This window comes from Microtetraspora fusca (assembly GCF_001570365.1).
In the GTDB taxonomy this organism is placed as follows: domain Bacteria; phylum Actinomycetota; class Actinomycetes; order Streptosporangiales; family Streptosporangiaceae; genus Microtetraspora; species Microtetraspora fusca.
In genome coordinates, this window is the sequence record NZ_BBYK01000054.1 from 1 (window position 1) to 55,896 (window position 55,896).

A 55,896-nucleotide genomic window follows, 5' to 3' on the forward strand; every position below is an offset into this window, starting at 1 on the left:
GGTACGTTGACCGTGACCATAGAGAGCTTGGACAGGCGGGTGACCGCGCTCGAAGGGCAGGTGAAGACCGTGAGCCACTTCGCGGGACTGGCACAGCGGCGCTACGAGGCCACCGCGGAGTGCGTCGGCCTCGTACAGGTGGAGATCAAGGCCCTGCGCACCGAGATGAACGAGCGGTTCGACGCCCTCGGCGAGAGCGTCGGCAAGCTCGAACAGCGGATGGACCGGTTCGAGGAGCGCATGGACCGGTTCGACGAGCGCGTCACCAACGTGGAGGGCCGTCTCGCGAAGGTGGAGGACCGCCTCACGAATGTCGAGAACCGCCTGGCCAGGGTCGAGCACCGGCTCGACGGGGTCGAGGTGATCCTCAAGTCCCACGGTGAGATGCTGCGGGAGATCCTCCAGAGGCTCCCCTCCGCCGCGTAGGGAGCGTCGGACACGACGTGGGCTCACTGCCCGGCCGAGATCCTCAGCCGGGCGGTCGGCCGGCCGCGCGACCACGGTTCGACGACGTCCCGGGGCCCGGACCCCGGGACGTCGGACGGGCCGGCTCCCGATAGGGCGGCCTCGACCCGCGACGCCGGGTGGACCGGACGAATGGTCCGCCCTCGGCCTCAGAGGCCGAGGTCCTCGATCTCCTTCAGCAGCGCCGACCGTGAGTCGCCCGCGGGCCCGGGCGAGGCGCTGTCCCGGCCGCGGGACACCGCGGGCGGGCCGGAGGACGCGGCGACCCGGCGTTCGCGGAACAGGTAGCCGCCCGCGATGCCGCCCAGGAACCCGAACAGGTGCGCCTGCCAGCCGATCCCCTCGGCCGGCAGAAGCCCGGTGAACTGGTACGCGAAGCAGAGCCCCATGACCACGCCGATCACGATGTCGATCAGGTGCCGGTCGAACGCGCCGCGTACCAGGATGTATCCGAAGTACCCGAACACCAGGCCGCTCGCGCCCGCTCCGACGGTCGAGGGGGCAGCGGTGAACCACGCGCCGAGCCCGCTCGTGACGGCGATCAGGGCGGTCACCCCGAAGAACTTCTTCACTCCCCGGTACGCGGCGAGGAATCCGAAGATGAAAAGAGGGCCCGAGTTGCCCTCGATGTGCCCCCAGCTCCAGTGCAGGAACGGGGCGGAGACGATGCCGGGCAGACCGTCCAGTTGCCACGACCTGATCCCGTAGCTGTAGCTGAGCCCGTAGCCGGCGGCCCAGTTGACGATCTGGACGATCCAGATGAGGCCGAGAAAGCCGACCATGACCCAGAACGCCTTCCGGGCCTCGGCGATCATGATCTCGGCGGTGCGGCCGTCGCTCAACGAACCTCCCCGTACGCCGGATATTCCAGCCGAAACATATCCCCGGGTGGGCACGGCCGCCACCGGCGGAGCCGCACGGCCACGGCTGCCGCCGATGTTCCGCGCCCCGAGCCGGGCCGGGCGGCGGGAGGCCGCCCGGCCCTCGGTCACGCGCGTTCGATGACGACCACCGGGATCTCGCGTTCGGTCTTGCGCTGATAGTCGTCGTACGCGGGCCAGGTGGCGGCCATGGTGCGCCACATGTCCGGTTTCTCCTCCGGAGTGGCCGTGCGGGCCACGGCCGCGAACCGGTCACCCTTGACCTGGAACTCCACATGCGGGTCGGCCTCGAGGTTCCGGTACCAGAGCGGCGGCTCGTCGGCGCCGCCCTTGGACGCCACCACCAGGTAGGCGTCGCCGTACTTCTGGTAGATGAGCGGGGTGCTGCGCTTGAGCCCGGACCGGCGGCCGGTGGTCGTGAGGATCGCGACCGTCGTGCCCTGCCAGTCGTGGCCCTCGCCGCCGTCGGTTTCGACGTACCGCTTCACGTGTTCCGCACCGAACAACATGTCGCCCTCCCGTTGTGATTGGTTGTCGAGTCGATCTGCTCTCCGACCCGGGGAGACGTGGATGAGGGCCCGTCCGTGACGGGCCGGAGTCGTCCGGAGCGCGCCACGTCCACGTCCACGGGTGACGCGTGATCACACGCTCATCCTTATACACCCGCGCCCAGATCGGGTTTCTGCCAGCGTGTCGTGGTGTGGGTCAGCTTTCCTCTCGCGCGGGGCACTCTTCCGCCGAGTCGATCAGTTCCAGCGCGAGCTGGAGCGCGGCCTCGATCCGCTCCTCGTCGCTCACCTTCTCGTCGCGCAGCACGAACCAGACCGCGTGCATGGTGAAGATCGACATGGAGCGCCGCAGCTTGACGGTGATCGGGTCGTCGGCGTCGCAGAGGACGGAGAGGAGGGCCGTCATCCGCTCGCGCATCATCATGACCTTGCTGTGCTGCTGGAGCGCGGTCTGGTTGCGCTCCAGGAAGCGCATGACCTCGTGGTCGCGCCCGCGGGTCATGTCCTCCGAGTAGCGGCGGATCAGCTGTCGGCGCGTCTCCGCGGTGCGCGGCTGCTCTTGCGCCCAGGCGACCAACGCGTCCAGGGACTTGATCCGGTCCTCGGTGAGGCTCGCGATGATGTCGTCCTTGGTTTTGAAGTGGTAGTAAAGGGCGGCTTTGGTGACGTTGAGAGCTTCGGCGATCTCGCGCAGCGAGGTCGCCTCGTACCCCTGCTCCGTGAAGAGCCGAAGCGCGACCTCCTGGATTCGGCTCCGCGTGTCGGTCTGAGCACCCATTGCCTTGCTTTACCCCTTTATTTAACTTGACGGCCGGTAAGCAGGGAGCCTACCGTATCCCTCTGCCACTTGCCGGTCGGCAAGTAAGTGACAGTTCAAGGGGGACATAAATGACGGAATCCGCCGCACCGCCAGGCAGGTCCAAAGAGGTCATGATGGTGCTGCCGGGCCTCATGCTCGCGATCATGCTGGCGATGCTCGACAACATGATCGTCGGTACGGCCATGCCGCGCATCGTCGGCGAGCTGAACGGCCTGGAGTACTTCACGTGGGTGACCACAGCCTATGTGCTCGGGACGACGGTCTCGACGCCGATCTGGGGCAAACTGGGTGACCTTTACGGACGTAAGAGCATCTTCCTGGCGTCGATCGTCATCTTCCTTGTGGGATCCGCGCTCTGCGGCATGGCGGGTTCGTCGCTCTTCGGCGGGACCGAGGACGGCATGATCGAGCTCATCGCCTTCCGTGCGGTCCAGGGCCTCGGCGCCGGTGGCCTCATGGTGAACGCGATGGCGATCGTCGGCGACCTCGTGCCGCCCCGCGAGCGCGGGCAGTACCAGGGCATCATGGCCGCGATCATGTCGCTGGCCATGATCGCGGGGCCGCTGGTCGGCGGCTTCATCACCGACCACCTGAACTGGCGCTGGGCCTTCTACGTGAACCTGCCCATCGGCGGCGTCGCGCTGCTCTGGCTGATCCTCAAGCTGCACCTGCCCAAGCACCGCACCGAGCACCGCATCGACTGGCTGGGCGCGGCCGTCCTCACCGTCGGCATCACCGCCATCGTGCTGATCACGTCCTGGGGCGGGCAGCAGCACGGCTACCCGTGGGGCTCCTGGCAGATCCTCAGCCTGGCCGCCCTCGCCGTGGTCTCACTGGCGATCTTCCTGCCGATCGAGAAGCGCGCGGCGGAGCCGATCATGCCGCTGCACGTGTTCGCCAACCGCAACTTCAGCCTGATCTCGGCGCTCGGCTTCCTGCTGGGGTTCGCGATGTTCGGCGCGATCAGCTTCCTGCCGCTGTTCCAGCAGACCGTGCAGGGCGCGACCGCCACCAACTCCGGCCTGCTCCTGCTGCCGATGATGGGCGCGTCGATGATCGTGTCGCTGTTCGTCGGCCGCGCGATCACCAAGACCGGGAAGTACAAGATCTACCCGGTCGTCGGCGGCGCGATCATGGCCGTCGGCGCCTGGCTGCTCTCCCTGCAGGACGCGAAGACCAGCACGCTGACGACCGGCGTGTACATCGCGGTCCTCGGCCTCGGCATGGGCTTCCTGATGCAGACCACCATGCTCATCGCGCAGAACAGCGTCGAGCAGAAGGACCTCGGCGTCGCGAGCAGCGCCTCCACGTTCTTCCGCTCGATCGGCGGCTCGTTCGGCATCTCACTGTTCGGGGCCATCTTCAACAACAAGCTGACCGAGCAGCTCACCGCCAAGCTCGGGCCCGAGATGGCCGACAAGGTGGCGTCCAGCGGCGGCCGGATGAACCCCGCCCAGCTCGCCCAGCTTCCTCCGCAGATGAAGGACGGCATCCTGGGCGCGCTCGCCGACTCCATCAGCGGGGTCTTCGGGTGGTCCGTCCTGTTCGCCGTGCTCGTCCCGGTGATCGCGATCTTCATCAAGGAGGTCCCCCTCCGCAGCGGCGCCTCCGCGCCCGGATCGGCGGAGGAGAAGGCCGAGGCCGTCCCGGTCTTCGAATAGACCGGGACGCCCGCGGTCCACGTGGTACGGCCCGCACCCCTCGCCGGGGTGCGGGCCGTACCGCGTTTTTCCAGAGCTTCCGTGTTTTTCCAGAGCTTCCGTGAGCCCCGGTCAGGCGGGCCGTTCCCGCCGGTCGCCGGACCAGTCGGTGTGGAACGCGCCCGCCTGGTCCACCCGGCGGTAGGTGTGCGCGCCGAAGAAGTCACGCAGGCCCTGGACGAGCGCGGCCGGGAGCCGGTCGCGGCGCAGCCCGTCGTAGTACGCGAGCGCGGACGAGAAGCCGGGCGTCGGAACGCCGATCGTCGCCGCCGTGGCGACCACCCGGCGCCAGGAGTCCTGCGCGTCGGCCAGCGCGGCGGCGAACGCCGGGGCCGCGAGCAGTGTCGGCAGGGCGGGATCGGCCTCGTAGGCCGCGCGGATGCGGTCGAGGAACCTGGCCCGGATGATGCAGCCGCCCCGCCAGATCGTGGCCATGGCGCCCCGGTCCACGTTCCAGCCGTACTCCTCGCCCGCGGCGGTGATCTGATCGAACCCCTGCGCGTACGCGACGATCTTGGAGGCGTAGAGCGCGCGCCGCACGTCGTCGACGAGCTCGGCCCCGGGCGCGGTGCCGTTCGGCCCGGTGAGGGAGCGGGCGGCGGCGCGCTGGCCGGGATGGCCGGACAACGCACGCGCGAACACCGCTTCGGCGATGCCGGTGACCGGGACGCCGAGTTCGAGGGCGCTCTGCACGGTCCAGCGGCCGGTGCCCTTCTGCTCCGCCTGGTCGAGCACCACGTCCACGAACGGCCGGCCGGTGGCGAGGTCGGTGTGCCCGAGCACCTCGGCGGTGATCTCGATGAGGTAGGACTCCAGCTCGCCCCGGTTCCACTCGCGGAAGACGTCCGCCAGCTCGCCCGGCGACAGCCCGAGCGCCTGCCGCAGCAGGTCGTAGGACTCGGCGATGAGCTGCATGTCGGCGTACTCGATGCCGTTGTGGACCATCTTCACGAAGTGCCCGGCGCCGTCCGGCCCGACGTGGACGCAGCACGGGGTGCCGTCCACCTTGGCGGCGATGTCCTCCAGCAGCGGCCCCAGCGTCTCGTACGCCTCGGCGGCGCCGCCCGGCATGATGCTGGGCCCGTTCAGCGCGCCCTCCTCGCCCCCGGAGATGCCCGTGCCGACGAAGTGCAGGCCGCGCTCCCGGAGGGCGGCCTCCCTGCGGCGGGTGTCCAGGAAGTGCGCGTTGCCACCGTCGATGATCATGTCGCCCGGCTCCATGTACCCGGCGAGTTCCTCGATCACGGCGTCCGTGGACGGGCCCGCCTTGACCATGATGATCGCCTTGCGCGGCCGCTGGAGCGAGGAGACGAACTCCTCCACTGAGGAGGACGGGACGAAGGCGCCCTCGTCGCCGTGCTCCTCCATGAGCTGCTTGGTGCGGCTCTCGGTCCGGTTGTGGACGGCGACCACGTGACCGTGGCGGGCGAAGTTCCGCGCGAGGTTGCGGCCCATGGTGGCCAGCCCCGTCACTCCGATGTCTGCTGTGCGCATGGTCCCAGTCTTATCCCATGGCCTCGGCGCGCGAACGCGGCCGGTGGAGTGACCAGCGCGGACCGTCAAAACCAATCAAACAGATGGGTATTGTGTAATTATCTCGCGGCGTCGCGCCGGAAACCCCGCCGGCTTTCCGCGTATAAGGGTGCCGTGCAGCCGTGGCGGGGTCGGCCCCGCCGTACTCCGGCCGCCCTCGCCCGCCCACGTGACCCAACGGAGAGATTGACGTGTTCATACCGCAGCCGGACCGTTCCGTCGTCGCCGTCTTCCCGCCCGGGGACGGTCCCGGATTCTGGGCGGGCGCGCCCAGCGCCGTCCACCGGGACGGCTCGATCTATCTCGCGTACCGGCTGCGGCGGCCCCTCGGTGAGGGGAGGGGGTACGCGGTCGCCGTCGCCAGGTCCGCGGACGGCGAGCGGTTCGAGACGCTCCTCACGATCACGAAGGAGCGGATGGACGCCGAGTCGCTGGAGCGGCCCACCCTCGTGGCGACGCCCGACGGCGGCTGGCGGCTCTACCTGAGCTGCGCGACGCACGGAACCAAGCACTGGCGGGTGGAGGTGATCGAGGCCGCCGACCCCGCGTCCTTCGACCCCGCCACGTCGCGGGTCGTCCTGCCCGGCGACCCCAAGACGGGCGTCAAGGACCCGGTGATCGTCCGCCATGACGGCCTGTGGCACCTGTGGGCGTCCTCCCATCCGCTGGAGGACCCCGACGAGGCCGACCAGATGGTCACCGACTACGCCACGAGCCACGACGGCCTGGAGTGGACCTGGCAGGGCACCGCGCTCGACCGCCGTCCCGGCTCCTGGGACTCCCGTGGCGTACGGGTGAGCGCGGTGCGCTTCGACGGGGACGGCGCGGTCACGGCCTACTACGACGGCAGGGCCTCGGCCGAGGAGAACTACGAGGAGCGGACCGGCGTCGCGACCGGTCCCGGCCCCTCGACGCTGACGGCGGACGGCTCGGTCCCCGCCGCGCGCTCCCCGTACGCCGGGGGAGGGCTGCGCTATGTCGACATCGTCCCCGTCCCCGGCGGGCACCGGCTGTACTACGAGTTCACCCGGGCCGACGGAGCGCACGAGCTGCGCACCGAACTCCGGCCGAGCTGACCCGCTTCCGGTGATCCCCGCCGCGGCGCGCGGCGGGGAAACGGTGGCGCTTTCCGGAGAGTGCGCTCCGTCGTGGTCCGTGGCTTGTGGCGTCAGAGGGCCTTGGGACGGCCGTTCCTTGCCTGCCGCTGCCCGGTGGGCCGGACGCCCACCAGCCCGCCCGACCGCTCCTTCGGCCGCAGCCAGTCGCTGAAGTCGTCCCCTGTCACGTCCTGCAGGAGCGCGATGTCGGCCGTGAAGTACGACAGCAGCTCCTGTCGCTGCACCCAGGTCAGCGGCTCGCGCGCCCGGCCCTTGTGCTGCAGCACGCGCTCCAGGGGGGCCGTCAGCGCCTGGCCCGCCACCCGGTCGCCGAGCCGTACGAGCTGGGACAGCAGCCGGTGCCGGAGCGTCTCCGGCGGGTGGGCCGTGACGTTCTCGCGCGGCACCTCCGCGATGATCCCCTGCTCGACGCCCAGGAACGCGCAGATGCGGTCGAGGGCGACGTCCGGCCGGTCCACCAGATCGCGGTAGCGGAACACCAGGACCTGCTCGTGGGGGAACAGCGTGTACAGGTGCCGCAACTGCCGGCCGTACCGGCCGAGTCCGACGTAGTGCCAGAACGGTGACCATCCGGCCGCCACTCGGCGGTCCTCCTCGGCGCAGGCACGCACGACGTCGTCGATCGGCTCCAGGCCGGCGGACCAGAGGTGCGTCCAGTTCGAGTGTGCCCGCTCTACCGGATCGCGCAGGACGACGATCAGCCTCGCGCCCGGGATCAGCGCCCGGATGCGCCGCTGGGCGGCGAAGTCGTACAGGTAGAACGGGGTGGACTCCCCGCGCAGCGCGCCCGGGGGAGCGCCGTCGAACAACGCCTCGTAGTCCGCACGCCGCCACACGTGCTCGCGGTACGTCTGCGCGTCTCCGGGGCCGCCGCGTCTCGGCGGCGGGCCGTCCGTCAAGAAGAACTTCGGCTCCTTGACGGCCGACATGTGCAGCCGGGGATGGTGGGCCAGGGCGCTGTGCAGGGCCGTCGTCGCGGCCTTGGGCGCCCCGATCACCAGGAAGTCCGGCAGGGTCATCACCGCCTCCTCCAGGGTTTTCCTACAAATTTAGTTGGAAAATCTGATCCTGTGGAGAAGGCGGCGTCGCGCGTTGATCCGGCGCCGCGCCCGCCGGTGAACGCGCCGGTACGCGGCCATCCTTCCCGAGTGCCCATCACACCGCCGAACATGTCCCCGCGCCCGCGACGGCCCCGCTCGGCGGGGTGAGTGCGCCGGACGCGGGGGTATGGGCAGCGAAGTCGTCCATGTCGGACGCCCCTTCCGGATCGCGCCGGACGCCGTCTCCCGACGACCGCCGGGAGCGGCGTCCGGCGCGCGTCCCGGAGCGAAGGCCGAGGTGGCAGACATGAAACGCACGACACCCGCGAGCGCCCCCGCGCCGCCCGCGTACGCGCCGGAGCGTCCCGAGGAGCGGAAGACGGCGGTGACCCGGGAGCGGGCCCGGGGGAAGGCGGGGAGGAAGCCGATCCTGCGCGCGGCGGTACGCGGCGCGATCGGCGCCATGGCGATGTCCGGCTTCCGGCAGGCCATGGTCGCGCTGAGCGCGATCGAGAGGGTCCCTCCGGAGTCGATGCTCCGGCGCGTCGTCCCCAGCCTGTTCCACCGCGTCCCCTCCCGCCGGCGGCCCGCCCTGGTCGAGTTCGCCCACTGGGCGTACGGCGCCGCCGGGGGCGCGGCCTTCGGGTTGCTGCCGCGCGCCGTCCGGGAACGGCCGTGGGCGGGCCCGCTGTACGGCGTGCTGATCTGGGGGGCGTTCGAGGGCGGCCTCGCGCCCGTGGTCGGCCTGACCGAGGAGAAGAGCCACGACCCGGTCGAGCGGCTGGTGTTCCTGGTCGACCATCTGCTGTACGGCGTCGTCGTCGCGGCCTCGCCCTGGCCGCACCACGACATACCGGTCGCGGAGGACGACCGGCGGGGGCGCTGATCCGCGCCCGCTCCCCGATCGGCGGGCGCAAACCGCACGCCCGCTCGCCGGACCGGCGGGGCGCCGACCGCATCCCGCTCACTCGATCGGCCATACCCGCCGGGCCGGTCGGCGCCGTTGGACAGCCGGATTTTCCACGGCGAATCCGGGCGCGGAGGTGCCGGACGGACCGGGGAGCCCCGGGCATCCGCGAGAATGGATGACCGGGATTTCACAGAAAGGGTGCGTCGATCGTGGCTGGAAGCTCCGAGACCGACTGGGTCTCCCGTTTCGCTGACGAGGTCATCGCCGAGGCGGAGCGTCGCGCGCCCGGAAAAGCCATCGTCTGCGCATCTGGCCTCAGTCCGTCAGGGCCCATCCACCTGGGGAACCTGCGTGAGGTCATGACGCCGCATCTCGTCGCCGACGAGATCCGCCGTCGCGGGTACGAATGCGTGCACATCATCTCCTGGGACGACTACGACCGATTCCGCAAGGTCCCGGCCGGCATCGACCCGGCGTGGGCCGAGCACATCGGCAAGCCGCTGACCTCCGTGCCCGCGCCCCAGGGCAGCCCCTACGCGAACTGGGCCGAGCACTTCAAGGCCCCGATGATCGCGGCGCTCGCCGAGATGGGCATCGAGTTCCACGGCATCAGCCAGACCGAGCAGTACACCTCGGGCGCCTACCGTGAGCAGATCCTCTTCGCGATGCGCGAGCGGGAGCGGATCGACGCGATCCTCGCTCAGTACCGGACCAAGAAGCCGGCCGCCGGTCAGGGCGGGCAGCGGCAGGTCGACGAGGCGGAAGCCGCCGCCATCGAGGGATCCGGCGCGGCGACCGAGGACGACGGCAGCGCCGCCGCCGGCTATTTCCCGTACAAGCCCTACTGCTCGGCCTGCGAGCGCGACCTGACCACGGTCACCTCCTACGACGACGAGACGACCGAGCTCGCCTACACCTGCGTCTGTGGCTTCTCCGAGGTCGTGCGGCTGTCCGAGCACAACCGGGGCAAGCTGGTGTGGAAGGTCGACTGGCCGATGCGCTGGAAGTACGAGGGGGTCGTCTTCGAGCCGTCGGGGGTCGACCACTCCTCGCCGGGCTCCTCGTTCGTCGTCGGCGGGCAGATCGTCAGGGACGTGTTCGGCGGTGATCAGCCGATCGGTCCCATGTACGCCTTCGTGGGCATCAGCGGCATGGCCAAGATGAGCAGCTCCAAGGGCGGCGTGCCCACGCCCGCCGACGCCCTGGAGATCATGGAGGCGCCGCTGCTGCGCTGGCTGTACGCCCGGCGCAAGCCCAACCAGTCCTTCAAGATCGCCTTTGACCAGGAGATCCAGCGCCTCTACGACGAGTGGGACGCGCTGGCGCGCAAGGTCGCGGACGGCACGGCGCTGCCCGCCGACCTCGCGGCGCACGCCCGGGCGATCGGCACCGCCGCCGGCCCGCTGCCGACGACGCCGCGGCCGGTGTCGTACCGGACGCTCGCCTCAGTGGTGGACGTCTCGGCGGGCGATTCCGAGCAGACGCTGCGCATCCTGCGGGACCTCGACCCGGCCGACCCGATCGCGTCTCTGGACGAGACCCGGCCCCGCCTCGACCGCGCCGCCCACTGGGTCACCACCCAGGTGCCGCTCGAGCAGCGCACCCGCGTGCGCGACGAGCCCGACGCGGAGCTGCTGGAGTCGCTCGGCGACGCCGAGCGGGAGTCGCTGCGGCTGCTGCTGGACGGGCTCGACGAGCACTGGTCGCTGGACGCGCTGACCACCCTCGTCTACAGCGTGCCCAAGCTCCAGGCGGGCCTGCCGGCCGACGCCAAGCCGACGCCGGAGCTGAAGGTCGCGCAGCGCGGGTTCTTCGCCCTGCTGTACCGGCTGCTGGTCGGGCGCGACACCGGCCCGCGCCTGCCGACGCTGCTTCTCGCGGTCGGCGCCGGCCGGGTGCGCAAGCTGCTCGGCGCCTGACGCCGCCGCCTCACGGCCCGGGATGGCCTCGCCTCCCGGGCCGTCGGCATACCACGGTCAAGGTGGGGCCATCGCGCCCCGCTGACGTAGGCCGCCTCACCGCCGCCCGCGTCCCTGATCTCGCGGACCTCCGCCGGTTGCCCGAGATTTTCGCTTGACTGTGCCATCAATTGAATATAGACACGACTCCATGGAAAGTGAGGCCAGGCGTCCGTACCGGATGGGTGCCCGTGCCGCCGCCGTGGAGGCCACGCGCGCGCGCATCCTCGAAGCCGCGGCCGCGCTGTGGACGCGGCGGTGGTACGACGACGTCACGCTGCAGCACATCGCCGACGAGGCGGGCGTGTCGGTGCAGACCATCGTCAACCATTTCGAGGGCAAGGACGGGCTCGCCGATGTCCTCGCCGACCGGCTGGCATCTCAAACGGCGGTCGTCCGTCAGGCGCCGACCGGTGAGGTACAGGCGATCGTGGCCGTGCTGTTCGACGACTACGAACGCCACGGCGACGCCAACGTGCTCTGGACCGCGCAGGTCGACCGTGTCCCGGCGATCGCCCGCGCGGCCGCCCACGCGCGCAGCCAGCATCGGGCGTGGTTGGAGCAGGTCTTCGCCGACCGCCTTCCGGCCCCGGGCCCCGCACGCGAGCACGAACTGGCCCTGCACTACGCCGCCACGGACATCTACCTCTGGAAACTGTGGCGGCGCGACCTCGGGCTGTCGCGCGTGGACGCCGAACGTGCCATGTGCGACCTGCTGACCTCGATCGATCCGCGAAAGAGAAACCATGAGTAAGAGTTTCCTGTTCGCCACCTGGTCCGGCGGCGGAGCGGTGCCGCCCACACTCTCGGTCGCGCGTGCGCTGCGTGAACGCGGCCACGATGTCCGGGTGCTGGCCGACAGGTCGCTGCACGACGAGGTCGCCGCCGGCGGCGCGGAGCCGATCGCCTGGACGACGGCGCCCCAGGGCGACACCAGCGATCCGGCCAAGGAGGTCCTCAAGGACTTCGAGGCCCGCACGCCGCTGGGCGCGTTCGCGCGGCTGCGGGACCGCATCGTCTGCGGACCCGCGGCCGACTATGCCCAGGACACCCTGGCCGAGCTGCGCGCCCGTCCGGCCGACGTGCTGGTCGCCGACTTCTCGCTGCTCGGCACACTCACCGCCGGCGAGGCCGCCGGGATCCCCGTGGCCTCGCTCGGGACGACCGTCTATCCGCTCCCCAGCCCAGGAGCGCCACCGTTCGGTCCGGGATTCGCGCCGGCCATCGGCATGCTGGGGCGCCTCCGCGACCGGATCCTGACGGGGCTGATGATCAAACCGTGGGTGAAGGGACTGCCGGCGCTCAACGCCGCCCGCGCCGCCAACGGCCTATCGCCGGTGGGCTCGGTCATCGACGCATTCGGCCGTGTCGACCGGTTCCTCGTGCTGTCTCCCCGCGCGCTCGACTACCCCGGCCGACGCTTCCCCGCCTACGTGCGCCACGTCGGCCCACGGCTGGACGACCCCGCCTGGGCCGGGGAGCTGGAGCTGCCCGAGGGTGACGCACCGCTGGTGCTGGTCAGCCTGAGCTCGACGTTCATGAAGCAGCGCATGGTGCTCGAGCGCATCGCCGAAGCCCTCGGCACGCTGCCGGTGCGTGGGCTGCTGACGACCGGCCCGGCGGTGGATCCGGCGACGGTCCGCGCGCCCGGCAATGTCCTCGTCACCGGGTCGGCGCCGCACAGCGCGGCGCTGCGCCACGCCGCGGTGACGATCACGCACGCCGGCCACGGGACGGTCGTCAAGTCCCTGGCCGCAGGTGTTCCCCTGGTCTGCGTGCCGCTGGGGCGGGACCAGGGCGAGGTGGCGCGGCGCGTCGAACTGGCCGGCGCCGGGATCACCATGAGCAAGGGCGCCTCGCCCCGCGCGATCGCACAGGCGGTCGACCGAGTCCTCCATGACCCGTCCTACCAGCGCGAAGCGCAGCGGCTGGCCACCGAGATCGCCGCCGAGACGGCCACCGACCGAGCGGTCGCCGAACTCGAGGCCCTCGCCGAGCGGACGACCGGCAGGGACGAGGGCACTCCTGGGCACGACACGGCCGAACGATCCGGACTCAACAGCGTTGGTTGATCAGGGCGGCAGCACGGGAGCTCGGATGTCGGGTCGGAGATCCGGCTGTCGGCGCTCCGGACGGACCCGTCAGCCGGTCAGTTCCTCGGCCAGCAGGTCCATGAGGAGGCCGTCGTGCCAGGTGCCGTCCGGGCCGCGCTCGTAGCGCCGCATGACGCCGACCGGGCGGAAGCCCACCTTCCCGTAACACCGGATGGCGGCCGTGTTGTCCGCGGCCGGGTCGATCGTCAGCCGATGGTGGCCCCGGTCGACGGTCAGATGCCGGGCCAGCGTGCGTATGGCGTCGGCGCCGATGCCCCGGCCGTGCACCGCCGGATCGAGGAAGACGTCGATGCTCGCGTGGCGGTAGTCGGGCTCCTCCTCCGCCGCCCACTGGATCTGGCCGACCACGCGGCTGTCGTACACGATCGCGAGGACGGCGGTGTCCGGGTCGCTCAGGTCGCGGGCCACCTCCGCCGCCAGGTCCTCCCCGCCCCGCCACCACCGGTACACCTCGGGAGTGGCCCGGATGGCGGCGAGCGCCGGGATGTCGGTCTCCGTGGCGGGCCGCAAGGTCACCGCCGTGCCGTACAGAGTCGGATGTGGATCAAGGGACATGTCCGGACGCTACCTCAGCGTCCCCGCCGGTGCGGCGAAATGTCCGCGGCCCCTGGGGGAGTGCGCGGCTCCGCCCAGAGCCCCTCGCACACCACGCCGGCCGCTCGGTGAGCTGCTCCGTACGAGGGGAAATCGGGGCCGTTACGCCGAGGAGAGCGTGCGGCGCGTGGTGGACGACTCCGCACGCCATGGGCTGCTCCGGGGGAACGAGCGGATCCTCTTCACCACCGCCTACTTCCACGACCCCGACGAGATCCTCGGCGAGTTCGGCGACGCGGGCCTCCGGGAGGCCCGGCGATACGCCCTCGAAGGCGTGTTCGGCCTGTACGCCGACATCGACGAGTGGCTGGACGACCCGGAACGCCGCGACATGCTGCTTGACGTGGCCCGGCGATCCGAGGGCGAACCCACCCTGCTCGGCGTCGCCGGCCACATGCTCACCGTCGCCCAGGCGTGACTCCCATTCCCACCACCGGCGTCGCCCCCACGGCGATCCGCCCGGCGATGTCCGCCCGCAGCGCCTTCTTGTCGACCTTCCCGACCTTGGTCAGGACCAGGTCCTCGACGAGCACGAGGCGCTCGGGGAGTTTGAAGCGGGCCACGCCCACCTGGTCCATCACTGCGCGGACCTGTTCCAGCGTGACCGTCTCGCCGGGCTTCGGCACCACGTAGAGGCACACCCGCTCGCCGAGGACGGGGTCCGGCATGGCCACCGCGGCGACCTGGCTCACGGAGGGGAGCCGGTAGACGAGGTTCTCCACCTCCTCGGCGGAGATCTTCTCCCCGCCCCGGTTGATCATGTCCTTGTCGCGGCCCTCGACCACCAGGTTGCCCTCCGGCGTACGGCGGCAGATGTCGCCGGAGCGGTACCAGCCGTCGGCGGTGAAGGCACGGGCGTTCTGCTCCGCGGCCCGGTAGTAGCCGCGCGGGGTGTACGGGCCCCGGGTGAGCAGCAGGCCGGGTTCCCCCTCCGGCAGGTCCTGATCCAGTTCGTCCACGATGCGCACTTCGTCGTCGGGGGAGATCGGCCTGCCCTGGGTGGTGCACACGACGTCCTCCGGGTCGTCGAGGCGGGTGACGTTCAGCAGCCCCTCGGCCATCCCGAAGACCTGCTGAAGCGCGGCCCCGAGCACCGGCCGCACCCGGTACGCCAGCTCGTCGGGCAGCCGGGCGCCGCCGACCTGGAGGACCCGTAGCGTGGCGAGCCGTCCCGCGCCGTGTTCGGTGGCGTGCTCCAGCCACCGCCCGGCGACGGCGGGAACGACGGCGGTGTGCGTGACGCCCTCGGCCTCGACGGTGGCGAAGACGCGGCCGGGCTCCGGGGACGGCAGGGTGACCACCCGGCCGCCGGCCAGCAGCGTGCCCAGGATCCCCGGGCAGGCCAGGGGGAAGTTGTGCCCGGCGGGCAGGCTCACCAGGTAGACCGTGTCGGGCCCGGCCGCGACGAGTTCGGCGCTGGCCCGCGCGTTGTAGGCGTAGTCGTCGTGGGTGCGCGCGATGAGCTTGGGCAGCCCGGTCGTGCCGCCGGAGAGCAGGAAGACCGCCACGTCCCCGGCCGCGGGGGCGACGGCGTCGAGCCGGGCCCGGTCGGCCGCCGCCTCGGTGGCCGGGCCGCACAGTGCGCGCAGGTCCACGCCGCCGGAGGCGACGTCGTCCCCGGCGACCAGGACGTGCCAGTCCGCGCCGGTGGCGGCGCGTGCCTCGGCGGCGATGTCGTGGCCGAGCCGCTGGTGGTCGAAGTCGCGCATCCGGTCGGGCACGGCGATGGCGACCGCCTCGGCGTGGACGGCCAGGTGGGTCAGCTCGGCCCTGCGGTGCGCGGGCAGGGCCATGACCGGCACGATCCCGGCGCGCAGGCAGGCCAGGGTGAGCACGACGAACTCCCAGGAGTTGCCCAGCTGCACGACGATCCGGTCGCCCCTGGCGATGCCGAGGCGGAGCAGCCGTACGGCGGCGGCGTCGGCCCGTTCGGCGAGTTCCGCGTGGGTGAGCCGGACCCCGGCCCCGCCGTGGGCCACCGGATCGACGAGGGCGGGGGCGTCCGGGGTGCGGTCGGCCACCGCGCGGAGCAGGGTGCCGATCGGGACCCCGGCCCAGTGGCCCGCCGTGACGTAGCGCTCGGCGTACGGCGCGGGCCAGGGCACGGTGTGCTCATTGATCGGGGTGGGCATCGTCGGCCTTCCTCGTGAGGATGACGGCGTCGAGTGCGACCAGGCCTTCGTGGCCGAGTCGCAGGGGGTTGATCTCGATCTCGTCGAGGAGCGGGTTGGCGGTGAGCAGGTCGCCGAGCGCGGCGACGATCCGGCCCAGCTCCGCGACGTCGAGGACCGGGCCGCCGCGCCAGCCGGTGAGCAGGGCGCGCCCGGAGAGTTCCGCGGGCATCGCGGCGGCCTCCTCCGGGGCCAGCGGGCCGAGCCTGACGGTGACGTCGGCCAGCGCCTCCGCGACGGTGCCGCCCAGCCCGACCAGGACGACGGGCCCGAAGACCGGGTCGCGGCGGGCGCCGACCACCAGGTCGATCCCGGCGGGCGCCATCGACTCGACCAGGTAGCGGCGGGCCCCGGCCGCGTCGAGCCGGTCGAGCGCCGCGTCGAGCCGGTCGAGCGCCGCGTCGAGGTCGTCGCCGGTCACGACGCCGAGGTGGACCCCGCCGATCTCGGTCTTGTGCAGGACCGAGGCGTCGAGCAGTTTGACCGCCACCGGCCCGCCCAGTTCGGCGAGGGCGGCGCGCGCGGCGGCCCGGTCGGCGCAGGCGCGGCGTGGCATGGTCGCCACGCCGAGACGGCCGAGCAGGTCCTTGGCCTCGTGCTCGTCGTACGCGCCGGTGACGTCACGGGGCACCCCGGCGGGTACGGAGGGCACGAAAGGCACCTGGGCCGCCGCTCTGGCGCGGGCGTCGGACAGCAGTGCGGCGGTGGCGGCGGCCACGCCTCGGGGGTCGGCGGCCACGGCGATCCCGGCGTCCCGCAACGCCGCCCGGTTGCGGGCGACCTCCTCGCCCGTCCCGCCGAGGCCGAGCACCATGGGGACCCCGGCCGTACGACCCTGCCGGGCGGCGGCGACGACGTCCACGGCGTCCGGTTCGTGCAGGACGTAACCGGCGATCAGGTCGACGCCCGGGTCGGCGCCGACGGCGGCGAGCACGGCGCCCAGTTCGGGGCCGGGGCGGCCGGTGTCCACCGGGTTGAGCTGGTAGGTCAGCGGCGGCAGCAGCCCGGACAGGGTCCGCCGGGTGCCGGAGGTCAGCTCCGGCACCCGTGCCCCGCGGCCACGCAGATCGTCCAGGAGCAGCAGCCCGGGGCCCGCCTGGGCGGTGACCAGGCCGACGCCGGGCTCGGCGCACGGTGGCATCCGGGTCACCGACAGCGCGCCGACCGCGTCGACCAGCTCACGCTCGTCGCCGACGAGTACGGCTCCCGCCTGGGCGAGCGCGGCCCTGGTGGTCCGCCAGGAGGTGGCCAGCGCCCCGGTGTGCGAGGCGGCGAACGCGCCGACGTCGTGGCGGCCGACGACGAGCGCGACGACCGGGCGGCGCGCGGCGAGCCGGCGCACGCTCTCGACCAGCCGGGGGCCGTCCGCCACCGACTCGATGTGGAGCGCCACCGCCGCCGTGCCCAGGTCCTCGGCCAGGTGGTCCAGCACGTCGGGGGCGGTCACGTCCGCGCCGTTGCCGAGCCCGACCGCGAGGCTGACGCCGTACCCGGCCTCGGTCAGCGCGAACGCCAGGGCGTGGTTGACGCCGCCGCTCGCCGCGACGACGGCCACGGAGCCGGGCCGCACCCGGGCGGCGCCGGGGACGAAGCTGGCGGTCACCCCAGTGGCCGGGGCCAGGAAGCCGCTGGTGTTCGGGCCGAGCAGCCGGATGCCGGTGTCGCGGACGACCTCGCGCAGCGCGCGCTGGTGCGCCACGCCCGGCCCGCCCGCCTCGGCGAACCCGCCGCCGCAGACGACGGCGGCCCGCACTCCCGCGGCGGCGGCCTCGGCGAGCACGCCGGGGCAGGCCGCGGCCGGGACGCAGATCACCGCGAGGTCCACCGGCCCGGACTGCGCCGCGGCGCGGATCGAGGGGTGCATGGAGTCGTCGCGGGCGTTGACGAGTGCCAGGTGGCCGCCCGCCTCGGCGAACGCCGACAGCGACCGCGCCATGACCGCGCCGAGCTTGGCCGGGTCGCGGGACGCGCCGACGACGGCGACGCCGCGCGGCGCGAACATCGGGGTCAGGCCGCGCGCGGTCATCGGGGCACCCCCACCAGGTCGGCGCGGCCGGACAGCACCGTGGTCAGCGCCCGGTCGAGGTCGTGGTCCGGCTCGACCGTCAGGGCGGGCAGCCCCTCCTGTAGCCTCGCCCGCTCGCAGAGCAGGGCGCGGGTCAGCGGGGTGCCCCCGTGTACGGCGACCAGCACGGGGGCGTCCTGCCCGGTCAGCCCGGCGAGCCGGTCGAACGACGCGGGCAGGCCCGCCTCGGTGTCCGGCGCGGCCAGCAGCGCCCCCCACGTCCCAGGTGCCGGCCGCCCGGACAGGGACAGGTCGCCGGTGCCGCGTACCGCGACGGGCAGGCCGTCCGGGCCGGTGACGATGTCCACGAGGCGGCCGGGCGCGGACCAGCGGGGCGTGCGGAACGGGGTGTCGAGCGGCTGGGCGCCGTGCTCCTCGCGCCACCTGCGGTGCGCGCCGGCGACGTAGTCCGGCGCGCGCCGGGCCAGCCGGGCGTCGGTGATGCTGCGGGTCAGGAAGTGGTAGGCGAACTGCCACGGCTCGAACGCCTCGTGGTAGCCGCCGAAGTTCTCCCACCAGGCCAGGCTGGGCCGCGCGGAGTCCTGGATGTGCCGCACCGGCGGCTGGGCGGCCCGCTCGTAGGCGGCCAGGGCGGCGGGCAGGTCACCGGGGTGCGCGACCAGCGCCCCGGCGAGGGCGACGGCGTCCTCCATCGCCATCTTGGTGCCGGATCCCACTGAGAAGTGCGCGGTGTGCGCGGCGTCGCCGAGCAGGGCGACCGGGACCGGGCTCAGGGTGTGCCACCGGCGGGTCCGGCGGGTGCGGAAGTTCGCCCACCGGGAGTTGTTCGTCAGCAGCCGCCCGCCGTCGATCTGGTCGGCGAAGAGCCGCTCCAGGTACTCCTTGGACCGCATGTCGCTCGGTCCGGGCGGCTGGGTCACGTCGAACGCGTCGAGCCGGGCCCGCCGCCACGACGCCTCGTCGGTCTCGACGATGAACGTCGACACCGTGTCGGAGATCGGGTAGCCGTGCACCGCGAAGACGCCGTCCGGGCCGCTCTCGTGGATGAACGTGAGCCCGTCGAAGAGGTGGTCGGTGCCGAACCAGATGAACTTGGCGCCGGCCGTCTCCACCTCCACGCCCAGGCCGGGGCCGAGGGCGTCGCGGATCCTGGATCCGGTGCCGTCCGCGGCCACGACGAGGTCGTAGCCCGTCAGGTCGTCCAGGGTCACCTCGGTGGAGAACCGCAGCGTGGCTCCCATGTCGCGGGCGCGATCCTGGAGCAGCAGGAGCAGGGTGCGCCGGGCGACGGCGGCCATGCCGTTGCCGCCGCAGCGGATCCGCTCGCCCTTCAGTCGTACCTCGATCTCGTCCCAGTGCCGCCCGTGCTCGACCAGCGCCCGGCGCAGCACCGGGTCGGCCCGGTGGATCGCCTCCAGGGTGCGGTCCGAGAAGACGACGCCGAAGCCGAACGTGTCGTCGGCGCGGTTGCGCTCGAACACGGTGACCTCGGCCGTGGGGTCCGCCTGCCTGACCAGCGCGGCCAGGAACAGCCCGCCCGGCCCACCGCCCGCCACTGCGACACGCATCGCGATCAGCCCTCCCCGGCCATGACGTCGCGGTTCTCGCCGACGCCCTCGGCCCGGGTGACCGGACGCGCGCCCGCGGCCAGGTGGCGCGGGTGTTCGCCGACACGGACCGCCGCGGTGCTGATCGTCGCGATTTTCACTGCTGACAGCCTCTCTGGAGGTACGGACTTGAGATCTCCGGCGGAAGAACGCCCGGAGGTACGGCACGCCCGGGGCCACGCCCGCGCGGACGTGGCACCGGCGTTCCGGTCAGACGGCGGAGTCCGCGCGGCCGAGGATCTTCGCGAGGGCCCCGCCCAACGCGGCCTCCGGGTCCGACGGCAGGGAGGCGGCCCGCCAGCCCACCATGTGGTCGGGGCGGACCAGCAGGACGCCGTCCTCGCCTACCTCGGAAGCGGCCCGGTAGTCGCCGTAGCTGTCCTCGTAGTCGCAGCCCCGGCCGATGCCGTGCACCCGGATCGGCAGGCCGAAGCGCGCCGCGACCGCCTCGGCGGCCGCGCGCCAGGCCGCGCCGCCGATCCCGGTCAGCAGGGTGAACTCGCCCCTGCCGCACAGGTCGAAGGTGGACACCCGCCGCTGGTCGCGGGTCACCCACACGTGCGGCAGGTGCCGTCCCGGGCGGGTGGTCCGGAAGTAGTAGACCTCCTCGTCACGCGGCGCGGGCACCTCGGGTGTGCCGTCCGGGACGACGGCCGCGGAGGTGTAGTGCTGGTTGGTCTCGACTCCGTGCGTGTTGAAGCACATGAGCGTGGCGTGCAGCGCGTCGTCGAACGTGCGGCGGCGCCGACCCGCCTCCGCCGTCGGCTCGGACAGCCGGTCGATCGCCTCACGCATCGTGTTCTCGTCCGGCGCGGTCGGCAGTTCGAGCGCGGCGAAGATCGGCGGCATGAGGTGCGCGCTGCGGGTGGCCCGCTGCACGATCTGCTTGGCGACGGGCGCTCGCTCGTCGCGGTAGGTCTCGATCAGCGAGGGCGCGGCCTGGCCACGAAGGACCAGCGCGAGCTTCCAGCACAGGTTGTAGCTGTCCTGCATGGAGGTGTTGGAGCCGAGGCCGTTCATGGGCGAGTGCCGGTGCACGGCGTCACCCACGCAGATGACCCGGCCCCGCATGTTGTCCGTCGCGTACACGTCGTTGACGGCCCAGGTGGAGATCGACAGCACCTTCACCGGGACGGTGTCGTCGCCGATGAGCTGGTGCGCGATCCGGATGCCGTCCTCCTCGGTGAACGTGGGCGTGCCCTGCGACTCGTCGTAGCCCCACACGCCGACCCACCGGGTCCACGGGCGGACCATGCGCAGGACGCCGATGCCGTTGCCGTCATGGCCGACCCCGGGCTGTACCAGCCAGTACATGTCGCCCGGCCGGTGTTCCACGAACCGGGTGAGGTCCGCCTCGAACACCACGTTGATCGAGCCGCCGGTGCCCATCTCACCGACCATCGGCAGGCCGAGCTTCTCGGCGACGACGGACCTGCCGCCGTCCGCGCCGATCAGGTACTTGCCGCGGATGCCGTACTCCTGGCCGGTCAGCCGGTCGCGGACCAGGGCGGTCACGCCGTCCTCGTCCTGGGTGAACGTCACCAGTTCGGTGTTGAACCGTACGGAGGAGCCACGCGAGGACGCGGCGTCCACCAGGATCGGCTCCAGAATGTGCTGCGGCAGGTCGCACACCGAGCAGGGGCTGGCGAGGTCGTGCTCGGCCTTGAAGTGCGGGTGCGTGTACCAGGTCCGCAGCCGCCCCAGCTCGCGACCGCTGAGGCTGGTCGCGTAGACGTGCTCGCCCATCAGGTGCTGCGGCGTCGCGCCTGCGATCACCTGCTGCTCCAGGCCGAGGTCGCGCAGCACCTCGACACCGCGCTGGTTGGTGATGTGCGCGCGGGGCGTGTTCGAGACCCCGGCGTACTTGTTGATCATCACGTTCCGGATGCCGTACGTCGCGAGCAGCGCCGCGGCGGTGGCGCCGGCGGGCCCGGCGCCGACGATGAGGACTTCGGTCTCCAGGACGGGGGTGAGGTTGTCCATCTGCCAGTGACTCCTAGGTGTGGGGTGTCGCGACGGCCCGGCCGTACGGCGTGCCCCGGGGGCGGGGCCGGTCCGTTCCCGGGACGGCGCGGCAAGGTCAGTGCCGGTGGCCCCAGATGTCGGGCCCGGGGATCTCGGTGACCTGCCAGGTGGCGTCGTCGATCAGCACGCCGCCGCAGCCGAACTCGGTGTGCACCCCGACCGGTGACTCGGCGTAGAAGGAGAACATCTTGTCGTTGGTGTGCTGGCCGAGCGTCATGGTGACCGGCACGTCGCGGTCCAGCACCAGGTCGTACGTGCGGCCGACCTGCTCCATGTCGGGGACCTCGAGCATGAAGTGGTGCAGGAAGGGGTGGTCGATGCCGAAGAACGGGCCGTCCACGAAGGCGATGCTGTGGTGCCGCGGATTGGTGTGCAGGAACGTGGCCCCGAACGGCGCCCGCATCGTGTCGCTGATCCTGAAGCCGAGCACGTCGGTGTAGAACGCCTGCTGCGCGGCGACGTCCGGGCTGGCCAGGACGACGTGCCCGAGGCCGAGGTCGCCGGTGATGAACCGCTCGATGTCGCGGGCGGAGGTGAACTCTCCCTCGCCCCTCGCCTGGCCGTAGTACAGCTCCACCCGGTTGCCCGCCGGGTCGAGGAAGTGCGCCATGCCCTCGACGCGCCGGATCTCCAGCTCGCGCTGCGTGGCAGGCCGGGCCCGGACGCCGTGGTCGCTCAGCTCGTCCATCGCGGCGCGCAGCGCGTCGGCGTCGGCGAGTTCCCACCCGTAGTAGGCGCCGCCGTCGCGGTCGGCCGCCTCGACGGTGACGCGGTGGTGCCGGTCGTCGATGCGGAAGTGCGTGGCGCCGTCCTCTCCCGCGACCCGCTGCATGCCGAGGACGTCCGTGGCGTAGGCGGCGAACGCCTCCGGCTCCCGGGCGTGGAGGCCGAGGTAGCCGAGCTGCTTGATGTCCATGTGTCTCCTACCTGACTGGTGGTGTCCGGCCGTCAGCTCGCGTCGGCGAGGAAGTGGCGGAGCAGGGCGGCGTAGTCGCGGGCGCGCTCGATCTGCACCCAGTGCCCGCAGTGCGGGAAGACGTGCAGCTCCGCGTTGGGCAGGTGCTGCTGGAGGTACACGCTGGAGTCGGGCGTGACGAACCGGTCCTCCCGGCCGTGCACGATCAGGAACGGGTGCGGCATCCGGCGCAGCGCGGACGGCGGCACGGCCGCCTCCGCCGGGGTCGAGACCGCGGAGAAGAACCGCTCGTAGGACCGGCGGACCTCCGGGCGCATGACCTCCCGGTAACGCTGCTCGACGATCGACGAGATCGACTCGCTCAGCGCGCTCTCGTCGTGGACGAACCACCTGGTCAGGTTCTCCAGGGCGCTGATCGTCGGGTCCTTGTAGAAGGAGACCATCCGCATGACCTCGGGCGTCGGGTGCGCGCTTCCTCCCGCGCTGCCCATCAGGGAGATCCGGGCGAACCGGTCCGGCGCCGCCATGACCAGGTGCATCGCCAGGGCGCCACCCATCGAGTTGCCGACCAGGTGCGCCCGCTCGATGCCCAGCTCGTCCATCAGGGCCAGCACCTGGTTCACCCGCAGCCGCAGCCAGCCGATGAGGGTGGGCGGCATGTCCTCCGGGTGGTCGGTACGGCCGTAGCCGACCAGGTCGGGCGCCAGGACCCGGTAGTCGCCGGAGAGCAGCGGGATGAAGTCACGCCAGTTCGACGAGGCGTTCGCGCCCGGGCCGCCGCCGTGCAGCAGGATCACAGTTTCGGAATTCTCCGCACCGCTCTCCAGAAGGAACGTAGAATAGCCATTTGTCTCGATAATTTGTTCGATTACTTGGGTCACGCGTATCGAGTTCCTTCCTCACGTGTCGGACTGCTCGGCCGGCGTTCCGCCGGTCGCCGCCCCGGGCGGCTGGCAATCATGCCCCGCGCTGTGCCAGCATTCGTCCAGGCCCCGGGTGATTGACCGCCGATCCGGACTCGGAGATCAGGGGCCCTTTCCCGGCGACCCGGCCGCCGCGTCCCGGCATGGACGGCAGCGGCTTTCGGTCACCTTCACACGCCGTGGTGTCAGCTTGTGCGGTGTTGACTCACCGTAGCCGGGCGACGGGCGGACGCGCTTCGGACGTTCTGTCGCCGCCTGTCGGACGTGATCCGACGAAGTGTCGGAGGAGAGGACCAACCCGATGAGCCTTGATGACACCCTTCAGGATCTGGCTGATCGTTTGGGCACCCCGCTGGTCGTGCTGGACCTCGACCTGAAGGTCGCGGCCTACAGCATCCACGACACCGACGCGCGCCGCTCCCGGCTGGCCCGGCTGCTGGCCGGATCCCTGGCGCCGCTGACCGAGGCCCTGGTCAGGGCGCACCGGCTGCGCGCCGTCGCGCACCCGGTGCGCGTACCGGCCGATTCCCAGTGCGACGCCCGGGTCGTCATGCCGCTGCGTCACGAGCAGCACCTCCTCGGCTACGTCTACTGCGTGGACGACCGGCCCGGCGGGGAGACGCCGGCCGACGCCATGCGGGCTTTGGAGGCCGCGGGGCCGGAGATCGGCATGCTCCTCGCGTTGCGGCTGTCGGATCTGCGCCGCAGCGTGGATCACGCGAGATCCCTGCTGTCCGCCCTGCTGGGCGACGCGCCGGACGAGCGTGAGCGGGCCGCGGAGTCCCTGCTTCGGGAAGGGCTGATCGAGGACGTCGAGCACTACTCGGTGCTGGTGTGCCGGGCCCCCGAGCCGTACCCGCGGTCCGTCACCCGGCTGGCGGTCGAGGCGACGCTGGAGTTCACCACCCGCTCGACGACCGTCAAGATCGTCGGAGCGGTCCTCGGGGTGGAGGGCGTCGTGCTGTTCCCCCGCCCGGTCAACCCGGCCAGGCTGGACCGCGTTCTCGCCTCGCCCGGCCTGGACCACGTCACGGCCGGGGCGGGCGGCGTCAAGCGGTCGCTGACCGAGGCGGTGGAGTCCTACCACGAGGCGCGGATCGCCTACCGCGCCTCACGCGCGGACCCGCGGCGTTACGGCAGGCGGGTCTTCTGGGACGACCTGGGCCTGGACCGTCTCCTCCTGCAACTGCCGCTCGACCGGCTGACGTCCGGCCACCTGCCCGCCGGGGTGCGGCGGTTGCTGGCCTCCCCGCACAAGGCCGAACTCGTCTCGACCCTGCAGAGCTACCTGGACAGCGGCGGCGAGATCCAGCGGACCGCGCGCCGGCTGAACATCCACCGCAGCACGCTGTACTACCGGCTCGACCGGATCCGGGAGGTCACCGGCTGCGACATCTCCGACGGCGCGGTACGGCTCGACCTGCACGCCGGGCTGCGGATCGCCCGCCTCGCCGGACTCTGCTCGGACGAGCCGTCCTGATCTTCAGGGGCCAGCGCCCGTCAGCGGTCCGGAAACAGAGAACCCCAGGCCGTGGGGCCTGGGGTTCCGAAGAGTGGACGATACTGGGATTGAACCAGTGACCTCTTCCGTGTCAGGGAAGCGCTCTCCCGCTGAGCTAATCGTCCTTGGCTTGGGGCCAGAGGTGGAGACGGGATTTGAACCCGTGTACGCGGCTTTGCAGGCCGCTGCCTCGCCTCTCGGCCACTCCACCACGTAAAGCTCCGAGCGGAAGACGGGATTCGAACCCGCGACCCTCACCTTGGCAAGGTGATGCTCTACCACTGAGCCACTTCCGCGTGATTTCCCGCCTCCCTTGGAGGCGGCCTCACGCAGAGAACTCTAGCGAATCCGCGCCGACTCCCCAAATCAAGCGGGAGACCCCGGGGGATGTAAGCAGCTAACATTGCAGACGCTAGTTACGACGTGCGGGAAGAGTGGAACCATGCGTGACAACGAGGTCGTGGAGATCGGGCCGGAGCCGTCGGCCTTCGACGACGTGATCAGCGTGGCCAGGTACGGTGCGCCCGTACGGCTCACGGACGACGCGATCGCGGAGATGGCCGCGTCACGGGGCCGGATCGAGGAACTGGCGGAGGGCGACACCCCCGCCTACGGCGTCTCCACCGGGTTCGGCGCCCTCGCCACCCGGCACATCGACCCGTCGATGCGCGGCCGGCTCCAGCGGAGCCTGATCCGATCGCACGCCGCCGGATCGGGACCCGAGGTGGAGACCGAGGTCACCCGGGCCATGATGTTCCTGCGCCTGCGGACCCTCGCCACCGGTCACACCGGCGTGCGGCCCGCGACCGCGCGGGTCCTGGAGAGCCTCCTCAACGCCGGGATCACGCCCGTGGTCCACGAGTACGGCAGCCTCGGCTGCTCCGGCGACCTCGCGCCGCTCTCCCATGTCGCGCTGACCATCATGGGGGAGGGGGTCGTCCGCGACCGCGAGGGTCGCGTCCGCCCCGCCGACGAGGCGCTCAAGGAGTACGGCATCGAGCCGGTCGAGCTGGCGGCCAAGGAGGGCCTCGCGCTCGTCAACGGCACCGACGGGATGCTCGGCATGCTCGTTCTCGCCATCCACGACCTGGGGCGCCTGCTCAGAACGGCCGACATCAGCGCGGCGATGAGCGTCGAGGCGCTGCTCGGCACCGACCGGGTCTTCGACGCCGCGCTCCAGGCGCTGCGCCCCCACCCGGGCCAGGCGGCCGCGGCGGCCAACATGCGCGCTCTGCTGGACGGGTCGGGGATCATGGCCTCGCACCGGGACGGCTCGTGCACGCGGGTGCAGGACGCGTACTCGCTGCGCTGCGCGCCCCAGGTCGCCGGCGCCGCCCGGGACACCGTCGCACACGCGGCCACGGTCGCCGGGCGCGAACTGGCCAGCGCGATCGACAACCCGGTGGTGCTGGCCGACGGCCGGGTCGAGTCCAACGGCAACTTCCACGGCGCTCCCGTGGCGTACGTGCTGGACTTCCTGGCGATCGCGGTGGCCGATGTCGCGTCGATCGCCGAGCGGCGGACCGACCGGATGCTCGACGTGGCCCGCAGCCACGGGCTGCCCGCCTTCCTGGCGGACGACCCGGGCGTCGACTCCGGGCACATGATCGCCCAGTACACGCAGGCCGCCATCGTGTCGGAGCTCAAGCGCCTGGCCAACCCCGCCAGCGTCGACTCGATCCCGAGCTCGGCGATGCAGGAGGACCACGTGTCGATGGGCTGGTCGGCCGGGCGCAAGCTGCGCCGCGCGGTCGACGGCCTGAGCCGGGTGCTCGCCGTCGAACTGCTCACCGCCGCCCGGGCCATCGACCTGCGCGCGCCGCACGCCCCGGCTCCCGCGACGGGGGCGGTGACCGCGCTGATCAGGGAGTCGGTCGCCGGCCCGGGCGCGGACCGCTTCCTCGCGCCGGAGATCGAAGCGGTCGTACGGCTCGTCGCCGAGGGAGCCGTCGTCGCCGCCGCGGAGTCGGTGACGGGCCCGCTGGCCTGACGTCACGTGTCGCCGCCCGGCGCGCGACGCCGCGAGGTCAGGGGATCGCCGCGATCACCTCGACCTCCAGCAGCGCGCCGGGTAGGAAGAGGCGGGAGACCTCGACGGTGGTGCTCGACGGCGGCTTCCCGGTGAGGTAGCGCGCGCGGACGTTCCCGTAGTCGGCCAGGCGTCCCATGTCGGTGACGAACGACTTGACGTGGATCACGTCGTCGAACGAGCTTCCCTGGTCCGCCAGGATCAGGCGCAGGTTCTCGAAGATGTGCTCCGTCTGGCGGGCCATGTCGTCCTCGCCGACGATGTGGCCGTGCTCGTCCACCGCGACCTGTCCGGAGACGAACAGCAGGTCACCGAAACGCACCGCGTGGGAGTACCGGCCGTTGGTCGGCGCGACCGTCGAGGGGTTGATCCGCACGGCGGCCTTCCCACCCCGGGCACCCTCGCCGATCGCGGCGTCGCCGGGGGCGTCCGCGGCGGAGGCCCAGCGGACGACGGCGGTGAGGTCCTGGTCGCCCAGGCCCGCCGCCTCGGCCGCCGCGAGCAGGTCCCGAGCGGCCGCCGTCACCGTCTGACCCGCCCCCACGCCGCCGGTCGCGAGTCGCAGGTCCTTCGCCGCCAGGCCGAGCGCGTACCGGGTCTCGACGGGGCCCCGGCCCGCCGCGGCGGCCGCCAGCCGGCCGGCGAGCGCGCCGAGCGGGGTGCCCGCGAGGACGTCGAGGAAGGTCGCGGGGGCGATGCCCATTCGCTCCGCGTACGCGAGGTTCTCGGCGAGCATCACCTGGGCGGGGACGAGCGCGCTCATGACGGCCAGCTTCAGCGCGGCGCCCGATCCGGGGCCGCCCACCTCGCGTACCGTCCCGAAGACGGCGAGCACGTCGCGGCAGCGCGCCAGGTCCTCGGGCGAACCGCCGGCCAGGACGACCAGTTCCCCGGCCTTCGCGGGCTCCAGGCTGCCGAGCACCGGCGCGTCCACCAGCCCGGCCCCCGGGGGCAGCGTCCGCCGGAGCCGCGCGACGGCGTCCGGGCCGATCGTCGACATCTCCACGACCACGACGTCGGCGCGCAGGCCGGGCAGCGCGGCGCGCACGACGGCGTCGACCGCGTCCGGATCGGCCAGCATCGTGACGACCAACTCGGCGTCCGCGACGGCCTCCGCGGGGGTCGCCGCCACCGCCGCCCCCGGAATCTCCTTACGCGTGCGGTTCCATACGGTCACCTGGTGTCCGGCGTCCACGAGCCGCCGGGCCATGAGGGCGCCCATCCGCCCCAGTCCGAGAAAAGCGATCATGCCTCGGGACTGTAGGTCGTCCCCGACCCATTCCACCAGCGACTAAATTGCATGTTATCCATGCATCCAAGTCATGGCTTGTCCTGTGGAGAGATCATGTTCGGCACTGACGGGCTCACGCTGCTCGACGCCGTGGCCCGCACCGGCTCGTTCACGGCGGCCGCCGCCGAGCTGAACTACACGCAGTCGGCCGTGTCGCGGGGGATCGCGTCGCTGGAGGCCCGGGCGGGCGGCCCGCTGTTCGAGCGGCTGCCCAGGGGCGTACGGCTCACGCCCGCCGGGCTCGCCCTGCACCGCCACGCCGTGGACGTGCTCGACCGGCTGCGCTCGGCGGCGGAGGAGCTGGCTGCCATCCACCGGGGCGTGGCCGGGAGGCTGCGCGTGGGCGCCTTCGCCACCGCCAACGCCGCGCTCGTCCCCGGCGCGCTGCGCGCGTTCCTGCGGCGCGGTCCCGACGTGGAGACCGGCATCGTCGAGGGGCCGAGCGACCGGCTCATGGAGCGTCTGGCCGACGGCGACATCGACGTCGCCGTGGTCAGCGACTATCCCTCGGGGCTCGCCGCCGGACCCGAGAGCACGCTCACACCGCTCCTGGAGGACGAGTTCCTGGTCGCGCTGCCGAGCGGCCATCCCCTGGCCGGGCGCGCGGTGGTCGACCTGCGCGAGCTGCGGGACGAGAACTGGATCGAGGCGCCGCCGCGCGGGCACACGACGATGCTTCTGACCGCGTGCGCGCGGGCCGGTTTCACGCCGCGGGCCGGTTTCCGCGTGGCCGAGTGGACCGGCAAGTTCGGGTACGTGGCCGCCGGTCTCGGCGTCACCCTCGTCCCGGCCATGGCGGCGGACGGCGTGCGCGGCCGTACCGACCTGGTGCTCCGCCCGCTCGGGGAGTTCGCGCCGCGCCGGTCGGTGTACGCGGCGCTGCCGTCCGCGGCGCCGCTCCCCGCCGCCGTGACGTTCCTGCGGCTGCTCCAGGACGAGGCGGCTTCTCAGGCCACATCGGGAAGGGCGTGAGAGGACGGTCGCCGGACCGGCGAAAATGGACCGGTGAAGGACGCTTACGCCCATGTTGGCGGCCTCCTGGCCACCGGCCTGCGCGATGTGACGACCGATCCGGCCGCGCTCGACTCGGCCGGATGGTGGGCCGTCGTCGTGACCTACGAGGGCAAGGTCACGTGCGCGCGTTTCGCCGACGTGCGCCCCGCGCCGCTGCCCCGGCCGCGCGCGCCCTGGCCGGGACCGGCCAGGGAGGCGTGGACGAGCTCGCTCGACCGCGCGGCGTACGAGCGGGGCGTGCGCGCGATCAAGGACCACATCGAGCGGGGCGACGTCTACCAGGCCAACCTCTGCCGGGTGCTGTCCGCCCCGCTCGCCGACGACGCCGACCCCGCGGCCCTCGCCGTACGGCTCGCCAGGGGAAACCCGGCGCCCTACGCCGCGCTGATCGACGTGCCCGGCCTGACGGTCGTGTCGGCCTCACCCGAGCTGTACCTGTCGCGCGCCGGTGACGTGGTCGAGTCCCGGCCGATCAAGGGCACCGGCGTCACCGCGGCCGACCTGCTGGAGAAGGACCACGCCGAGAACGTGATGATCGTCGATCTCGTACGGAACGACCTGGGCCGGGTGGCCGAGGTCGGTTCCGTCTCGGTGCCCGCGCTCTGCGAGGTCGAGGAGCACCCGGGGCTCGTCCACCTCGTCTCGACCGTACGGGCCCGGCTCGCGGCCGGAGTGGGGTGGCCGGAACTGCTCGCCGCGACATTTCCGCCCGGTTCGGTTACGGGAGCGCCGAAATACACGGCCCTGCAGATCATTAATCGGCTCGAACCACAGCCGCGCGGGCCATACTGTGGGGCAGTGGGCTGGGTCGACGCCGACCGGCGGGAAGCCGCGCTGGCGGTCGGCATCCGCACCTTCTGGGTGGAGCAGGGCATGATCCGCTTCGGCACCGGAGCGGGCATCACGTGGGGGTCCGACCCCACGCGCGAGTGGTGCGAAACCGAGTTGAAGGCGTCCCGGCTCATCGGACTCGCGTCGCGGAGCTAGCACGAGCAGGGATGGAGATCGAGATGACCGTACCCGTATGGGTCAACGGTGAATTGCTGGACCCGGAGAAGGCCGTCGTCTCGGTCTTCGACCACGGGCTGATGGTGGGTGACGGCGTCTTCGAGACGATCAAGTTCGTACGCGGGGAGGCGTTCGCGCTCACCCGCCACCTGGACCGGCTCGCGCTCTCGGCCAAGCGGATGGACCTGCCTGAGCCCGACCTGGCCGCCATCGCCGACGGCGTGCGGCAGTGCCTCGCCGCCGCGCCCGCCTGGCCGCTGGGCCGGATCAGGATCACGTACACCAGTGGGCCGGGGCCGCTCGGCTCCGACCGCGGGTCCGAGGGCACCAACGCGATCGTCATCGTCGCGGAGCAGAAGCCGTTCCCCGAGACGGCCGCGGTCACCGTGGTGCCCTGGCCGCGCAACGAGCGGGGCGCGCTCGCCGGGGTCAAGAGCACCTCCTACGGCGACAACGCCAAGGCCCTCGCGTACGCCAAGGAGCGCGGCGGCGCCGAGGCGATCTTCGGGAACCTGGCGGGCAACCTCTGCGAGGGCACCGGCAGCAACATCTTCATCGTGACCGGCGGGCGGCTCGTGACGCCGACGCTGGCCTCCGGCTGCCTGGCCGGTGTGACCCGGGCGCTGGTCCTGGAGTGGTGCGGCGGCGTCGAGGAGGACGTGCCCCTCTCCGCGCTGTACGAGGCCGAGGAGGCGTTCCTCACCTCCACCACGCGGGACGTCCAGCCGATCCGGCTGGTCGACGACCGCGAGCTGCCCCAGGCCCCCGGTCCCGTGACGCTCGCGGCGATGAAGGCGTTCGCCGAGCGTTCGGCGGGCGACCTCGACCCGTGATCGGCCGTCAGCCGCGGTAGGGATACTGGGTCTGGGCGTTGAACTCCTTCACGGTGACGTCCTTGGCGGGGTCCGTACGCGGGTCGTCGATCCGCAGGACGTCCAGACCCTTCGTGATGTCGCTCGAATAGATGTGGCCGTTGTAGTAGTACGCGGACCACGACCCGCCCACGCGCAACCCCGGCCGCAGCGGGCCGCGCTCGAAGAAGCCGATCTCGACGGGGTGGTCGGAGTCGGTGAAGTCCCAGACGGAGACCCCGCCCTGGTACCACGCCTGGACCATGATGTCCCGGCCCGGCACGGGGATCAGCGCGCCGTTGTGGGCCACGCAGTTCTCCTCCGGGCTCTGGACCCGAGGGATCTTGAAGTAGCCGTGCCGTACGAGCTCGCGTGAGGGCGTGATCTCGTAGACGGCGTTCGCGCCCTTGGTGTCGTTGCCCGAGGAGTCGCACGTCGCGACCATGCCGCCGCCCAGCTCGTCACCGAAGACGACCTTGGTCCCGTCGTTGTTGAAGGTGGCGGAGTGCCAGAGGGAGAAGTTCTCCCGGTCCGACTCGGTCGCGAGGACGACCGGCTTGACCGGGTCGGAGATGTCGATCAGGTAGCCGTCGCCGTAGCACGCGGCGGCGGCCAGCTTCTTCGCCGGATAGACCGTGATGTCGTGGCAGCCTCCGTAGCCCCCGCCGCCCTGACGGCCCTTGAACAGCGCGGGGGTGGCGACGACCTTGGCCGCCTTGGGATTCTTCACCGGCACCTCGACGATTGAGATGTTGTCGTGCGGCGCCGGGCAGTTCGGCGCGCCCGGGTCGGGTCCGCCCGCCGAGACGTAGACGTACAAGGTGTCCGGATCGGCCCCGGGCACGATCACGTTGGTGTGGGAGCCGCACTCGGTCGCCACCGCGGCCACGTACTCGGGTTTGGCCTTGTCCGAGATGTCGAAGATCCGGATGCCCTCCCAGCCCGATTTGGCCGAGGGGGCCATGGAGTCGCTCTCGCAGCGGTCGTCAGCCCGTGGGTCATCCACGGACACGATGAGCAGGTCGCCGGAGACGGAGACGTCGTTCTGCCCGCCCGGGCACAGCACCCGGGTGACCACCTTCGGGTGCGCCGGGTCGGAGATGTCGTGGACGGTGAAGCCGTCGTAGTTCCCCGCGAACACGTAGTCGCCCTGGAAGGCGAGATCGGTGTTCCAGGAGTGGGGGCCGTCGAACGGCGCCTCAAGGGGGACGTTGGCGATCGGCGTGATGTTGTCGCTGTGCAGGACCTCGTCGACGCCGAGATCGGCGCTGGCGCGCTTGGCGACACCGGAGGCCCCGCTCGACGCGCGGGCCGCCTCGGAGGACGGGACGGCCGCGGACGGGCCGGAGCCGGAGGAGCAGGCCGCGGCGCACAGCGCCATCGCCAGGCACGCCATCAGGCCCGCACGCTTCACTGTTCCCCCTGGATCTTGGAGACTGCCCCACTATGGACGTTATGTCGGGCAGAAGCAGCGCGGGTGGCACTTTTGTAACAGTTGTGCTGGCAGTTCTGGTCGCGGGAGCGGCGGGCTGCGCCGCGGACGCTCCCGCCGACCGGCGGAACCCCTTCGTCGCGGGATCCGGCGCGCCTGTCGTCGTCCCTGACGGCCCCGGAGGGCACGCCCGTACGGCGACGCCCGGGGAGCGGCTCGGCGAGTCGGACGCGCGAACCACGGCCGCCGACGTGCGTTTCGCGGAGGCCATGATTCCCCACCACCGGCAGGCGCTGGAGATGACCGGCCTGGCCGACGGCAGGGGCGCGGGAGGCGAGGTGGCCGCGCTGGCCCGGCGGATCGCCGGGGGCCAGGGGCCCGAGATCGCGACGATGACGTCGTGGCTGGCCTCCCTCGGCCGGCCCGCCCCCGCCGTACACGATCATGCTCGCCAGAACGCGTACGGCATGGCCACGCTGGAGGAGATGAACCGCCTGCGCGAGACGCGGGGCGCCGCCTTCGACACCCTGTTCCTGCGGTTGATGATCAGGCATCACGAGGGCGCGGTGCGGATGGCGGAGGAGGAGCTGCGCGACGGGACGGACCGGCTCATGCGGGAGATGGCCCGTGACATCGTCTCGGGGCAGCGGGCCGAGATCGGCCGGATGCGGCGGATACTCGCCGGTTAGGACGCCCGATCAGGGCGCCCGGGATCGGGACACCGGCCGGTCAGGGGCCGGTCCCGCGAATGATCACTATCGCTTGTTTCAGCGCCGGTCGATCGGGACCGGTCGGATCAGGAGCTCCACAGCATGTTGCTGAGCTCTTCGTCGAGGTCCATGAAGTCGGTCTCACGGCCGGCGGGAACGAGCTCGAAAGTGCGGTGCAAGAACTGCGTCAGCGGAGCCAGCGGCACTTCGAACAGGGCCTGCCCGAACGGGGAGGTGAGACTGATGTTCAAGGTGCGCTCGCCGTCGGAGCGGGCGGGCCACACCTGGACGTCGCCCTCTCCCACGCGCCGGACGATGCCGACGGTCAGCAGTTCGCGGGCGAAGATCCACTCGACCGGTTCGTCGTTTCCCACGTGGAATGCCATGCGTATGGCGTAAGGGTCCTCGGCCGTGTAACTGAGCCCGGCGAGCAGGGGCACGGTAGTACGGTCGGGGACCACAAGCCGAAGGCCCAGCTCGGCAGTGACGGTGGTGCTGTTCATCGTCAGCCAAACCTTTCGTGACGGGTCCCCTCACAGGGGCTTGCAACTGCTCTCACGGACTTGCTGTCGCCCGCGAAGCTATGTACGCGAACGAAGAAACCCGTAGGAGAGATTCCGCTTCCTGGGCCTTCTGTAACGCATCTCACAGGTAGACATTTGAGCATCTACCTGGTCAAACATCGCTAACAGCCGCATGTTGGCGCTGGTTTTGCGTGTCGATCCGGCTGTCATGGCGAAGTCTTGCACGGTACAAATGATCTTAGCTCGGGGCGTATAGGGGGACTCTGGGGCATCACGATGCTATGACAACACGGCGAGGTCTCGCCGGTCCGGGGGAGAACGACGCGGCGAGGGGGCGGCCCCGCCGCCTCCGCCGAGCGCCTGGGGCGGCGCCCCCCAGCCGGCCGGAGGGTGGCCGCCCGAGCTTGCCAAGGAGCCCCGGCGGCGGGAGAGCGGCCCGGGGGATCGTTCGCTTCGCCAGGACCCCGGGAAGTGCGGTATGGTTTTCCCCGTCGGCGCCGCAAGGGGCCGATCATCCCGGGCGATTAGCTCAGCGGGAGAGCGCTTCGTTCACACCGAAGAGGTCACTGGTTCGATCCCAGTATCGCCCACCACGTTTGTGCAGATCAGGAGGCCGGTCCGCTACCCAGCGGACCGGCCTTTCGCTTCCCCTGAGTGACTACCGTTCCGGTGGCCCGCCATTCCATGGATCGGTTGCACCATCAGTCCATCCAGTGGAACCAGACGTCGAAGATCGAATAGTGCGGCCCGTCGCCGAGGTTCGTATCGATCTTCAGGCGTGGCAAGGACGGCCGACTGAGGAGTCGAGGGCCGACGAGCGTGATGCGGTGTCGATCCAGGACCTGGGAGATCTGTTCGCAGCCTTCCTCCCATGCTGGGATCGGCATTTCGGTGACGGCATCGAGCCATGGCATGGAGTGGAACCCGCGACCGTCGGGGAGATCACGAGGGGTGGCTTGGCCCTACTGGCGGGTCCGGCGAAGTGCGCTGGCGTACGCTAACGGCATGAGCCAGACCGTCTCCTTGACCGCGACCATCACCCCCGACGAAGAGGGTTGGTACGTCGCGCGCTGCGTCCAGGTTGAGGTGGCCAGTCAGGGCCGGACGGTTGACGAGGCCCTGGCCAGCCTCCGCGACGCTCTGGAGCTTTACTTCGAGGACGAGCCTCTTCCCCAGACCCCGCAGCAGCCGATCGTGGCGCCGATCGAGATCCGTCGCTCGGCATGAGCCCGCGCCAGTTTCCGGTCTGCTCCGGCACTGACGTCGTGCGCGCGCTGGAGAAGTGTGGCTTTGAGGTGGTGGCCACCAGGGGCAGCCATTGCAAGCTGCGCCAGGTCGCCGAAGACGAGAGTCGCACCGTGATCGTGCCATTGCACGACACTCTGGCCGTCGGTACGCTCGCCTCCATCGTGCGGCAGGCTGGCCTTACTTCCGAGCGTTTACGCGACCTGCTGTGATCATGCGGCCGCGCCGCGTTCCGTTCGCAGCCCCTGTCACCTATGCACGATGGGACCATTGGGTGACGAACTGAGTGACAACGACCACGGGCGCCCGTAGATCCGTACGGACGTCCATGGATGGTTGGCCCAGGTGATGGCCGCTTTTTACGGCACGTCGGCGATGTGGCCGATCTGCTTCACACCGAAGAGCGCGGTCGTTTTCGGCGTCATTCGCCGGGAACCTGTCGGGTGGCGTACGACTCGATCCCGTCGAGGATGCGCTCAAGTCCGAAGTCGTCTGCGAGGGCGGGGCCGGCCGCATATGGCGACCTCGTCATGACGTTTGTCGTGTGTGGGGCCCAGCTGCTCGCGCGCCGGCGGAAAAGCGATCTTGGGTCGTCTGGTCCAACTCCTGGTCCCCGTATGGCGCTGGGCCCGCACCGTCATGACGGTGCGGGCCCAGCGTGGTGGTGTCACTTAGGTGATTGCGGGGTGTCAGCTCACTGGATGACCGCGAGGGCGTCGACGACACCGGCGCCGAAGAAGCTGTTGTCGTCGACGGTGCCGGTGCAGGCCGCAGTGTTCTGCGGGCACGGCTTGGACACGGCCCGTGCCTTGAGCTCGCTGATCATCTGGGCCGGCGACCAGGACGGGTGCGCCGACTTCATCTGCGCCATGACGCCGGCGACGTGCGGGCTCGCCATCGACGTACCGCTCTTGGTGCCGTAGCCGTCGGCCCCCGTCCGGGTGTTCCAGGTCGTCGAGTAGATCGACGAGCCGGGAGCCGCGACGTCGATCTTGCCGAGGCCGTAGTTGGAGAAGGACGACCGGATGCTGTCCAGCGTGGTGCCCACGCGCTGCAGGGATGCGACCGTCACGACACCGTCGAGCTCAGCCGGGATGTCGCTGCAGCCGTTGTTGATCGTGCGCACGGTCGGCCTCGGCGCGTCGTTGGGGCTGCCCGTGTCCACGGTCTTGTTGGCGATGTCGTAGTTGGAGTTGCCCGCCGCGGCGACGTGAACGACGCCCTGCTTGGCGGACCACTCCACGGCGCGCCGGACGGCCTCCTTGCTGGCGGCCTGGTCGGGCTGGTCGTCACACCAGAACTCGAACGGGTCGACGTAGTAGGAGTTGTTCGTGACGTCCATGTGCTTCAGGCCCGCCCACACGAAGCCGCAGATGGCGTACTCCGGGTAGATGAAGCCGTCGTTGTTGACGACCTTGACGGCCGCCATGCGGACGTTCGGCGCGACACCGACGATGCCGATGTTGTTCCGGGCGGCGGCGATGGTGCCGGCGACGTGCGTACCGTGGTCGCTCGACGTCGGGCGCCAAGCCAACGGCGTCAGATCCGGACGGCCGACGTTAGTGCAGTTGACCGAGTTCGCGACGTCGATGTTGGCCTTGAGGTCCGGGTGTGTCGGCGAGATGCCGCTGTCGAGCACCCCGACGAGGACGTTGCGGTTGCCGTCCGAGACCGCCTGCGCCTGCGGCGCCTTGATCATCTGCATGTCCCACTGGAGGCCCTCGTTGGGGTCGAGGCTCTCGCCAGGCTGCGGGTCGGACGGGATGTCACCGTTGTCCGGCTTCTTGGCACCCTTCTTGTACCCGTTGGCACCGGGGCCCCACGGCGGGGCCAGGTCGGCCGGCGTCCCCTCGGACACCCCGGCCGTGCGGGTGGCGCCGACGGAGGCGACCGCGTTGCCACCCTCGGCGGTGACGTTCGCACGGAAGGCCGCGCGGTCGGAGTGGGCGACGACCACGCCGATCTGGGGCCAGGACTGGACGACGACACCTCCGGCGGCCCGGACCGCGCGCTCAACGAGACGAGTCTGGCCGGGGTTGGCGATCCGGGCGTTGACGACGTAGCTCATGAGCATCCCGTCGGGGATGTCCACGTTGACCGGTGTCGATGTCGGCTCGTCGGTGGTGGCCGCGCTGGCCGAGTCGGTCACGCCTCCAAGGAAGGCGGCACCTACCATGGCGAACGCCGCGGCGGTGGCCGCGAGGCGTCGCTTGGGCAGGGCAAGTTGCATGCGTTGCTCCTTGAACGGTGGGGCCGCGGCACCCATGGCCGCGGTCTGGCTGGCCCCGATTCCGAAAGCCCGAAATCTCCCTGAATCCAGCCTTTCGAGTTGGTTGGTGACCGTAACAGCTCAATCATGAATTGTTCAAGAGTTCACCAAGGCGGAAGCCGAGGGCAGGATCGGGGCATGCGCCTCACCAACCCGTATCCACCGGTCGAGCAGGGCGGCGACCCGTCAACGAGGGGCCTGCCGTTCCCTACGGATCAGAGGGCGGTTGTGTCAGAAGATCGCTTGGGGAAGCGACGCCCTCGAGCTCTACTTGGAGGACGAGCTCTGCCGGAGCTCCCGCAGCAGCCGATCGTCAGCCGTCGTCACGCAAGGTGACTCCGGGGCTATGCACGCCGGCCCGAGTGGAGGGACCGCCACAAGGCGGCTTGGTCCAGCGTGTCGATCTGCCAGGTGCGCGACCGGAGCGTGCCGCGGTGACGGTATGCGCGCATGATCCGCACATGCGGGCGCAGCCGTACGAACGCATGGAGGTCGTCTTCGCCGCGCCACACGGACAGCGAGCCGACCCGGTGGCCGGGGAGATCGAGCCAGAGCCACATGCCCACCGCGCCGGGCAGCTCCGGCCACAGGCGGCTCAGCGACAGGCCGTGCCGCACGATGCCGGGCAGGTCGAGGAGGCGGTTCATCCGGTAGTCCGTCAGCGCGGCGACCAGTGGACCCGATCGGTCGGCCGCCGGGCCGGCGATCCAGCGGGACCTCAGCACGCCGCCGCCGTTTGGCGGAGCAGGGGTTCGGCGGCGGTGCGCAGTTCGTCGCTGAACGGCGCGGGCCGCAGTGTGGCCGGGTCCAGGTTGACGTTGACGCGGTAGCCCTCAGCATGCACCACCGTGCGGTCGGGGGACAGCACGCGGAAGCCGTAGACGCCGCTGCTGCGGCCCATGCGCTCCATCCAGAAGTGCACCAGCGGCTCGCCCGCCCCCGCGATGGGCACGTGGTAGGTCACCTTGAACTCACGCACCGCCAGAAACACGTCCTTGAACGCCGACCGGGCCGGATCGGGGGCCCAGCCCAGGCGCTGCCAGTACGCGCCGATCGCCCGCTCGACCAGCAGGGCGTACCGGGAGTTGTGCAACAGGCCCATGGCGTCGAGATCGTCGAAATGCACCTGGACCGGCTCGTGCACGCCATCTTCAGTCATGATCAATCCTCCGGGAGAAGCGTCGGGTCGGGGCAGAGCGCGCGCAGGCGTTGCAGGACGGCGCGGCGGGCGTGGACGAGCGAGACCGGCCCGTCGTGCAGCCGGGAGTGGACGACCACCATCTCGCCGAGCGCGTCGATCTCGTACGCGAGCTGGGCCGGGTCCACGCTCTCGGCCAGCTCACCCTGCGCCACGGCCTGCGCCACGTGCCGCCGGATGAACTCCTGCCACTCGCGCATGGCGCGCGCGACGCGATCGCGCACCAGGCCGGGACGATCGTCGAACTCGGCCTGGACGGTGAAGAAGAAGCACCCGCCGGGGAGCACGCCCTCGTCGTAGAACCTCAGTCGCGCCTCGTGCAGTGCGAACAGCCGCCGCACTCCGGCCGGGGCCGCCATGGCAGGCGCCACCACCCGGTCGGCCCACTGGCGGACGGCCCATTCCACGGCGTCGAGCTGCAGTTGCTCTTTGTCACGCCAATGAGCGAAGAATCCGGACTTGCTGGTGCCGGTGGCCGCCGCCAGCCGCCCCAGGGAGAGCCCGTCCAGCCCTTCGACGGAGGCCAGGGCCACCGCCTGTTCGAGGATCGCCTCGCGGCTGCGCAACCCGCGCAGCCGCCGGCCGTCTTGCGTCATGGGGGCCAAACTACATTAACGACCGATCGGTTGTATATCTGCTCGAGGCGCCGAACCGATCGCGTCATCGCTCCCGGCGGCGGGTGAGGCAGGCGAGAAGGACCTATGGATTCGCGCGTCCGGAGGGCCGAGAAAGCAGCGTTTTCGCAGATCAGTGGCGATATGTGAACAGCATGTTCGCGTGTGCCCAGGCGTTCCGCTTCCGTTAGATCTGCTGGGATGCGAATTCTGGTGACCGGGGCGACCGCGGCCAGGACATCCGCCTGGAAGCGGTGACCCCGGCGAAGGCCCGCGACCTGTACCTGGCCCAGGGCGGCTTCGCGGCGGCCAACGCCGACTTTCTCACCGGTTTCCAGACCTACTCGGGAGAGGAGGCCGACTCCTCACAGGCCGAGGAGTCCGCCCCGGCGGTGTCGGCCGCGATGCCCACATCGGAGGAGGTCACCGGCAAGCCCGCCCGAACGTTCGCCGACTGGGCCCGCGACCACGCCCGGGACTTCTGAGCCGGGCCGCCGACGGCGGTCCGGGCTCGTGCGTGCGGGGCCGTGGTCGTCCCGCACACCTTTCATGCTCTTGAGGGGTTGACAGCGCGGCTCATGCTCTTGAGGGGTTGACAGCGCGGCCGGCGAGCGCGAAGAAAGGCGGCGTGAGAACTCGCCGTCTTCTCCTGGTGCTCGCATCGGCCGTCCTCCTGTCCGGATGCCGGAGTGGCGTAGCTCCGGCCGAGCCGCGGGCATCCCTTCCCGCTTCCACGCAAGGCTCCGCCAGGCTCGCGAAGGTCGTGTCGCGGGAGGTCGTGGACGAGCGGACCGACAGGCTCACGATCGACTCGCCGGCGATCGGGGGAGTGCGGTCGGTGTGGGTGATGAGACCGACGGCCTGGAAGAAGGGCTCCAGCGGCTGGCGGGCGCTGTACATGCTGCACGGCTGCTGCGCGGGCGGCGCCTGGGACTGGCTCAAGACCGGCGAGGTCGAGCGGATGACGGCCGACCTCGACGCCGTGGTCATCGTCCCCGAGGGCGGGCCGATGGGCTGGTACACCGACTGGCACGACGGCCCGGCATGGGAGGCGTTCCACATGACCGAGTTGCCCGCCCTGATCGAGCCGATGTACGGCGTGGGCGGGCGCCGGGCCGTCGTGGGCTACTCCATGGGAGGCTTCGGCGCCTTCGGCTACGCGGCCCGGCACCCGGGCATGTTCGAGGCCGCCGCCTCACTCTCCGGCGTCCTCGACATCCGCAACGACGTGGAGGGATTCAGCGCGTTTCTGCGAAGCCACGGTGTGGACAGCGAGGACGTGTGGGGCGACCCGAGCGGCTGGGCGGCCGACAACCCGGCGGACCAGGTGGCCCGCCTCAAGGGCGTACGCCTCTATGTGTCGAGCGGCAACGGCGACCCCGGCCCGCTCGACGCGCGTACGGGCGTCGCCCGCAGCGACAGCGAGGCCGGCATCATGCGCCAGAACGAGACCTTCGCCGAGGCCGCCGAGAAGGCCGGGCTCACCATCACCAAGGACTTCTACGGCGACGGCACCCACACCTGGCCCTACTGGATCCGCTCGTTCCGGCACGCCCTGCCCATCCTCCTGCCCCACGACTGACCGCACCGGGGGATCCGTGTCGTAACGGAACGGATCTCTTTCGAGCTTCCGGGCGAGTGACTCAGCGACAAGGTTCCCGGACCGTGCACAGTTCGTCCGTCCGGCGATATCCGACGGATGCGATCGCTGTACTTTAGCCGGACAATACCTCGATGGGTGACCTGGATTTCTTCGTCGATTTGATGATCACAGGCACGGTGCTGGGCTTTGACCACACCAGCGATCTGGCTGATGTGGAGGAGACGTTCGGACATGGCCACACGTTCGAGGCGTCCTCGGGAGTGATCTCCGACTTCGGCCTGGTCGAGTTCGGCTGGTGGCGGGACCGGCCGCAGGACGAGTGGGCGGTCATCTACTTCGGTGCCCAGACTCACCGGCTGCCGTGGCTCACCAGTGATGATCAGGTTGAAAGTCCCCTTGTGGACCGCTACGGCGGTTTCCGGCCCCGGCTCGACGTCGGTGAGTTACACGCTGCCGTACAGGCGCGTGGGTTCACGCTGCAAGAGCGCCCGTCCTATAACGACGGCTGTGTCGACTACTGGGAGCCCACATCGAGGATGGGGTTGATCGCGGTGACGGATCCCGACGAATGGGAGGAACCGTCCGGGACGGTGCTCAAAATGCTCGGCCCGGGAGGTCGGTACGCATGGCTGTCCTTCCAGGGGAGCGAGCAGATGTTCAAGAGCTACGCCGACCACGTGCTGCCCCTGGCCGAGCCGCGACTGGCCGCCTGGCTGGACAAACGCGAACCCGACGCGGAGCCCCGGCGAACCGACTGGTGGCACTGTCTCCGAAGCGTGGTCGCCGAGCGCACCGGCGGGCCTTCCACGGAGAGCGCACGGTGGTGGCGGCTCCGCACCGTTCTCGACCGCCACGCGGCGGAACGCGGTGTGGACCGGGAGGACGAGGCGGCCGTCAACCTGATCACCACGCTCGTCGAGGTTCGCGACTCAGATGTGGCGGACGGCTTGCCGACGATGGACGAGGCGGTAGAGGGTTGGCTGGCGGCGACGACGACCCTGGCGAATGCCGCACGCCTGTGCACCGAGCGACCTCTCCGGCCGGCCGATATTCGGTTGTCCCGCCGCCTGCGTAACCAGATCCACGCCATCCAGCCCTGCTTGCCCTATGTCGCCTCGGCCGTCCTGGCTGATGAGCTCCGGGCCTGGATCGAACTCAAACGCCCGCTGCTCCGACTGCCTGTTTCAAATGGCGCGGAATGACCCGATGGGGAAGTGGGCGCATGCGATTTTCCCGCTGGGCCGCGCAGATACGGGGCTGATATAGCAGGCGAACGAAAAGCCACGCTTAAGAGCCCGGGTGGGCCTGGCTTGGCGTGACTGGTCGTTCCATAGCTGGTGGCAGGGTGTTTCACAGGTGGTCGCCTGTGAAACAGGTCGCCGGGCGCGGGCTGTCTTGGGCGAGGTCTGTTTCATGGGTTGGTGTAAACGGCCTGTGAAACGCACACATGAAAACGATGCCGGCGCTGTCGCGAACCGCCGCGGCCCGAGGTGTGGGCGGTCCACAAGGGTGGCGCAGGTGAAAGACGACACGGCCGGTTTCGTCTCATGCCGTGGCCGTCGGGACGGCTGTCTGTCCGTGCTCTTGGCTCGGCTTGGCGGTGCCGTCTGAGGTCGTTTCGGTTTTGGTGTAGAGAACCTCGCGGCCCTGCTCCGCGGCGCGGATGAGGCCCTCGCTGACGAAGTCGAGGAAGCGGGCGACGTTCTCCAGGCGAGTGGCGGCCGGGGTGCCGGGGCCGAGGATGCCGACGCCCTGCCGGGCGGCCTCGACGACCTGGTCGTTGGACCGGGCGCTGCGGATCATCGACTGGTACCAGAGGTCGTCGTCGACGACGTAGCGCTCGCGGCGGCGTTCGTCGCGTTGCCGGCGGATGAGGTCCAGGTTCTCCAGGAACGTGATCGCTTTGGAGATGGACGCCGGGCTGACCTGGAGGCGCTGGGCGAGTTCGGAGGCGGTGAGGCTGCCGGTGTCGGTCGTGTAAAGGCAGCCCAGCACCCGGGCCATCATCTTGGGCAGGCCCGAGGTCATGAAGACGGTGGTGAGGGTCTCCTGGTAGTCGCGCACGGCCTCGGCGTCGCGTCCGTGGGGCTGCGGGGACGCCTGCGCCCCTCGGGGCGGGGCCTGCCTGCGCCGGTGGGTGCGCTGTTGGGTGGCGCGGTGGGCCAGGTCGGCGCGGTAGCCGGTGGGGCCGCCGTTCCGCGTCACCTCACGCGTGATCGTGGAGGTCGGACGGTCGAGACGGCGGGCGATCTCGGCGTAGGCGAGGCCGTCGGCCAGCCCCAGCGCGATCTGCTGGCGTTCCTGCTGGGTGAGCCTGCCTCCCGGCATCACGACCCCCTTCATGCCCCACGGGCGCTCCGTGGCGCTGCTCGGTGTTCCCTGACGCCTCCACCATAGCGTTCAGCTTCAGTGCATTGCAATGATCGGGCGATCGTCATTGCGTTAAGCTTCAAGAACGTTGCAACAGTTTCTCGGCATCTACCTGCGTAGATGTCGATTCTATGCAACGCCGATGTTGCAAGCTTTTGGAATGCAACGTAGCGTTTCTGGTGTCAGAAACAACGCGGCACAAGGAGCACACGATGCAGAAGTTCGACACCCCCGCCCCGATCTCCGCCGTCCTCGACATCCCCGCGGGACGCGTCCAGGTCATCGCCGCCGACCGGGCCGACACCACGGTCGAGGTCCTTCCCGCGAACTCCTCCAAGAGCCGCGACGTGAAGGCGGCGGAGCAGACCACGGTCGAATACGCCGACGGCGTCCTGCGGATCGAGACCCCGGTGAAGAACCAGTACCTCGGCCCGACCGGAGCCATCGAGGTGACGGTCAAGCTGCCCGGCGGCTCCCGCGTCGAGGCCAAGACGGCCGGCGCCGAACTCCGGACCGTCGGCCGCCTCGGCGACGTCACCTTCGAAGGCGCCTACCGCCAGATCAAGCTCGACGAGACCGCGAGCCTCCACCTCACCGCGACCGACGGCGACGTCGAGGTCGGCCGCCTGGGCGGCCCCGCGCAGATCAGCACCGCACGGGGCGACATCCGGATCACCGAGGCCACGGGCGGCAAGGTCGTGCTGCGCACCCAGTCCGGCGACATCTCGGTCGGCGCCGCCGCCGGCGTGTCGGCCTCCCTGGACGCCGGCACCACCCACGGCCGCATCACCAACGCCCTCAAGAACGACGGCACCGCGGAACTCCACATCCAGGCCACAACCTCCAACGGCGACATCGCCGCCCGCAGCCTCTGATCAGCGGCCTTTGAGGAGCGGCATCATGACGAACCCGGCCATCGCGGCGAACGGGCCGCGCAAGTCCTGCCCCGACAAGAACGGCGACAAGGACGGCGACAAGGACGGCGACAAGGACGTGCTCGACGGCGCCGGCATCGCCGCGGTCTCCTACCTCTGGACCAAGAACACCTACAACAAGGCCTGACCATGAACCGGCCGAACAGGGCCGTCAGACCAACCGGTCTGACGGCCCTGTGCCTTTCCGAGCGTCACTTCGGGGCTGGGGTCACGTTCGGGAGAACACCGGCCAGTAGCTCTGGAACGACCAGGAACGCCAAGGCAGGCCCTCTCGGGCTCATCAGCGTGACTTCTCGTTCGCCTGCTCCAGCAGACCTGATACTCGCCTGATCGACGCTCGGGTCGATACGCCACCGCTGCCGGCGGCATGGAGTGGGAAAGGGACGCGCGCCTTCCCGGCAGGGAGTAGGCGCGCGTCCTCGAGTCAGCGGCTGGAAGCGGCCAGCAGCAGCTCGGCTTCGCAATGCAGCGCCGCGATCACCAGGAACTCGAAGCGTAGTTCCTCGGCGAGGCGGTCCAGAACATCCATCGGGCCTCCCAGATCGAACGACGCATCAATCGCCACATTGGTTCACATCGGGCGTATGCGGCTTATCCGACGTATTACCGCTCCTGGTGCGATCAGATTCCGGCGTACTCACGCTGTTACACGCACGGTCGCGCTGCGACGGTGTACGCCCCGGCTTCGCCCGCCGGCGGTCGGTTCGTCAGCGTCGCGTTCAACCGGGCGTTGCGAACAGCAGGTCGAGCGCGGGGCACGGCTCCGGGGCTCGGGCAATGACCTGGGACGGCCGAAGCGGTACCACGCGCTGTGGGGGAGCCGCTCAGGCGGACTTCTCCTGGCTCCGCCGTCCGTGGCCGGGGCGCCCGCGAGGCACGAGGGTCGGGTTGACGTTGTGGAGCACGGTTTCCCGGTCGATCACGACCCGCGCGACGTCGTCGCGGCCGGGCACCTCGTACATGACGTTGAGCAGGACCTCTTCGAGGATGGCGCGGGCTCCCCGGGCGCCGGTGCGGCGCAGCAGCGCCTGGTCGGCGATCGCGTCCACCGCGTCGGCGGTGAACTCCAGCTCGACGCCGTCGAGCTCGAAGAGCCTGCGGTACTGCTTGAGCAGCGCGTTGCGCGGCTCGGTGAGGATCCGGGTCAGCGCCGTCCGGTCCAGCGGGTGCAGGGTGGCCACGACCGGGAGCCGGCCGACGATCTCGGGGATCAGCCCGAACTTCAGCAGGTCCTGCGGCGTGACGTCGGCCGGCGCGTCGGCTCCGTCCCCCGCCTGGGCGGTGCGGAGGGCGGCGCCGAACCCCGCGCGGCCGCGGCCGACCCGCTGCTCGATGATCTGCTCCAGACCGGCGAAGGCTCCGCCGACGATGAACAGCACGTTCGTGGTGTCGATCTGGATGAACTCCTGCTGGGGGTGCTTGCGCCCGCCCTGCGGCGGCACGCTCGCCACGGTGCCCTCAATGATCTTCAGCAGGGCCTGCTGGACACCTTCGCCCGAGACGTCGCGGGTGATCGACGGGTTCTCGCTCTTGCGTGCGATCTTGTCGATCTCGTCGATGTAGACGATGCCGGTCTCGGCCTTCTTCACGTCGTGGTCGGCGGCCTGGAGCAGCTTGAGCAGGATGTTCTCGACGTCCTCGCCGACGTAGCCCGCCTCGGTGAGGGCGGTGGCGTCGGCGATCGCGAACGGGACGTCGAGCAGCCGGGCGAGCCGCTGGACGAGGTACGTCTTGCCGGAGCCGGTCGGGCCGACCAGCAGGATGTTGGACTTGCCCAGCTCCACCGGCTCCTCGCCCGCGGAGCCGCTTCTTCCGGCCGCCGCCCGTACGCGCTTGTAGTGGTTGTAGACCGCCACGGAGAGCGCCTTCTTCGCGCTGTCCTGGCCGATGACGTACTGGTCGAGGAACGCGTGGATCTCCCGCGGTTTCGGCAGGTCGTCGCGGGTCGGGGCGGACGACTCGGCGCTCTCCTCCTCGATGAGCTCCCTGCAGAGCCGGACGCACTCGTCACAGATGCACAGCGGGGTCGGCCCGGCGATCAGCCGGCTGACCTCGTTCTGGCTCTTTCCGCAGAACGTGCATTTCAGCAGGTTGTCGCCGTTGTCGGTACGGGCCATTCCGGAGCGTCTCCTCAGTGGTCGAAAGGGGTCCACGTCCGAAGGCGCCCGGACCGGGGGCGCGGACGAGGCGGGGGGGGCGGGGGTCGAACCGCTCATGGCGCCTTTTCGAATGGCGACAACACATGTTCTCATCATCTGGATGGCTTCGGTACCTCGCAACCGGAGCACGTCGGCCGTCGCTCATAAAGGAGCGCTACCAGTGTCGCCCGCAGGGCTCCGGCCTTCGGCTTCCGGCCGGGGAGCGTGTCAACGCGGAGACGGGGCGCGTGTCACTCGGGAGTGGGGGAGTCGCACGGCGGCGGCGGTGACCACAGCGACCAGGCCGAGACCGGCCAGGGCCGTCGCCGCTCCCCGGTTCCCGGCGTCGAAGAGCGCCCCGGCGGCGAAGCTCCCCGCCAGGGCGACCACGCCGGAAAGGAAGTTGAGGAGCCCGGAATAGGCCCCGAACCGTCCGGACGGCGCGCAGCGGGTGACGGTCTGGAACAGCGCCGCCTGCGTGAGGCCGGAGGCCAGTCCATGCAGTACGGCGGCCACCACCAGCACGGTGATCCGGCCGGCCCCGGCGGGCGGAATCGCGATCAGCATCAGGTAGCCGCCGCCCGCGCAGAGCAGCCCGCTTCTGAGCAGCCAGGGGCGCTCGCCCCGGCCGGCGGCGGCGCACCACGGCTGGATCGCGGCCGTGGTCACGGCCACCACCGAGAAGAACAGGGTCGTCGTGCCGGCGTCGACTCCCCTGAGCGGGACCACGGTCGCGACCTGGGAGGTGAGCAGCGTGATGGGGGCCGCTGCCAGAGCGAACAGGAGGAAACCCCGGTCCCGGAGCACCGCCGACACCCCGGCGACGATCCTCCGTACATCCGGCCGCGCCGCCCCGGTGCCCGTAGGCGGGGCCGCCTCCGCAACCGCCTCCATGTCCACATGTGAAGCGTCCCCATGTGAAGCGGTGTCCGTAGGTGAAGCCGGGCCGGGAGCGCGGCGGAGCAGCGTGAACAGCACGACGCCGACCGCCCACGCGCCCGCCGTCACCGCCGACAGCAGCCCGAACCCACCCGCCAGCAGGAGGAGGAGACCCACGGGCGGCCCCACCACGGCGCCGAGCTCGCCGCTGATCAGATAGGCGGCGAAGCCCCGGGAGCGGCGCGCCGGCGCCACCCCGGCGAGCAGGGACTGCGCGGCCGGGTGGAACAGCGCGCCGCCCACCGCCATGAGCACGGCCGCGCAGAGCAGTTCGCCGACTCCGCCGGTGACGCCCAGCAGTGCGAACGCCGCCATCCGCAGGGCACAGGCCAGGGCCCCCGCGCGCGCCGGGCCGATCACGTCGGTGAGCGCGCCGACGGGAAGGAACAGCATGTACTGCACCGCGACACGCACGCCGAGGACCGCGGTGACGGTCCCGGCGAGCATGCCGAGGTCGCGGTGCAGGTGCGCGACCAGGTGGGCCACCATCGCGTAGTAGCCGAGCGAGATGGCCAGGTTCGTCCCCACGACGATCGCGATCACACGGCGGTCGGGGACCGCCCGCCGCCCTTGGGGCGCGGGGGCGCGTGACGTCGCCGCGAGCCCGGTGGACGGGTGTCCGGGGGAGGCGGATTCCGTGCGCGGCGAGGTCATGGCAGCGGACTGTCTCATGGGTCGCGACGTCTGTCGAACCCGGTCAGGCCTTCGGGAGGACTCCGAGAGCCGTCAGCAGGTCGCGGGCGAGGGGGATCCGCTTCTCGGTGTCCTTGTCGGCGTTGACGTCGATGTTGAGCGCGAAGGTGTGGAGGCTGTCGCCGCGCTCGACCCAGCCCACCCACCAGCCGATGTTGGGCGTGGTCGACATGCCCCATCCGGTCTTGGCGAACAGCGCGTAGCCGTCCTTCTCCTCGACCTTCAGCAGTTCGCGCACCGTGAGTTGGTTGCGCTTCGACGCCGGGAGCTGCTGACGGGCCAGCCGGGAGAGGAAGCGCGTCTGCTCGATCGCCGAGATCTCAAGGGGGCCGTCGAGCCAGAAGCGATCCACGACGGGGCCGATCCGCCGGTTGCCGTAGTTCAGCCGGTTCACCCACTGGTTCTCCCGCTTGAGGCCGATCCGGCGGGCGAGCGTCTGGAACACCGGGACGTTGGACACCCGCACCGCGTCGCGCAGGTTCATGTCGTGCTCCCACTCGGGGAACGGCTGCGGCTGCCCGCCGTACGGGATCACCTCGTTCTCGTCCTTGACGGCCTTGGTCTCCAGGGCGATGAGGCTGTGCGGGATCTTGTACGTCGAGGCCGGGATCAGCCTCTTCCGCGCCCGCGCGGCGTCGACGACCGTGGTCCGCCCGCGCTTCACGTCGAAGAGCGCGAAGGTTCCGCGCACTCCCGCCTGGCGGAACAGCGCCTGCAGGTCGTCGCGGACGATCAGGCCGCCCTGGGCGACCCCTGGTGCGGCCGCGCTGTGGCCTGCCGTGTTCACGGCGTCGGTGGCGCCGTAAGCGGTGCTGCCGAACAGCGCGGAGGCGGTCAGGACGGCCGCGCCCAGCGCGGCGCGCAGCCGTGCCCCGGAAGCGAAGGTGGGGGAGTTCCGCATGACAAGCTCCTCACTTTGTCGATCTTCTGCGAGGAGCAGACCAGAACCGTCACATCATGTCCAATATCGATATCCCTTGACCGCCGATATCCATATGCGTATCAGGGCTGGCCGGAAGGGCCGCCGAAGGTGGGGTCGGGGTCTGATCCCGTACGACATCGACCGGACCGGCCCCGGCCAAGGTTCGTGCACACCGAGGTCGTCGCGAGCCGTTGGGACCTCTCGGTGCTCCGGAGCGTGCCTTGGAGCGGTCGCCGGAGCGGGGTTCGGTTTGGAGTTCCGGCGCCGGTTCGGCCGCGGCGTGAGAGAGATCGGCGTCCCGGGGAGAGGTGCCGAGATCGGCGATGGCCGTGGATCGGCGCGAAGCGAGGGGAAGGCCCGGCGGGCCGCCAGGTCATATGACGCCAGATCATGACGCCGGTCATCGACAGGAAGTGTCGATATTGCGAATTCACTAACTATCCATGCATTAGAGGCGATGTACGGATGGGTGGCGCTTTACCTTTTTGCCCATGCGTGCATTGCCCCGGGCACTCGCGATCATCGCGACCGCCGGCGTCACCGCCGGCACGATCGCCGCCCTTCCCTCAACTCCCGCCGTCGCGGCGCAGAGCACCGTCGTCATCAGCCAGGTGTACGGCGGAGGCGGAAACTCCGGCGCCCCCTTCACCAACGACTACATCGAACTCTTCAACCGCGGCGCCGCCCCCGTATCCGTTGACGGGTGGTCGGTGCAGTACACCAGCGCCAGCGGAACCGGGAACTTCTCCGCCAACAAGACGGCGCTGACCGGCACCCTGGCCCCCGGTCAGTACCACCTGGTCCAGCTCGCCGCGGGCACCACGCCCAGCGGGGCGCTGCCCACGCCCGACAACGTCGGCACCATCAACATGAGCGGTACGGCGGGCAAGGTGGCCCTGGTCAGCTCCGCCGACGGCCTGGCCTGCAACGGCTCCACCGCCCCCTGCACCGACGACCAGATGGCGCTCGTCGCCGACCTGGTCGGGTACGGCGCGGCGAACTTCTACAAGGGCAGCCCCGCGCCCGGTCTCACGAACGCCACCGCCGCGATCCGCAAGAACGGCGGCTGCGCCGACAGCGGCGACAACGGCGCCGACTTCGACGCCGGGGCCCCCGCTCCGCGCAACGCGGCCACGCCGCCCGCGCCGTGCGGCGGCGAGCCGTCCCCGTCGACCTCCCCCTCCGCCTCGCCGTCGAGCTCGCCCTCGGCCAGCCCGAGCCCCACAGCGAGCCCCACTCCGGAGGCGACGTGTGACACCCCGATCACACACCGGATCGCGCAGGTGCAGGGGAGCGGCGACGTCAGCCCGCTCGCCGGCACGGACGTCCGGGTCGAGGGCGTCGTCGTCGGCGCCTACCAGGGGGCCGGCCAGTTCGGCGGCTTCTACATCCAGGACCCGACGCCGGACGCGGACCCCGCCACGTCCGAGGGCCTGTTCGTGTACTCCTCGTCGCCGGTGAAGGTCGGTGACCGCGTGCGCGTCTCCGGCAAGGTCGTCGAGTACAACGGCCTGACCGAGATCTCGCCGGCCACCGCGGTCAACGTGTGCGGCACCGGCGTCATCACGCCGACCAAGGTGAAGCTGCCGCTCAAGAAGGGCGTCACCTTCGAGCGGTACGAGGGCATGCTCGTCACCTTCAAGGGCGACCTGGCGGCCTCCGAGATCTACAACCTCGGCCGGTTCGGCGAGATCACCCTCGCGGAGGGCGGCCGGCTGTGGCAGCCGACCGACCGCAAGAACGTGGACACCGAGAAGGACGCGCGGCGGACGATCCTGCTCGACGACGGGTTCAACGTCCAGAACCCGGCGACCCTGCCGTACCACTCGACCGGGTTGAACACCGTCCGGATCGGCGACCGGGTCAAGGATCTGACCGGTGTGCTCACCTACGGCTTCGACGCCTACCGGATCCAGCCCCTCCAGCCCTTCGAGTTCGAGCCGGCGAACCCGCGTCCCGTCCAGCCGGCGAAGGTCGGCGGCGACGTCCGGGTGGCGAGCCTCAACACGCTCAACTGGTTCACCACGCTGAAGTCCCGGGGCGCGACCACCGCGGCCGAGCGGGACAGGCAGCTCGCCAAGCTGGTCGCCAACATCACCGGGCTCGACCCCGACGTGGCCGGGCTGATGGAGGTCGAGCGCAACTCCGACGTGGCGCTGAACACCCTGGTCGACGCCCTCAACGCCAAGGCCGGCGCGGGTACGTACAAGGCGATCACCCACCCCAACCCGGGCACCGACCTGATCCAGACCGCGCTGATCTACAAGCCGGCCAAGGTCACCCCGGTGGGCCCGGCGCAGTCCTCCTCCGACCCGATCTTCAACCGGCCGCCGCTGGCCCAGACGTTCCGCAAGGCGCAGGGGAACGGCCAGACCTTCACCGTGCTGGTCAACCACTTCAAGTCCAAGGGCTGCAGCGACGTCGACGGTCCCGCCACCGGCGCCGACGCCGACCAGGGCGACGGCCAGAGCTGCTACAACGCCAAGCGGACCAAGCAGGCCCAGGCCTTGCTGTCCCTGATCGACAGCCTGAAGCTGCAGAACACGCTCGTCCTCGGCGACATCAACGCGTATGGCGAGGAGGACCCGATCCACACGCTGGAGGCGGGCGGACTGACCAGCCTGAGCAAGAAGTACGTCTCGGTGAAGGACCGCTACAGCTACGTCTTCGAGGGCCTCTCCGGCGAGCTCGACCACGCCCTGGCCGACAAGAAGCTGAGCAAGCTCGTGACCGGCGCCACCATCTGGCACATCAACAGCGACGAGGGCCGGTTCATGGACTACAACACCGAGTTCAACCCGCCGTACCTGTACGCGCCGGACGCCTACCGCTCCTCCGACCACGACCCGCTGCTGGTGGGCCTGAAGCTCTGACGGAGCGTTTCTCCCCGTGAGGCCCGGGGCGCGGCACACCCGTGCCGCGCCCCGCGGTTTCGGCGCAAGGATGCGGAACGCGGCTCGCCGTCGGCACGCGTACAGGCGCCTGCAAGCGGCGTGCAGGCGGTCGCCCGCTTCCCGAAAGCGGCGTGCAGGCGGGTGCGCCTATCACTGAGGTGCAACCCCGGCAGCACCCGTCCTCGAATGTGGGGGGAACCGAAATGCGTCGCTCCATCCGTAACCTGCTCGCTCTCTCCGCCGTCGGCGCGACCGTCGCCCTCGGTGTCCCGGCGGCCGCGACCGCCGCGAGCGCCTCCACCGCCACCACCGCCGGCGCGGCCTCCGCCTCCGCCGGCAACAACCCCTACTGGGGCCCGTACTGGTCGAAAGGCCGTTTCGCCAAGGCCAACGGCTACATCGACGTCTACTGGGACGACGACACCTCCAACAGCGTTCAGGTCACCGGCAAGCTGTGGGACCTCGACAGCCGCACCGAGCGCCAGGGCGGCAAGTGCGCGTACGTGAGGTTCCGCTTCCAGGACCTGGACGACGTGGACGACGTCTCGCCCAGCTTCAAGTCGTACAAGTACTGCGGGGCGGGCGGCTCCAAGAGCTTCAGCGTCCAGCGGTCCGACCTGCGGAGCGTCCAGGTCCAGGTCTGCCAGATCGGCCTGTACGGCAGGTACCCGACCAAGTGCGGCTACTGGTACTGGCTCGGCGGCGACCGCCTCTACGGCAACTGATCCCCTTCACGCACGCGCGGCCCGCCCCCTCGCTGGGGGCGGGCCGCGCGTGCGCTCGGCGGTGTCAGCGGCGGATCGCGCGGCCGGGCAGCGCGTCGAGGACCGGCTCGCCGTCGCGCACAACGTGCCGTCCGCCGACCAGCACGTGGGCGTAGCCGGTCGAGGGCCGGGTGCTGTCCGCGTAGGTGGCCTGGTCGCTGACGAGCTCGGGGGAGAAGACGACCAGGTCGGCGTCGCACCCCGTCTGCACCCGGCCCTTGCGCCGCATGGCGGGCACCGACTCCTCCAGCACCCGCGCGGGCAGCAGGCTGCACCGGCGCACCGCCTCGATCAGCGACAGGCGTCCCGTCTCCCGGACGTAGCGGCGCAGGACCTTGGAGAACGTGCCCGCCGTACGGGGATGGGTGACGGCCCGCGGCGGCAGCGGCCACGCCATCGGATCCGGCCGCTCGCCTCCCGTCCACGTCAGCGGCATCGCGTCGGAGCCGATCACGGTGTCCTCGCCGAGCAGCGCGCGGTCCATGACGGCCACGTCCGCCGGGACGTCCTCGTCGAGGAAATGGACGATCACCAGGCCGCCCGGGTCGGCGGCGCGCAGCTCGCGCAGCCGCGCCGCGTCGGCCACCCGTTCCCCTGTCGGGGCGTAGACGAGCGAGTCCGGCCGCATGCCCCTGTTGCCGAGCAGTTCGGGGGCGAGGAAGGTCGCGCCGATGCCGGTCATGCCCGCGCCGTACGGGTAGGCCTCGGTGGACACCCGTGCGCCCTCGGCGCGTACGTGCTCGATGAGGGCGAGCACCCGGTCGACCTGGCGCAGGGACGTGCTGTTGACGTGGCAGTAGTGCATGTGGGCCCCGGTGGCCGCCGCGGCGCGCGTCACCTCCGTCGCGCCGTCGATCGGGATGTCGGGCGTCTGCTCGACGAGGTCGCGGGCGTGCGTGTAGGTCGGCACGCCCGCCTCGGCCGCGAGCCCGGCCACGGCCAGGTACTCCTCGGGGGCCACCCGCGGGGCGTAGCCGACGAGCAGGCCGATCCCCAGCGCTCCGGCGGCGAGGTCGGCGCGGATCAGCTCGAACAGCGCGTCGAGCCGGCGCGGGGTCGCCTCGCGCTGCCAGGCGGGGTCGCCGAGGTGGCTCAGCCCCGCGGCGAGGCCGCCGCCGGGGGGAAGGTCGCCGACGGCCGTCATCCTGGCCTGCGCCCAGGAGGCGGAGAACCCGTAGTTGAGCGGTCGCCCCTCGGCGGCGGCCGCGTCGTAGGCCTCGCCGACCGGCGCGACGCCCGCCTCCAGGTCGAGGGCCGTGGTCACGCCGTCGAGCGCCTGGAGGCGGTGACCGGCGATGGTGTGGGAGTGGCTGTGCAGGTCGATCCAGCCCGGGGCGAGCACCAGTCCGGAGACGTCGAGCGTTTCGCGTCCCTGGAGCGGGCCGGGCGACACCGCCGTGATGGTCGCGCCGGTCACCCCCACGTTCGCGACCGCGTCGTGGCCGGTTTCCGGGTCGAGCACTCTGGCTCCCGCCAGCACCAGATCATGGGTCATGACCGTCATGCGGCGAGCCTAGGTACGGCCGGGCCGCCCGGCTTCGTCCGGAACACCGAAAAGGGGCGGGTCCTCTTGTCCGCCCGGCCCATCATGCCCCTGATCGGCGGCCGGGCGGCACGTACGGATCGTCGCCGAGAGTGAGCACCGCACCCGGAAGTCTCGGGCCGTCCGCCGCCGCGCGAGGCCCGGTCGCACCCATCGGTGGTGCTCTTCGGCCTCGCGTCGCCGCGCCTTTGGGGCCCGCCGCATCACCCCGGACCCGGCTCCCCGCGGCTGATTCCCGGATCTCCCGCTGTGCTGCAGATTGATCTCTTAAATAATGCCGATCCTGGCCGAGCCGGTCGACCTGGTCGTCGAGGGCTACTCGTCGGACACCGAGATCGAGAACCTCGACGCGTACCGCGCGGAGCTGCGTGAGACGCTCCACCTCCGGCCGGAGGCGCCGATCGTCCTCGTCTCGCACCACCTCAGCCACCCGTACAGCGCCTTTCCTCCCTCGCCGGTCGAGCGTGCGGCCGGGCTCGTGGTCGACGCGCAGGGCAGCCGCGTACGCGACCTCACCGAGGAGGTGGACCTGCCGCCGGGCGCCGGCGGGCACATGCTGGAGGTCGCCTCCTTCTATCGCTGCGAGCGCGGGCGGATCGAATGCCTGGCCAAGCAGCCTCTGGGACGGCGGCTGGGCCCGCCCGGCGGGCCTGGGCTGCTTCTACGCGCGTGGGCTGCGCGCTGTACGGGCTGATCGCCTGCCTCGGGCGGCAGAGCGCGTTCCGCTGGACGGACGACTTCCTCGGGCCGGAGCCCGACCGGGCCGAGATCGAGGCGGCCGTGCGCGACCTCCCCGACGACCTCGTCGCCGAGCGGCCCGCCGACCTCGCCGCCGCGATCGTCGAACTCCTGGAGGCCGGACGGGTGGTGGGCCTGCACCAGGGACGCAGCGAGTTGGGCCCGCGCGCGCTCGGTCGCCGCCCGCAACGTCAGCAGGCCTCCGGCACGCGGGCTCGGCTGCTCGACATAGCCCCTGATCATCTCGTCCTCCCCGCCTCCGGGAACGCGCCGTGACGCCGACGATCCACCCGCCCCCCGAACAGAGGGAACACGGCGTCCCGGACGCGGGTGACTCCCACCCGGGTCATTTCACGCCCACGGTTGGGCCGCCTCGGCGAGGCGCGCCGCGCCCGGAGGCGGAGCCCTGAATAGCCTCCCCGGGACTACTTCCTGTGAGGGGATGACGGTGTCTTCCAGGGACAAGGTGTCTTCCAGGGACAAGACGAACGCGGGCGGCGCGCACCGCCGCCGCCTGCTCGGGGCGGCCGCACTGATCGCCGCGGGCCTTGCCGCGCCGCTCGGCCTGCTCGCCGCTCCCACGGACGCGGTGCAGGGCGAGGCCCAGCGCCTGATGTACGTCCACGTGCCCGCGGTGCTCACCGCGTACGCCGCCTTCGCCGTCATGGTGGCGGCCAACGTGCTGTACCTGGCCCGCCGCGCCGAGCGGTGGGACCGGCTGGGCCGCGCGGCGGCCGAGCTGGGCGCCGGTCTCACCGCCCTCACCATCGCGCTGGGTGTCCTGTGGGCCCGGCCCGTGTGGGGCGTCTGGTGGACCTGGGACCCGCGCCTGGTCAGCACCGCGGCGATGCTGCTGCTGGCGCTCGGCTGCCTCGCCGTACGGGCCTGGCCCGGCGAGGCGGGCGCGGGGGCTCGCCGGGCGGCGCTGGCGGGACCGCTGGTGGCCGCCGCGATGCCGGTGGTCCACTTCTCCGTGTTGTGGTGGCGGACGCTGCACCAGCCGCCGTCGCTGCTCAAGCCGTCCGGGGCGGTGCCGATCGACCCGCCGATGCTCGTCGCGCTCCTCGCCGGGATCGCGGCCTTCCTGCTGGCCGGAGCCTGGGTGGTCGCGCGGCGGTACCGCTCTCTCGCCGCCGCGCTCGAGACCCCGACCCGGCCCCGCGAGGACGTGGAGCCCGCGCCCTTGAGGGCCGCGGCGTGACCGGCGTGACGGATGCGTCCGTCACGGGCGCGGGATGGGTGTGGGCGGGCTACCTGCTCACCGCCGTGACCTGGGGCTGCTACGCCGCCTGGTCCGGAAGGAGGCGGTCGTGAAGTTCGTGTCGTCGCGGCGCCTGCCGCTGCTGCTCGTCTTCTCCGCC

53 protein-coding genes and 4 tRNA genes (1 of these 57 only partly in view) are annotated in these 55,896 nt (G+C 71.1%); 28 read left to right on the forward strand and 29 right to left on the reverse strand.

What is annotated here, in order from left to right; translation table 11 throughout:
- Positions 1-426, forward strand: a 426-nt coding sequence (locus AWQ68_RS23400; protein WP_218006997.1) for a coiled-coil domain-containing protein, incomplete at its 5' end; no start/stop codon positions are given.
- 188 nt (positions 427-614) lie between these two features.
- On the opposite strand, the gene AWQ68_RS23405 is transcribed toward AWQ68_RS23400, so the two are convergent.
- The 3 genes from AWQ68_RS23405 to AWQ68_RS23415 form a co-directional block, all read right to left on the reverse strand.
- Positions 615-1,307: a rhomboid family intramembrane serine protease gene (locus AWQ68_RS23405; protein ID WP_218006998.1), complete on the reverse strand. Its 693-nt coding sequence runs from the start codon at positions 1,305-1,307 to the stop codon at positions 615-617.
- A gap of 146 nt (positions 1,308-1,453) precedes the next feature.
- A complete protein-coding gene (locus AWQ68_RS23410; RefSeq protein WP_066943675.1) occupies positions 1,454-1,855 on the reverse strand; it encodes a nitroreductase family deazaflavin-dependent oxidoreductase in 402 nt (133 codons plus the stop codon).
- Positions 1,856-2,051: 196 nt separating this feature from the next.
- Positions 2,052-2,633 carry a TetR/AcrR family transcriptional regulator gene (locus AWQ68_RS23415; RefSeq protein ID WP_066943677.1) on the reverse strand — a complete coding sequence of 194 codons (582 nt, stop codon included), beginning with the start codon at positions 2,631-2,633 and terminating at the stop codon, positions 2,052-2,054.
- Positions 2,634-2,743: 110 nt separating this feature from the next.
- Here AWQ68_RS23415 and AWQ68_RS23420 point away from each other — a divergent pair, with 110 nt between their 5' ends.
- The gene (locus AWQ68_RS23420; RefSeq protein ID WP_066943679.1) at positions 2,744-4,336 is read left to right on the forward strand and encodes an MDR family MFS transporter; all 1,593 of its coding nucleotides are present in this window, start codon (positions 2,744-2,746) and stop codon (positions 4,334-4,336) included.
- A gap of 111 nt (positions 4,337-4,447) precedes the next feature.
- Here the strand turns inward: AWQ68_RS23420 and gnd are convergent, their stop codons facing one another.
- Positions 4,448-5,869, reverse strand: coding sequence for an NADP-dependent phosphogluconate dehydrogenase (gene gnd / locus AWQ68_RS23425; protein ID WP_066943682.1), 1,422 nt, complete (start codon positions 5,867-5,869; stop codon positions 4,448-4,450).
- Between the two features lie 230 nt (positions 5,870-6,099).
- Here gnd and AWQ68_RS23430 point away from each other — a divergent pair, with 230 nt between their 5' ends.
- Positions 6,100-6,984 (forward strand): glycoside hydrolase family protein, encoded by an 885-nt coding sequence (locus AWQ68_RS23430; protein WP_245656057.1) that lies wholly within the window; start codon positions 6,100-6,102, stop codon positions 6,982-6,984.
- 92 nt (positions 6,985-7,076) lie between these two features.
- On the opposite strand, the gene AWQ68_RS23435 is transcribed toward AWQ68_RS23430, so the two are convergent.
- A complete protein-coding gene (locus AWQ68_RS23435) occupies positions 7,077-8,045 on the reverse strand; it encodes a sulfotransferase family protein (protein ID WP_066943686.1) in 969 nt (322 codons plus the stop codon).
- A 328-nt stretch (positions 8,046-8,373) separates the two neighbouring features.
- On the opposite strand from AWQ68_RS23435, the gene AWQ68_RS23440 reads away from it, so the two are divergent.
- From AWQ68_RS23440 to AWQ68_RS23455, 4 genes are all read left to right on the forward strand, one after another.
- Complete coding sequence (locus AWQ68_RS23440; RefSeq protein WP_245656058.1) at positions 8,374-8,952, forward strand: hypothetical protein; 579 nt, start codon at positions 8,374-8,376, stop codon at positions 8,950-8,952.
- Positions 8,953-9,185: 233 nt separating this feature from the next.
- Positions 9,186-10,895, forward strand: a complete 1,710-nt coding sequence (gene lysS, locus AWQ68_RS23445) for a lysine--tRNA ligase (protein ID WP_066943688.1) — start codon at positions 9,186-9,188, stop codon at positions 10,893-10,895.
- Between the two features lie 190 nt (positions 10,896-11,085).
- Complete coding sequence (locus AWQ68_RS23450; RefSeq protein WP_084464322.1) at positions 11,086-11,688, forward strand: TetR/AcrR family transcriptional regulator; 603 nt, start codon at positions 11,086-11,088, stop codon at positions 11,686-11,688.
- A complete protein-coding gene (locus AWQ68_RS23455; protein ID WP_066943690.1) occupies positions 11,681-13,006 on the forward strand; it encodes a glycosyltransferase in 1,326 nt (441 codons plus the stop codon). Before AWQ68_RS23450 ends, AWQ68_RS23455 begins: the two co-directional genes overlap by 8 nt.
- A 69-nt stretch (positions 13,007-13,075) precedes the next feature.
- Here AWQ68_RS23455 and AWQ68_RS23460 read toward each other — a convergent pair whose 3' ends face one another.
- Positions 13,076-13,603: a GNAT family N-acetyltransferase gene (locus tag AWQ68_RS23460; protein WP_066943692.1), complete on the reverse strand. Its 528-nt coding sequence runs from the start codon at positions 13,601-13,603 to the stop codon at positions 13,076-13,078.
- A gap of 157 nt (positions 13,604-13,760) precedes the next feature.
- On the opposite strand from AWQ68_RS23460, the gene AWQ68_RS23465 reads away from it, so the two are divergent.
- Entirely contained in the window at positions 13,761-14,060 is a 300-nt protein-coding gene (locus AWQ68_RS23465; RefSeq protein WP_157545627.1) for a hypothetical protein, read from the forward strand.
- Here AWQ68_RS23465 and AWQ68_RS23470 read toward each other — a convergent pair.
- The 7 genes from AWQ68_RS23470 to AWQ68_RS23495 form a co-directional block, all read right to left on the reverse strand.
- The gene (locus AWQ68_RS23470; protein ID WP_066943696.1) at positions 14,041-15,774 is read right to left on the reverse strand and encodes a (2,3-dihydroxybenzoyl)adenylate synthase; all 1,734 of its coding nucleotides are present in this window, start codon (positions 15,772-15,774) and stop codon (positions 14,041-14,043) included. The two genes, AWQ68_RS23465 and AWQ68_RS23470, sit on opposite strands and share 20 nt — an antisense overlap.
- Positions 15,755-17,839, reverse strand: coding sequence for an acetate--CoA ligase family protein (locus AWQ68_RS23475; protein WP_066943698.1), 2,085 nt, complete (start codon positions 17,837-17,839; stop codon positions 15,755-15,757). The genes AWQ68_RS23470 and AWQ68_RS23475 overlap by 20 nt, the downstream gene beginning before the upstream one ends.
- Positions 17,836-19,407, reverse strand: a complete 1,572-nt coding sequence (locus tag AWQ68_RS23480; protein WP_066943700.1) for an FAD-dependent monooxygenase — start codon at positions 19,405-19,407, stop codon at positions 17,836-17,838. Before AWQ68_RS23480 ends, AWQ68_RS23475 begins: the two co-directional genes overlap by 4 nt.
- A 5-nt stretch (positions 19,408-19,412) precedes the next feature.
- Positions 19,413-19,547, reverse strand: coding sequence for a hypothetical protein (locus tag AWQ68_RS45780; RefSeq protein ID WP_281217720.1), 135 nt, complete (start codon positions 19,545-19,547; stop codon positions 19,413-19,415).
- A gap of 109 nt (positions 19,548-19,656) precedes the next feature.
- Positions 19,657-21,429, reverse strand: coding sequence for an FAD-dependent oxidoreductase (locus AWQ68_RS23485; protein ID WP_066943702.1), 1,773 nt, complete (start codon positions 21,427-21,429; stop codon positions 19,657-19,659).
- Between the two features lie 97 nt (positions 21,430-21,526).
- Positions 21,527-22,387, reverse strand: coding sequence for a VOC family protein (locus tag AWQ68_RS23490; RefSeq protein WP_066943704.1), 861 nt, complete (start codon positions 22,385-22,387; stop codon positions 21,527-21,529).
- A gap of 32 nt (positions 22,388-22,419) precedes the next feature.
- Positions 22,420-23,184 (reverse strand): alpha/beta fold hydrolase, encoded by a 765-nt coding sequence (locus tag AWQ68_RS23495; RefSeq protein ID WP_218006999.1) that lies wholly within the window; start codon positions 23,182-23,184, stop codon positions 22,420-22,422.
- Between the two features lie 427 nt (positions 23,185-23,611).
- Here AWQ68_RS23495 and AWQ68_RS23500 point away from each other — a divergent pair, with 427 nt between their 5' ends.
- The gene (locus tag AWQ68_RS23500) at positions 23,612-24,790 is read left to right on the forward strand and encodes a PucR family transcriptional regulator (protein ID WP_066943708.1); all 1,179 of its coding nucleotides are present in this window, start codon (positions 23,612-23,614) and stop codon (positions 24,788-24,790) included.
- A 74-nt stretch (positions 24,791-24,864) separates the two neighbouring features.
- Here the strand turns inward: AWQ68_RS23500 and AWQ68_RS23505 are convergent.
- The 3 genes from AWQ68_RS23505 to AWQ68_RS23515 form a co-directional block, all read right to left on the reverse strand.
- Positions 24,865-24,936 (reverse strand) — tRNA-Val (locus tag AWQ68_RS23505).
- Positions 24,937-24,951: 15 nt separating this feature from the next.
- A tRNA-Cys gene (locus AWQ68_RS23510) sits at positions 24,952-25,022 on the reverse strand.
- A 13-nt stretch (positions 25,023-25,035) separates the two neighbouring features.
- Positions 25,036-25,107, reverse strand: a tRNA-Gly gene (locus AWQ68_RS23515).
- 146 nt (positions 25,108-25,253) lie between these two features.
- On the opposite strand from AWQ68_RS23515, the gene hutH reads away from it, so the two are divergent.
- On the forward strand, positions 25,254-26,801 hold the full coding sequence (gene hutH / locus AWQ68_RS23520) for a histidine ammonia-lyase (RefSeq protein ID WP_066943710.1): 1,548 nt from the start codon (positions 25,254-25,256) through the stop codon (positions 26,799-26,801).
- Between the two features lie 37 nt (positions 26,802-26,838).
- Here hutH and AWQ68_RS23525 read toward each other — a convergent pair whose 3' ends face one another.
- Positions 26,839-28,089 carry an NAD(P)-binding domain-containing protein gene (locus tag AWQ68_RS23525; protein WP_084464324.1) on the reverse strand — a complete coding sequence of 417 codons (1,251 nt, stop codon included), beginning with the start codon at positions 28,087-28,089 and terminating at the stop codon, positions 26,839-26,841.
- A gap of 96 nt (positions 28,090-28,185) precedes the next feature.
- Between AWQ68_RS23525 and AWQ68_RS23530 the strand changes: the two genes are divergently transcribed.
- The 3 genes from AWQ68_RS23530 to AWQ68_RS23540 are packed head-to-tail and all read left to right on the forward strand — an operon-like array spanning position 28,186 to position 30,986.
- Positions 28,186-29,103 (forward strand): LysR family transcriptional regulator, encoded by a 918-nt coding sequence (locus AWQ68_RS23530; protein ID WP_066943714.1) that lies wholly within the window; start codon positions 28,186-28,188, stop codon positions 29,101-29,103.
- A 33-nt stretch (positions 29,104-29,136) separates the two neighbouring features.
- Positions 29,137-30,132, forward strand: coding sequence for a chorismate-binding protein (locus tag AWQ68_RS23535; RefSeq protein ID WP_066943716.1), 996 nt, complete (start codon positions 29,137-29,139; stop codon positions 30,130-30,132).
- Positions 30,133-30,155: 23 nt separating this feature from the next.
- Positions 30,156-30,986, forward strand: a complete 831-nt coding sequence (locus AWQ68_RS23540; protein WP_066943933.1) for an aminotransferase class IV — start codon at positions 30,156-30,158, stop codon at positions 30,984-30,986.
- A gap of 7 nt (positions 30,987-30,993) precedes the next feature.
- On the opposite strand, the gene AWQ68_RS23545 is transcribed toward AWQ68_RS23540, so the two are convergent.
- Entirely contained in the window at positions 30,994-32,418 is a 1,425-nt protein-coding gene (locus tag AWQ68_RS23545) for an LVIVD repeat-containing protein (RefSeq protein WP_066943718.1), read from the reverse strand.
- An 83-nt stretch (positions 32,419-32,501) separates the two neighbouring features.
- Here AWQ68_RS23545 and AWQ68_RS23550 point away from each other — a divergent pair, with 83 nt between their 5' ends.
- Positions 32,502-33,125: a DUF305 domain-containing protein gene (locus AWQ68_RS23550; protein ID WP_245656059.1), complete on the forward strand. Its 624-nt coding sequence runs from the start codon at positions 32,502-32,504 to the stop codon at positions 33,123-33,125.
- A gap of 107 nt (positions 33,126-33,232) precedes the next feature.
- Here AWQ68_RS23550 and AWQ68_RS23555 read toward each other — a convergent pair whose 3' ends face one another.
- Complete coding sequence (locus AWQ68_RS23555; RefSeq protein WP_066943720.1) at positions 33,233-33,649, reverse strand: SsgA family sporulation/cell division regulator; 417 nt, start codon at positions 33,647-33,649, stop codon at positions 33,233-33,235.
- Positions 33,650-34,188: 539 nt separating this feature from the next.
- Between AWQ68_RS23555 and AWQ68_RS23560 the strand changes: the two genes are divergently transcribed.
- A tRNA-Val gene (locus AWQ68_RS23560) sits at positions 34,189-34,263 on the forward strand.
- 108 nt (positions 34,264-34,371) lie between these two features.
- Here the strand turns inward: AWQ68_RS23560 and AWQ68_RS23565 are convergent.
- Entirely contained in the window at positions 34,372-34,584 is a 213-nt protein-coding gene (locus AWQ68_RS23565; RefSeq protein ID WP_066943722.1) for a hypothetical protein, read from the reverse strand.
- 91 nt (positions 34,585-34,675) lie between these two features.
- On the opposite strand from AWQ68_RS23565, the gene AWQ68_RS23570 reads away from it, so the two are divergent.
- Positions 34,676-34,897, forward strand: a complete 222-nt coding sequence (locus AWQ68_RS23570; protein WP_066943938.1) for a type II toxin-antitoxin system HicB family antitoxin — start codon at positions 34,676-34,678, stop codon at positions 34,895-34,897.
- Complete coding sequence (locus AWQ68_RS23575) at positions 34,894-35,127, forward strand: type II toxin-antitoxin system HicA family toxin (RefSeq protein WP_066943724.1); 234 nt, start codon at positions 34,894-34,896, stop codon at positions 35,125-35,127. The genes AWQ68_RS23570 and AWQ68_RS23575 overlap by 4 nt, the downstream gene beginning before the upstream one ends.
- A 482-nt stretch (positions 35,128-35,609) precedes the next feature.
- On the opposite strand, the gene AWQ68_RS23580 is transcribed toward AWQ68_RS23575, so the two are convergent.
- The 4 genes from AWQ68_RS23580 to AWQ68_RS23595 all read right to left on the reverse strand — a co-directional run bounded on the left by AWQ68_RS23580 (position 35,610) and on the right by AWQ68_RS23595 (position 38,978).
- Positions 35,610-37,145, reverse strand: a complete 1,536-nt coding sequence (locus tag AWQ68_RS23580; RefSeq protein ID WP_066943726.1) for a S8 family peptidase — start codon at positions 37,143-37,145, stop codon at positions 35,610-35,612.
- 383 nt (positions 37,146-37,528) lie between these two features.
- Positions 37,529-37,909 (reverse strand): hypothetical protein, encoded by a 381-nt coding sequence (locus AWQ68_RS23585; protein ID WP_066943728.1) that lies wholly within the window; start codon positions 37,907-37,909, stop codon positions 37,529-37,531.
- Positions 37,903-38,343: an acyl-CoA thioesterase gene (locus tag AWQ68_RS23590; RefSeq protein WP_066943730.1), complete on the reverse strand. Its 441-nt coding sequence runs from the start codon at positions 38,341-38,343 to the stop codon at positions 37,903-37,905. Before AWQ68_RS23590 ends, AWQ68_RS23585 begins: the two co-directional genes overlap by 7 nt.
- A gap of 2 nt (positions 38,344-38,345) precedes the next feature.
- On the reverse strand, positions 38,346-38,978 hold the full coding sequence (locus AWQ68_RS23595; protein ID WP_066943732.1) for a TetR/AcrR family transcriptional regulator: 633 nt from the start codon (positions 38,976-38,978) through the stop codon (positions 38,346-38,348).
- Positions 38,979-39,250: 272 nt separating this feature from the next.
- Between AWQ68_RS23595 and AWQ68_RS23600 the strand changes: the two genes are divergently transcribed.
- From AWQ68_RS23600 to AWQ68_RS23610, 3 genes are all read left to right on the forward strand, one after another.
- Positions 39,251-39,481, forward strand: a complete 231-nt coding sequence (locus AWQ68_RS23600; RefSeq protein ID WP_066943733.1) for a hypothetical protein — start codon at positions 39,251-39,253, stop codon at positions 39,479-39,481.
- 278 nt (positions 39,482-39,759) lie between these two features.
- Complete coding sequence (locus AWQ68_RS23605) at positions 39,760-40,578, forward strand: alpha/beta hydrolase (protein WP_084464326.1); 819 nt, start codon at positions 39,760-39,762, stop codon at positions 40,576-40,578.
- 152 nt (positions 40,579-40,730) lie between these two features.
- Positions 40,731-41,801 (forward strand): hypothetical protein, encoded by a 1,071-nt coding sequence (locus AWQ68_RS23610; protein ID WP_066943737.1) that lies wholly within the window; start codon positions 40,731-40,733, stop codon positions 41,799-41,801.
- A 343-nt stretch (positions 41,802-42,144) separates the two neighbouring features.
- Here the strand turns inward: AWQ68_RS23610 and AWQ68_RS23615 are convergent, their stop codons facing one another.
- Positions 42,145-42,927, reverse strand: coding sequence for a GbsR/MarR family transcriptional regulator (locus AWQ68_RS23615; RefSeq protein ID WP_066943940.1), 783 nt, complete (start codon positions 42,925-42,927; stop codon positions 42,145-42,147).
- A 254-nt stretch (positions 42,928-43,181) separates the two neighbouring features.
- Here AWQ68_RS23615 and AWQ68_RS23620 point away from each other — a divergent pair, with 254 nt between their 5' ends.
- Entirely contained in the window at positions 43,182-43,844 is a 663-nt protein-coding gene (locus tag AWQ68_RS23620) for a DUF4097 family beta strand repeat-containing protein (RefSeq protein ID WP_066943739.1), read from the forward strand.
- 25 nt (positions 43,845-43,869) lie between these two features.
- Positions 43,870-44,031, forward strand: a complete 162-nt coding sequence (locus tag AWQ68_RS42680) for a hypothetical protein (protein WP_157545629.1) — start codon at positions 43,870-43,872, stop codon at positions 44,029-44,031.
- Positions 44,032-44,728: 697 nt separating this feature from the next.
- Here AWQ68_RS42680 and clpX read toward each other — a convergent pair.
- The 3 genes from clpX to blaOXA form a co-directional block, all read right to left on the reverse strand.
- Entirely contained in the window at positions 44,729-46,021 is a 1,293-nt protein-coding gene (clpX, locus tag AWQ68_RS23625) for an ATP-dependent Clp protease ATP-binding subunit ClpX (protein WP_066943741.1), read from the reverse strand.
- 249 nt (positions 46,022-46,270) lie between these two features.
- Complete coding sequence (locus AWQ68_RS23630) at positions 46,271-47,635, reverse strand: MFS transporter (protein ID WP_066943743.1); 1,365 nt, start codon at positions 47,633-47,635, stop codon at positions 46,271-46,273.
- Positions 47,636-47,678: 43 nt separating this feature from the next.
- Positions 47,679-48,575 (reverse strand): class D beta-lactamase, encoded by an 897-nt coding sequence (blaOXA, locus tag AWQ68_RS23635; RefSeq protein WP_066943744.1) that lies wholly within the window; start codon positions 48,573-48,575, stop codon positions 47,679-47,681.
- A 512-nt stretch (positions 48,576-49,087) separates the two neighbouring features.
- Between blaOXA and AWQ68_RS23640 the strand changes: the two genes are divergently transcribed.
- A complete protein-coding gene (locus AWQ68_RS23640) occupies positions 49,088-51,469 on the forward strand; it encodes an ExeM/NucH family extracellular endonuclease (RefSeq protein WP_066943746.1) in 2,382 nt (793 codons plus the stop codon).
- A 224-nt stretch (positions 51,470-51,693) separates the two neighbouring features.
- Positions 51,694-52,215: a hypothetical protein gene (locus AWQ68_RS23645; protein WP_066943749.1), complete on the forward strand. Its 522-nt coding sequence runs from the start codon at positions 51,694-51,696 to the stop codon at positions 52,213-52,215.
- A 64-nt stretch (positions 52,216-52,279) separates the two neighbouring features.
- Here AWQ68_RS23645 and AWQ68_RS23650 read toward each other — a convergent pair whose 3' ends face one another.
- Positions 52,280-53,758, reverse strand: a complete 1,479-nt coding sequence (locus AWQ68_RS23650) for an amidohydrolase family protein (RefSeq protein WP_157545631.1) — start codon at positions 53,756-53,758, stop codon at positions 52,280-52,282.
- Positions 53,759-54,071: 313 nt separating this feature from the next.
- Between AWQ68_RS23650 and AWQ68_RS23655 the strand changes: the two genes are divergently transcribed.
- The 4 genes from AWQ68_RS23655 to AWQ68_RS23670 all read left to right on the forward strand — a co-directional run.
- The gene (locus AWQ68_RS23655) at positions 54,072-54,491 is read left to right on the forward strand and encodes a hypothetical protein (protein ID WP_066943751.1); all 420 of its coding nucleotides are present in this window, start codon (positions 54,072-54,074) and stop codon (positions 54,489-54,491) included.
- Positions 54,467-54,811 carry a hypothetical protein gene (locus AWQ68_RS23660; RefSeq protein WP_066943753.1) on the forward strand — a complete coding sequence of 115 codons (345 nt, stop codon included), beginning with the start codon at positions 54,467-54,469 and terminating at the stop codon, positions 54,809-54,811. The genes AWQ68_RS23655 and AWQ68_RS23660 overlap by 25 nt, the downstream gene beginning before the upstream one ends.
- Before the next feature lie 166 nt (positions 54,812-54,977).
- Positions 54,978-55,736: a cytochrome c biogenesis protein CcsA gene (gene ccsA / locus AWQ68_RS23665; RefSeq protein WP_066943755.1), complete on the forward strand. Its 759-nt coding sequence runs from the start codon at positions 54,978-54,980 to the stop codon at positions 55,734-55,736.
- A gap of 109 nt (positions 55,737-55,845) precedes the next feature.
- Positions 55,846-55,896, forward strand: partial view of a cytochrome c maturation protein CcmE gene (locus tag AWQ68_RS23670; protein WP_066943757.1) — the 5' portion only. Its footprint extends 348 nt past the window's final position; the window shows 51 of its 399 coding nt (coding positions 1-51); it begins with the start codon at positions 55,846-55,848; its stop codon lies beyond the right edge, outside the window.

Coding starts and splice junctions, on each gene's coding strand:
- AWQ68_RS23410 (WP_066943675.1), bottom strand. CDS start 1,855: ATGTTGTTCGGTGCGGAACACGTGAAGCGGTACGTCGAAACCGACGGC.
- AWQ68_RS23650 (WP_157545631.1), bottom strand. CDS start 53,758: ATGACGGTCATGACCCATGATCTGGTGCTGGCGGGAGCCAGAGTGCTC.
- clpX (WP_066943741.1), bottom strand. CDS start 46,021: ATGGCCCGTACCGACAACGGCGACAACCTGCTGAAATGCACGTTCTGC.
- blaOXA (WP_066943744.1), bottom strand. CDS start 48,575: ATGCGGAACTCCCCCACCTTCGCTTCCGGGGCACGGCTGCGCGCCGCG.
- AWQ68_RS23460 (WP_066943692.1), bottom strand. CDS start 13,603: ATGTCCCTTGATCCACATCCGACTCTGTACGGCACGGCGGTGACCTTG.
- AWQ68_RS23525 (WP_084464324.1), bottom strand. CDS start 28,089: ATGATCGCTTTTCTCGGACTGGGGCGGATGGGCGCCCTCATGGCCCGG.
- AWQ68_RS23590 (WP_066943730.1), bottom strand. CDS start 38,343: ATGACTGAAGATGGCGTGCACGAGCCGGTCCAGGTGCATTTCGACGAT.
- AWQ68_RS23655 (WP_066943751.1), top strand. CDS start 54,072: ATGCCGATCCTGGCCGAGCCGGTCGACCTGGTCGTCGAGGGCTACTCG.
- AWQ68_RS23470 (WP_066943696.1), bottom strand. CDS start 15,774: ATGCCCACCCCGATCAATGAGCACACCGTGCCCTGGCCCGCGCCGTAC.
- hutH (WP_066943710.1), top strand. CDS start 25,254: ATGCGTGACAACGAGGTCGTGGAGATCGGGCCGGAGCCGTCGGCCTTC.
- AWQ68_RS23440 (WP_245656058.1), top strand. CDS start 8,374: ATGAAACGCACGACACCCGCGAGCGCCCCCGCGCCGCCCGCGTACGCG.
- AWQ68_RS23645 (WP_066943749.1), top strand. CDS start 51,694: ATGCGTCGCTCCATCCGTAACCTGCTCGCTCTCTCCGCCGTCGGCGCG.
- AWQ68_RS23540 (WP_066943933.1), top strand. CDS start 30,156: ATGACCGTACCCGTATGGGTCAACGGTGAATTGCTGGACCCGGAGAAG.
- AWQ68_RS23500 (WP_066943708.1), top strand. CDS start 23,612: ATGAGCCTTGATGACACCCTTCAGGATCTGGCTGATCGTTTGGGCACC.
- AWQ68_RS23615 (WP_066943940.1), bottom strand. CDS start 42,927: ATGCCGGGAGGCAGGCTCACCCAGCAGGAACGCCAGCAGATCGCGCTG.
- AWQ68_RS23580 (WP_066943726.1), bottom strand. CDS start 37,145: ATGCAACTTGCCCTGCCCAAGCGACGCCTCGCGGCCACCGCCGCGGCG.
- AWQ68_RS23480 (WP_066943700.1), bottom strand. CDS start 19,407: ATGCGTGTCGCAGTGGCGGGCGGTGGGCCGGGCGGGCTGTTCCTGGCC.
- ccsA (WP_066943755.1), top strand. CDS start 54,978: ATGACGGTGTCTTCCAGGGACAAGGTGTCTTCCAGGGACAAGACGAAC.
- AWQ68_RS23420 (WP_066943679.1), top strand. CDS start 2,744: ATGACGGAATCCGCCGCACCGCCAGGCAGGTCCAAAGAGGTCATGATG.
- gnd (WP_066943682.1), bottom strand. CDS start 5,869: ATGCGCACAGCAGACATCGGAGTGACGGGGCTGGCCACCATGGGCCGC.
- AWQ68_RS23595 (WP_066943732.1), bottom strand. CDS start 38,978: ATGACGCAAGACGGCCGGCGGCTGCGCGGGTTGCGCAGCCGCGAGGCG.
- AWQ68_RS23570 (WP_066943938.1), top strand. CDS start 34,676: ATGAGCCAGACCGTCTCCTTGACCGCGACCATCACCCCCGACGAAGAG.
- AWQ68_RS23575 (WP_066943724.1), top strand. CDS start 34,894: ATGAGCCCGCGCCAGTTTCCGGTCTGCTCCGGCACTGACGTCGTGCGC.
- AWQ68_RS23475 (WP_066943698.1), bottom strand. CDS start 17,839: ATGACCGCGCGCGGCCTGACCCCGATGTTCGCGCCGCGCGGCGTCGCC.
- AWQ68_RS23450 (WP_084464322.1), top strand. CDS start 11,086: ATGGAAAGTGAGGCCAGGCGTCCGTACCGGATGGGTGCCCGTGCCGCC.
- AWQ68_RS42680 (WP_157545629.1), top strand. CDS start 43,870: ATGACGAACCCGGCCATCGCGGCGAACGGGCCGCGCAAGTCCTGCCCC.
- AWQ68_RS23490 (WP_066943704.1), bottom strand. CDS start 22,387: ATGGACATCAAGCAGCTCGGCTACCTCGGCCTCCACGCCCGGGAGCCG.
- AWQ68_RS23630 (WP_066943743.1), bottom strand. CDS start 47,635: ATGACCTCGCCGCGCACGGAATCCGCCTCCCCCGGACACCCGTCCACC.
- AWQ68_RS23415 (WP_066943677.1), bottom strand. CDS start 2,633: ATGGGTGCTCAGACCGACACGCGGAGCCGAATCCAGGAGGTCGCGCTT.
- AWQ68_RS23455 (WP_066943690.1), top strand. CDS start 11,681: ATGAGTAAGAGTTTCCTGTTCGCCACCTGGTCCGGCGGCGGAGCGGTG.
- AWQ68_RS23610 (WP_066943737.1), top strand. CDS start 40,731: ATGGGTGACCTGGATTTCTTCGTCGATTTGATGATCACAGGCACGGTG.
- AWQ68_RS23565 (WP_066943722.1), bottom strand. CDS start 34,584: ATGCCATGGCTCGATGCCGTCACCGAAATGCCGATCCCAGCATGGGAG.
- AWQ68_RS23640 (WP_066943746.1), top strand. CDS start 49,088: ATGCGTGCATTGCCCCGGGCACTCGCGATCATCGCGACCGCCGGCGTC.
- AWQ68_RS23435 (WP_066943686.1), bottom strand. CDS start 8,045: ATGACCCTGCCGGACTTCCTGGTGATCGGGGCGCCCAAGGCCGCGACG.
- AWQ68_RS23620 (WP_066943739.1), top strand. CDS start 43,182: ATGCAGAAGTTCGACACCCCCGCCCCGATCTCCGCCGTCCTCGACATC.
- AWQ68_RS23555 (WP_066943720.1), bottom strand. CDS start 33,649: ATGAACAGCACCACCGTCACTGCCGAGCTGGGCCTTCGGCTTGTGGTC.
- AWQ68_RS23485 (WP_066943702.1), bottom strand. CDS start 21,429: ATGGACAACCTCACCCCCGTCCTGGAGACCGAAGTCCTCATCGTCGGC.
- AWQ68_RS23530 (WP_066943714.1), top strand. CDS start 28,186: ATGTTCGGCACTGACGGGCTCACGCTGCTCGACGCCGTGGCCCGCACC.